Annotated in this window: 59 protein-coding genes and 1 riboswitch (2 of these 60 cut by a window edge); of the genes, 16 read left to right on the forward strand and 43 right to left on the reverse strand. The window is 41.3% G+C overall.

Annotated elements, in window-relative coordinates; all coding sequences use genetic code 11:
- The 3 genes in view from MHI35_RS15040 to MHI35_RS15050 are tightly spaced (at most 14 nt apart) and all read right to left on the reverse strand, a layout consistent with a single transcriptional unit that may run on beyond the window.
- A protein-coding gene (locus MHI35_RS15040) for an acyl-CoA dehydrogenase family protein (RefSeq protein WP_211063522.1) crosses the window boundary here: on the reverse strand, positions 1 to 561 show its 5' portion. The gene continues 1,221 nt to the left of window position 1, outside the view; only the first 561 of its 1,782 coding nucleotides appear in the window; it begins with the start codon at positions 559 to 561; its stop codon lies beyond the left edge, outside the window.
- 14 nt (positions 562 to 575) lie between these two features.
- Positions 576 to 1,751 (reverse strand): acetyl-CoA C-acetyltransferase, encoded by a 1,176-nt coding sequence (locus tag MHI35_RS15045; protein WP_335349317.1) that lies wholly within the window; start codon positions 1,749 to 1,751, stop codon positions 576 to 578.
- A gap of 12 nt (positions 1,752 to 1,763) precedes the next feature.
- On the reverse strand, positions 1,764 to 4,151 hold the full coding sequence (locus MHI35_RS15050; RefSeq protein ID WP_335349316.1) for a 3-hydroxyacyl-CoA dehydrogenase NAD-binding domain-containing protein: 2,388 nt from the start codon (positions 4,149 to 4,151) through the stop codon (positions 1,764 to 1,766).
- Positions 4,152 to 4,350: 199 nt separating this feature from the next.
- Between MHI35_RS15050 and MHI35_RS15055 the strand changes: the two genes are divergently transcribed.
- The 3 genes from MHI35_RS15055 to MHI35_RS15065 are packed head-to-tail and all read left to right on the forward strand — an operon-like array spanning position 4,351 to position 5,125.
- A complete protein-coding gene (locus tag MHI35_RS15055; RefSeq protein WP_003212904.1) occupies positions 4,351 to 4,488 on the forward strand; it encodes a YuzL family protein in 138 nt (45 codons plus the stop codon).
- A gap of 44 nt (positions 4,489 to 4,532) precedes the next feature.
- Positions 4,533 to 4,766, forward strand: a complete 234-nt coding sequence (locus MHI35_RS15060; RefSeq protein WP_249407403.1) for a hypothetical protein — start codon at positions 4,533 to 4,535, stop codon at positions 4,764 to 4,766.
- Positions 4,767 to 4,777: 11 nt separating this feature from the next.
- Positions 4,778 to 5,125, forward strand: a complete 348-nt coding sequence (locus MHI35_RS15065; RefSeq protein ID WP_335349315.1) for a spore coat protein — start codon at positions 4,778 to 4,780, stop codon at positions 5,123 to 5,125.
- Between the two features lie 33 nt (positions 5,126 to 5,158).
- Here the strand turns inward: MHI35_RS15065 and MHI35_RS15070 are convergent, their stop codons facing one another.
- The 3 genes from MHI35_RS15070 to MHI35_RS15080 all read right to left on the reverse strand — a co-directional run bounded on the left by MHI35_RS15070 (position 5,159) and on the right by MHI35_RS15080 (position 6,908).
- Positions 5,159 to 5,410 (reverse strand): YusU family protein, encoded by a 252-nt coding sequence (locus MHI35_RS15070; protein ID WP_211063527.1) that lies wholly within the window; start codon positions 5,408 to 5,410, stop codon positions 5,159 to 5,161.
- A gap of 72 nt (positions 5,411 to 5,482) precedes the next feature.
- Positions 5,483 to 6,313: an ABC transporter ATP-binding protein gene (locus tag MHI35_RS15075; RefSeq protein ID WP_003213584.1), complete on the reverse strand. Its 831-nt coding sequence runs from the start codon at positions 6,311 to 6,313 to the stop codon at positions 5,483 to 5,485.
- Between the two features lie 148 nt (positions 6,314 to 6,461).
- Positions 6,462 to 6,908, reverse strand: coding sequence for a YusW family protein (locus tag MHI35_RS15080; protein ID WP_335349314.1), 447 nt, complete (start codon positions 6,906 to 6,908; stop codon positions 6,462 to 6,464).
- A 113-nt stretch (positions 6,909 to 7,021) separates the two neighbouring features.
- Between MHI35_RS15080 and MHI35_RS15085 the strand changes: the two genes are divergently transcribed.
- On the forward strand, positions 7,022 to 7,864 hold the full coding sequence (locus tag MHI35_RS15085) for an oxidoreductase (RefSeq protein WP_335349313.1): 843 nt from the start codon (positions 7,022 to 7,024) through the stop codon (positions 7,862 to 7,864).
- 46 nt (positions 7,865 to 7,910) lie between these two features.
- On the opposite strand, the gene MHI35_RS15090 is transcribed toward MHI35_RS15085, so the two are convergent.
- On the reverse strand, positions 7,911 to 9,281 hold the full coding sequence (locus MHI35_RS15090) for a S1C family serine protease (RefSeq protein ID WP_012011204.1): 1,371 nt from the start codon (positions 9,279 to 9,281) through the stop codon (positions 7,911 to 7,913).
- Between the two features lie 336 nt (positions 9,282 to 9,617).
- Here MHI35_RS15090 and MHI35_RS15095 point away from each other — a divergent pair, with 336 nt between their 5' ends.
- The gene (locus MHI35_RS15095) at positions 9,618 to 10,295 is read left to right on the forward strand and encodes a response regulator transcription factor (protein WP_003212732.1); all 678 of its coding nucleotides are present in this window, start codon (positions 9,618 to 9,620) and stop codon (positions 10,293 to 10,295) included.
- A complete protein-coding gene (locus MHI35_RS15100; protein ID WP_335349312.1) occupies positions 10,292 to 11,623 on the forward strand; it encodes a sensor histidine kinase in 1,332 nt (443 codons plus the stop codon). The genes MHI35_RS15095 and MHI35_RS15100 overlap by 4 nt, the downstream gene beginning before the upstream one ends.
- A 20-nt stretch (positions 11,624 to 11,643) precedes the next feature.
- On the opposite strand, the gene spxO is transcribed toward MHI35_RS15100, so the two are convergent.
- On the reverse strand, positions 11,644 to 11,808 hold the full coding sequence (spxO, locus tag MHI35_RS15105; protein ID WP_095285802.1) for an anti-adapter protein SpxO: 165 nt from the start codon (positions 11,806 to 11,808) through the stop codon (positions 11,644 to 11,646).
- A gap of 192 nt (positions 11,809 to 12,000) precedes the next feature.
- Between spxO and MHI35_RS15110 the strand changes: the two genes are divergently transcribed.
- Positions 12,001 to 12,879 carry a TetR/AcrR family transcriptional regulator gene (locus tag MHI35_RS15110; RefSeq protein WP_144522718.1) on the forward strand — a complete coding sequence of 293 codons (879 nt, stop codon included), beginning with the start codon at positions 12,001 to 12,003 and terminating at the stop codon, positions 12,877 to 12,879.
- A 79-nt stretch (positions 12,880 to 12,958) separates the two neighbouring features.
- On the opposite strand, the gene fumC is transcribed toward MHI35_RS15110, so the two are convergent.
- Positions 12,959 to 14,353 carry a class II fumarate hydratase gene (fumC, locus tag MHI35_RS15115; protein ID WP_012011209.1) on the reverse strand — a complete coding sequence of 465 codons (1,395 nt, stop codon included), beginning with the start codon at positions 14,351 to 14,353 and terminating at the stop codon, positions 12,959 to 12,961.
- Between the two features lie 89 nt (positions 14,354 to 14,442).
- Positions 14,443 to 14,610, reverse strand: coding sequence for a YvzF family protein (locus tag MHI35_RS15120; RefSeq protein ID WP_003213147.1), 168 nt, complete (start codon positions 14,608 to 14,610; stop codon positions 14,443 to 14,445).
- A 114-nt stretch (positions 14,611 to 14,724) separates the two neighbouring features.
- Here MHI35_RS15120 and MHI35_RS15125 point away from each other — a divergent pair, with 114 nt between their 5' ends.
- From MHI35_RS15125 to MHI35_RS15140, 4 genes are read left to right on the forward strand one after another with little or no spacing between them, the layout of a single operon-like run.
- Positions 14,725 to 16,149, forward strand: coding sequence for a spore germination protein (locus MHI35_RS15125; RefSeq protein ID WP_211063533.1), 1,425 nt, complete (start codon positions 14,725 to 14,727; stop codon positions 16,147 to 16,149).
- The gene (locus tag MHI35_RS15130) at positions 16,136 to 17,230 is read left to right on the forward strand and encodes a GerAB/ArcD/ProY family transporter (RefSeq protein ID WP_335349311.1); all 1,095 of its coding nucleotides are present in this window, start codon (positions 16,136 to 16,138) and stop codon (positions 17,228 to 17,230) included. Before MHI35_RS15125 ends, MHI35_RS15130 begins: the two co-directional genes overlap by 14 nt.
- On the forward strand, positions 17,227 to 18,348 hold the full coding sequence (locus MHI35_RS15135) for a Ger(x)C family spore germination protein (protein WP_211063535.1): 1,122 nt from the start codon (positions 17,227 to 17,229) through the stop codon (positions 18,346 to 18,348). The genes MHI35_RS15130 and MHI35_RS15135 overlap by 4 nt, the downstream gene beginning before the upstream one ends.
- A 37-nt stretch (positions 18,349 to 18,385) precedes the next feature.
- Positions 18,386 to 18,754, forward strand: a complete 369-nt coding sequence (locus MHI35_RS15140) for a hypothetical protein (RefSeq protein WP_211063536.1) — start codon at positions 18,386 to 18,388, stop codon at positions 18,752 to 18,754.
- Positions 18,755 to 18,801: 47 nt separating this feature from the next.
- Here MHI35_RS15140 and MHI35_RS15145 read toward each other — a convergent pair whose 3' ends face one another.
- From MHI35_RS15145 to MHI35_RS15240, 20 genes are all read right to left on the reverse strand, one after another.
- A complete protein-coding gene (locus MHI35_RS15145; RefSeq protein ID WP_144522722.1) occupies positions 18,802 to 19,437 on the reverse strand; it encodes a response regulator in 636 nt (211 codons plus the stop codon).
- On the reverse strand, positions 19,434 to 20,498 hold the full coding sequence (gene liaS, locus MHI35_RS15150; protein WP_144522723.1) for a two-component system sensor histidine kinase LiaS: 1,065 nt from the start codon (positions 20,496 to 20,498) through the stop codon (positions 19,434 to 19,436). The genes MHI35_RS15145 and liaS overlap by 4 nt, the downstream gene beginning before the upstream one ends.
- Positions 20,495 to 21,259, reverse strand: coding sequence for a cell wall-active antibiotics response protein LiaF (gene liaF, locus MHI35_RS15155; RefSeq protein WP_335349323.1), 765 nt, complete (start codon positions 21,257 to 21,259; stop codon positions 20,495 to 20,497). The genes liaS and liaF overlap by 4 nt, the downstream gene beginning before the upstream one ends.
- 30 nt (positions 21,260 to 21,289) lie before the next feature.
- The gene (liaG, locus tag MHI35_RS15160) at positions 21,290 to 22,159 is read right to left on the reverse strand and encodes a LiaG family protein (protein ID WP_211063538.1); all 870 of its coding nucleotides are present in this window, start codon (positions 22,157 to 22,159) and stop codon (positions 21,290 to 21,292) included.
- Between the two features lie 111 nt (positions 22,160 to 22,270).
- On the reverse strand, positions 22,271 to 22,936 hold the full coding sequence (gene liaH / locus MHI35_RS15165) for a stress responsive protein LiaH (protein ID WP_144522726.1): 666 nt from the start codon (positions 22,934 to 22,936) through the stop codon (positions 22,271 to 22,273).
- 15 nt (positions 22,937 to 22,951) lie between these two features.
- On the reverse strand, positions 22,952 to 23,344 hold the full coding sequence (locus MHI35_RS15170) for a hypothetical protein (RefSeq protein ID WP_211063540.1): 393 nt from the start codon (positions 23,342 to 23,344) through the stop codon (positions 22,952 to 22,954).
- Between the two features lie 217 nt (positions 23,345 to 23,561).
- Positions 23,562 to 24,131, reverse strand: a complete 570-nt coding sequence (locus MHI35_RS15175) for a cob(I)yrinic acid a,c-diamide adenosyltransferase (protein ID WP_335349310.1) — start codon at positions 24,129 to 24,131, stop codon at positions 23,562 to 23,564.
- A 129-nt stretch (positions 24,132 to 24,260) separates the two neighbouring features.
- On the reverse strand, positions 24,261 to 25,547 hold the full coding sequence (locus MHI35_RS15180; protein ID WP_335349309.1) for a heme ABC transporter ATP-binding protein: 1,287 nt from the start codon (positions 25,545 to 25,547) through the stop codon (positions 24,261 to 24,263).
- Positions 25,544 to 26,602 (reverse strand): FecCD family ABC transporter permease, encoded by a 1,059-nt coding sequence (locus tag MHI35_RS15185; RefSeq protein ID WP_335349308.1) that lies wholly within the window; start codon positions 26,600 to 26,602, stop codon positions 25,544 to 25,546. The genes MHI35_RS15180 and MHI35_RS15185 overlap by 4 nt, the downstream gene beginning before the upstream one ends.
- On the reverse strand, positions 26,568 to 27,518 hold the full coding sequence (locus MHI35_RS15190; RefSeq protein WP_144521994.1) for an ABC transporter substrate-binding protein: 951 nt from the start codon (positions 27,516 to 27,518) through the stop codon (positions 26,568 to 26,570). Before MHI35_RS15190 ends, MHI35_RS15185 begins: the two co-directional genes overlap by 35 nt.
- Positions 27,519 to 27,693: 175 nt before the next feature.
- Entirely contained in the window at positions 27,694 to 29,082 is a 1,389-nt protein-coding gene (locus MHI35_RS15195) for a glycoside hydrolase family 28 protein (protein ID WP_335349307.1), read from the reverse strand.
- Between the two features lie 20 nt (positions 29,083 to 29,102).
- Entirely contained in the window at positions 29,103 to 30,596 is a 1,494-nt protein-coding gene (locus MHI35_RS15200; protein WP_144521990.1) for a UxaA family hydrolase, read from the reverse strand.
- A complete protein-coding gene (locus MHI35_RS15205) occupies positions 30,593 to 32,050 on the reverse strand; it encodes a tagaturonate reductase (RefSeq protein WP_144521988.1) in 1,458 nt (485 codons plus the stop codon). Before MHI35_RS15205 ends, MHI35_RS15200 begins: the two co-directional genes overlap by 4 nt.
- 55 nt (positions 32,051 to 32,105) lie before the next feature.
- Positions 32,106 to 33,116 (reverse strand): LacI family DNA-binding transcriptional regulator, encoded by a 1,011-nt coding sequence (locus MHI35_RS15210; RefSeq protein WP_144521986.1) that lies wholly within the window; start codon positions 33,114 to 33,116, stop codon positions 32,106 to 32,108.
- Between the two features lie 68 nt (positions 33,117 to 33,184).
- Entirely contained in the window at positions 33,185 to 34,621 is a 1,437-nt protein-coding gene (gene uxaC / locus MHI35_RS15215; protein ID WP_211063547.1) for a glucuronate isomerase, read from the reverse strand.
- A gap of 137 nt (positions 34,622 to 34,758) precedes the next feature.
- Positions 34,759 to 36,513 carry a HAMP domain-containing sensor histidine kinase gene (locus MHI35_RS15220; RefSeq protein ID WP_144521982.1) on the reverse strand — a complete coding sequence of 585 codons (1,755 nt, stop codon included), beginning with the start codon at positions 36,511 to 36,513 and terminating at the stop codon, positions 34,759 to 34,761.
- Between the two features lie 3 nt (positions 36,514 to 36,516).
- The gene (locus MHI35_RS15225) at positions 36,517 to 37,239 is read right to left on the reverse strand and encodes a response regulator transcription factor (protein WP_144521980.1); all 723 of its coding nucleotides are present in this window, start codon (positions 37,237 to 37,239) and stop codon (positions 36,517 to 36,519) included.
- A 176-nt stretch (positions 37,240 to 37,415) separates the two neighbouring features.
- The gene (locus MHI35_RS15230) at positions 37,416 to 38,231 is read right to left on the reverse strand and encodes an ABC transporter ATP-binding protein (RefSeq protein WP_144521978.1); all 816 of its coding nucleotides are present in this window, start codon (positions 38,229 to 38,231) and stop codon (positions 37,416 to 37,418) included.
- A gap of 19 nt (positions 38,232 to 38,250) precedes the next feature.
- Positions 38,251 to 39,273, reverse strand: coding sequence for a FecCD family ABC transporter permease (locus MHI35_RS15235; protein WP_211063548.1), 1,023 nt, complete (start codon positions 39,271 to 39,273; stop codon positions 38,251 to 38,253).
- Entirely contained in the window at positions 39,274 to 40,326 is a 1,053-nt protein-coding gene (locus MHI35_RS15240) for a FecCD family ABC transporter permease (RefSeq protein WP_211063549.1), read from the reverse strand.
- A 259-nt stretch (positions 40,327 to 40,585) separates the two neighbouring features.
- Between MHI35_RS15240 and MHI35_RS15245 the strand changes: the two genes are divergently transcribed.
- Positions 40,586 to 41,524, forward strand: a complete 939-nt coding sequence (locus MHI35_RS15245; protein WP_335349306.1) for an iron-hydroxamate ABC transporter substrate-binding protein — start codon at positions 40,586 to 40,588, stop codon at positions 41,522 to 41,524.
- A gap of 35 nt (positions 41,525 to 41,559) precedes the next feature.
- Here MHI35_RS15245 and MHI35_RS15250 read toward each other — a convergent pair whose 3' ends face one another.
- From MHI35_RS15250 to MHI35_RS15260, 3 genes are all read right to left on the reverse strand, one after another.
- Positions 41,560 to 42,966 (reverse strand): amino acid permease, encoded by a 1,407-nt coding sequence (locus MHI35_RS15250; RefSeq protein WP_144521972.1) that lies wholly within the window; start codon positions 42,964 to 42,966, stop codon positions 41,560 to 41,562.
- Between the two features lie 189 nt (positions 42,967 to 43,155).
- Positions 43,156 to 43,334, reverse strand: a riboswitch (Lysine riboswitch).
- 121 nt (positions 43,335 to 43,455) lie between these two features.
- A complete protein-coding gene (gene sspJ, locus MHI35_RS15255; protein ID WP_003213383.1) occupies positions 43,456 to 43,599 on the reverse strand; it encodes a small acid-soluble spore protein SspJ in 144 nt (47 codons plus the stop codon).
- A gap of 82 nt (positions 43,600 to 43,681) precedes the next feature.
- Complete coding sequence (locus tag MHI35_RS15260; protein ID WP_211063552.1) at positions 43,682 to 44,110, reverse strand: MarR family winged helix-turn-helix transcriptional regulator; 429 nt, start codon at positions 44,108 to 44,110, stop codon at positions 43,682 to 43,684.
- Between the two features lie 171 nt (positions 44,111 to 44,281).
- Between MHI35_RS15260 and MHI35_RS15265 the strand changes: the two genes are divergently transcribed.
- The 4 genes from MHI35_RS15265 to modB all read left to right on the forward strand — a co-directional run bounded on the left by MHI35_RS15265 (position 44,282) and on the right by modB (position 48,341).
- Positions 44,282 to 44,773 (forward strand): metal-dependent hydrolase, encoded by a 492-nt coding sequence (locus MHI35_RS15265; protein ID WP_050944121.1) that lies wholly within the window; start codon positions 44,282 to 44,284, stop codon positions 44,771 to 44,773.
- A gap of 124 nt (positions 44,774 to 44,897) precedes the next feature.
- On the forward strand, positions 44,898 to 46,748 hold the full coding sequence (locus tag MHI35_RS15270; RefSeq protein WP_211063553.1) for an LTA synthase family protein: 1,851 nt from the start codon (positions 44,898 to 44,900) through the stop codon (positions 46,746 to 46,748).
- A 151-nt stretch (positions 46,749 to 46,899) separates the two neighbouring features.
- A complete protein-coding gene (gene modA / locus MHI35_RS15275) occupies positions 46,900 to 47,676 on the forward strand; it encodes a molybdate ABC transporter substrate-binding protein (protein WP_211063554.1) in 777 nt (258 codons plus the stop codon).
- Positions 47,676 to 48,341 carry a molybdate ABC transporter permease subunit gene (gene modB / locus MHI35_RS15280; protein WP_335349305.1) on the forward strand — a complete coding sequence of 222 codons (666 nt, stop codon included), beginning with the start codon at positions 47,676 to 47,678 and terminating at the stop codon, positions 48,339 to 48,341. The genes modA and modB overlap by 1 nt, the downstream gene beginning before the upstream one ends.
- A gap of 29 nt (positions 48,342 to 48,370) precedes the next feature.
- Here the strand turns inward: modB and MHI35_RS15285 are convergent, their stop codons facing one another.
- The 10 genes from MHI35_RS15285 to MHI35_RS15330 all read right to left on the reverse strand — a co-directional run.
- Positions 48,371 to 49,333 (reverse strand): ABC transporter permease, encoded by a 963-nt coding sequence (locus MHI35_RS15285; RefSeq protein WP_211063556.1) that lies wholly within the window; start codon positions 49,331 to 49,333, stop codon positions 48,371 to 48,373.
- The gene (locus tag MHI35_RS15290; protein ID WP_211063557.1) at positions 49,308 to 49,970 is read right to left on the reverse strand and encodes an ATP-binding cassette domain-containing protein; all 663 of its coding nucleotides are present in this window, start codon (positions 49,968 to 49,970) and stop codon (positions 49,308 to 49,310) included. Before MHI35_RS15290 ends, MHI35_RS15285 begins: the two co-directional genes overlap by 26 nt.
- 110 nt (positions 49,971 to 50,080) lie before the next feature.
- Positions 50,081 to 50,584 (reverse strand): hypothetical protein, encoded by a 504-nt coding sequence (locus MHI35_RS15295; RefSeq protein ID WP_335349303.1) that lies wholly within the window; start codon positions 50,582 to 50,584, stop codon positions 50,081 to 50,083.
- Between the two features lie 208 nt (positions 50,585 to 50,792).
- Complete coding sequence (locus MHI35_RS15300) at positions 50,793 to 51,638, reverse strand: aldo/keto reductase (RefSeq protein WP_012011253.1); 846 nt, start codon at positions 51,636 to 51,638, stop codon at positions 50,793 to 50,795.
- Between the two features lie 69 nt (positions 51,639 to 51,707).
- Positions 51,708 to 52,577: an ROK family protein gene (locus MHI35_RS15305; RefSeq protein WP_335349302.1), complete on the reverse strand. Its 870-nt coding sequence runs from the start codon at positions 52,575 to 52,577 to the stop codon at positions 51,708 to 51,710.
- Positions 52,578 to 52,640: 63 nt separating this feature from the next.
- Positions 52,641 to 54,656: a Na+/H+ antiporter gene (locus MHI35_RS15310; protein ID WP_211063560.1), complete on the reverse strand. Its 2,016-nt coding sequence runs from the start codon at positions 54,654 to 54,656 to the stop codon at positions 52,641 to 52,643.
- 310 nt (positions 54,657 to 54,966) lie between these two features.
- Positions 54,967 to 55,578, reverse strand: coding sequence for a trimeric intracellular cation channel family protein (locus tag MHI35_RS15315; protein WP_144502912.1), 612 nt, complete (start codon positions 55,576 to 55,578; stop codon positions 54,967 to 54,969).
- Between the two features lie 146 nt (positions 55,579 to 55,724).
- A complete protein-coding gene (locus tag MHI35_RS15320) occupies positions 55,725 to 56,138 on the reverse strand; it encodes a disulfide oxidoreductase (protein WP_012011257.1) in 414 nt (137 codons plus the stop codon).
- The gene (locus MHI35_RS15325; RefSeq protein ID WP_211063561.1) at positions 56,135 to 56,821 is read right to left on the reverse strand and encodes a DsbA family protein; all 687 of its coding nucleotides are present in this window, start codon (positions 56,819 to 56,821) and stop codon (positions 56,135 to 56,137) included. Before MHI35_RS15325 ends, MHI35_RS15320 begins: the two co-directional genes overlap by 4 nt.
- Before the next feature lie 143 nt (positions 56,822 to 56,964).
- A protein-coding gene (locus MHI35_RS15330; protein WP_335349301.1) for a heavy metal translocating P-type ATPase crosses the window boundary here: on the reverse strand, positions 56,965 to 57,671 show its 3' portion. Its footprint extends 1,393 nt past the window's final position; 707 of the gene's 2,100 nt are visible here — the last part of the coding sequence; the start codon falls outside the window, past its right edge; it ends in the stop codon at positions 56,965 to 56,967.

A 57,671-nucleotide genomic window follows, 5' to 3' on the forward strand; every position in this document is an offset into this window, starting at 1 on the left:
TGCTGAGTTTGTGATCCACTGTTTTTCCCCATTCAACACATAATGGGTTCCGGCTTCATTTAACACCGCAGTTGTCTTTGCTCCAAGAGCGTCAGAGCCTGATCCTGGTTCAGTTAGGGCGTACGCTGCAATTGTTTCTCCAGAAGCAAGTCCTGGCAGATACGTTTCCTTTTGCGCTTGATTTCCGAACAGTACGATTGGCAGAGATCCAATGCCGACATGGGCGCCATAGGAAAGCGAGAAGCTCCCTGCTCTGGAAAATTTCTCAGTAATAATGGCTGAGCTGATTTTATCTAATCCGAGCCCTCCGAATTCTTCAGGCACGTCGGCTCCTAGCAGCCCAAGCTCTCCAGCCTTTTTAAGAAGCCTGACGGAATGCTCAAATTCATGATTTTCAATTTGATCTATATATGGAACAACGTCTTGTAAAATATAATCCTCTGTTGTCTTACCAATCATTTGATGCTCATCAGAGAAATCCTCTGGTGTAAAGATATGCTCATAATTCGTTTCATCAATTAAGAAGCTTCCACCCTTTTTTACCTCTTCCATTGCTTTCATTCTGTTTTCCCCCTTTAGATCAATTCAAAAATTCCTGCTGCTCCCATGCCCCCGCCGATACACATTGTGACGATGCCAAACTGCTCATTTCGCCGTTTCATTTCATGAATGAGTGACAGTGTCAATTTCGTTCCTGTACAGCCCAGCGGATGTCCTAGCGCGATTGCCCCGCCATTGACATTCACTTTCTCTTCATCAATTCCTAAATGACGAATGACTTGAATGGCCTGAGAGGCAAATGCTTCGTTTAATTCAAACAGGCCGATATCCTTCAGCTCAAGTCCAGCGATTTTCAGCGCACGTGGAATGGCTTCAATTGGACCGATCCCCATCACTTCAGGCGGTACACCGCCAACAGCAAACGCTCTGAACTTAGCGAGCGGCTGAAGGGAAAGTGAGGATGCTTTCTCACGATCCATCATCATCACACACGCAGCCCCGTCACTTGTTTGCGAAGAGTTCCCTGCGGTCACCGTGCCTTTTGTTGAAAAAGCTGGACGCAAAGTGGAAAGAATCTCTTCCGTTGTCCCCGCTCTTACGCCTTCATCCTGTGAAAACGTGAATTGATGTTCTTCTAATTGAAATTGCTCCCCTACCCGCCGCTCAGTTACATCAACGGATACAATTTCATCTGAAAACTTTCCTTCCTGTAATGCTTTGGCTGCCTTTTGATGACTTCTTACCGCAAAGGCGTCCTGATCTTGACGAGTGACCTGATACTTTTGCGCCACCTGCTCTGCCGTGTGTCCCATGCTCATGTAGTATTCAGGCGCTTGTTCTGCCAAATGAGCATTCGGACGAATGGAGTGACCCATCATCGGCACCTGTGACATCGATTCGACGCCACCAGCTAAGATTGTTTCTGCCTGACCGAGCATGATTCGTTCACCCGCATAAGCGATTGACTGAAGACCAGATGAGCAGTAGCGGTTAATGGTGATGGCAGGAACTGTATACGGAAGTCCTGCTAACGCTCCAATATTCCGAGCCACATTTAACCCCTGCTCCGCTTCTGGTGTTGCACACCCGATGATCAAATCATCTATCTGTCCGTCGTAATTACCGGCACGCTTTAATGTTTCTTTTACACACAATGCGCCCATATCATCAGGCCGAACATGTTTTAACGATCCTTTTTTCGCCTTCCCTACTGGTGTTCTCGCGCCAGCGACAATGACTGCTTCTCTCATTTTGACTCCCCCTTAGTTACGTAAAGGTTTTCCTTTGACGAGCATGTGCTGCATGCGTGCCTGTGATTTCACTTCTCCTACAAGACTTAAAAAGGCTTCCCTTTCAAGCTCTAATAAGTATTGCTCCTCTACCTCTGTTCCAAATGGCAGTTTCCCGCCGGAAATGACATGAGCTAATTTTTTGACAATGGTCATGTCATGCTCTGAAATGTATCCAGACAGTCTCATATTTTCAGCAGCCAATATCATTGCTGCATAGCCTGTTTCTCCCATGACGGGCACCTTCTGCTTGAGCGGTGCACGATAACCCGCTTCATCAAGAGAGAGCACCAGTTGTTTCGCATCATAGATCAGGTGGTCCCCGTTCATACTGATTCGGTCACTCACGCGGAGCATGTTCATATCCCGCGCTTCCTCAGCCGAAGTAGATACTTTAGCCATTGCTATCGTTTCAAATGTTTTCAGCGTGGCATCTTGTATAGCGGTCTGTGTCGGCTTAGCTGATCCTTGCAGATGGCGAAGGTATAATTCTTTGTTTCCACCGCCGCCTGGAATCAGTCCAACTCCCGCTTCAACAAGACCCATGTATGCTTCACTGGACGCTTGAATAGCTGCTGCCGGCAGACAAACCTCTGTTCCGCCTCCTAATGTCATGCCAAACGGTGCAGCAACGACTGGACGGTCGCTATATTTCACCTTCATCATTGCCTGCTGGAAGCGGCGGATCACAAAGTCAATTTCAAAGAAATTATCGTCCTGAGCTTCCATTAAAATCAGAGCAAGATTGGCACCAACACAGAAGTTCTTCCCTTGGTTTCCGATGACAAGCCCTCTATAATTCTGTTCCACCTCATCGACAGCGCGATTGATCATGTCAATGACATCTAGTCCAATGGCATTGCTTTTGGAGTGAAATTCGAGCAAGGCGACATCATCACCGATATCAATTAAGCTCGCACCAGCATTTTTAAAAATCACGCCGTGCTTCTTTTTCAATTTTGCTAAGGAAATATTCTTTTCGTTCCCTATTTCTTGTTCATAAGCCCCGTTGTGATAAAACGAGCGCTCTCCATCAGCATTCTCTTGATAGAATGTGTCGTGTCCTTCTGACAGCATGTCTTGCACCCACTGCGGGATGCTGTGACCTTCCGCTTCCATGCGCTCGACTGCTTTTTTTACACCAATTGCATCCCAAAGCTCAAATGGACCGTGCTGCCAGCCAAATCCCCATTTCATTGCGTTATCGATGGACTGGATATCATCCGCAATTTCGCCTGTTAACTGAGCTGAATAAAGGAGCACAGGTGCCGTCATGTTCCAGAGCAATTCCCCTGCACGGCCTTCTTGATAAATAAGCGCTTTCAATTTCGCTTTCGTTCCTTTTTGCTGCTTCGCCATCTCAATGCCTGGATCTTTCAGCTTCGTTCGTTCTCCGTATGTGAGCGTCACAGGATCAATTTCTAAAATGGCCTTCCCATTTTTTTGATAAAATCCTTGCCCTGCCTTGCTGCCAATCCAACCTTTTTCAAGCATTCTTTCAATAAACTCAGGAAGCTGGAAAATTTCTTTTTCCTTACCTTCGACTTGGTCATATACATTGCGGGCTACATGGAAAAACGTGTCGAGCCCTACGACATCAAGTGTACGGAAGGTCGCACTTTTCGGTCTTCCAATGAGGGGTCCTGTGACCGAATCCACCTCTCCAATGGTGTATTTGTTTTCAAGCATTTCACGCACTGTAACAAGGAGTCCATAAGTACCAATACGATTGGCAATAAAATTCGGCGTATCTTTCGCTTCAACGACGCCTTTCCCAAGTACATCCTCGCCAAACGTTTTCATAAATTGAAGTACTTCTGGATCTGTTTCTTGAATAGGAATGATTTCTAAAAGCTTTAAATAACGAGCTGGGTTAAAAAAATGTGTGCCTAAAAAGTGGCGTTTAAAATCCTCTGATCGGCCTTCTGCCATTTTTCCAACCGAAATTCCGGATGTATTGCTTGATACGATACTGCCTTCTTTGCGGTGTTCGTCGATGAGAGAGAATACATGCTTTTTGATGCTGAGCTTTTCAGTAACGACTTCAATAATCCAGTCAGCTTCATGTAATAAGGAAAGGTGGTCTGTGAGATTTCCCGGTGTGATGTATGATAGGTTTTTTGCTGAAGTAAGAGGTGCTGGCTTTTGCTTTAATAATTTTTTCATCGCTTCTTGACTTAATCTATTCCGAACACTAGGGTGATCAAGCGTTCGCTTTTTTGCCGTTTCTTCCTTTGTCAGTTCGTTTGGCACAATATCTAGCAATGTGACTGGTATCCCGATATTGGCTAGATGCGCAGCAATGCCTGAGCCCATGACACCTGAACCAATGACAGCTGCCTTGCGAATATGTTTGCCCATAAATATCCCCCTAAACATTTTGAATGAACAGTCATTCATTTTTTGTGCAAAAAAAAGCAATGCCTCTTTCTTTATCTTAAAAGATTTTCCGAAACAGTTCAAGAGCGGATTTCAAAAATTTACACATTCTCATGTGCCTTACTTTGTGGCGTATGAATTAAAGATGAGAGGGCATTGTAAGAATGGAGGTGATGTCCACATGTCTCGTTTGAAGAAAAACCCATCGAAAGCAGGCGTAAGTGCTGCAAGTGTAAAAGGAAACGCAGGTCCATCACAGGAAGCAGACCTAGGCGGAAAAAAGACTAGTCAAAATCAGCAATATAAAAAGAACCAGTAAGGAAACAAAATTGTAAGGAGGAACACACCTTGAACAATCAGCAAATGAATATGCCCCCGCAAGTCATTTCAGTAAAGGATTCCTTGTACTTAGAGGATATGCTGAATTGGAACTTGATCGCTATGAAAAAGGCTCACTTTATGGCCGAGCATTGCCAGGACCAAACATTGAAACAGGAATTAAATCAAGTTGGTCAAATGCACCATCAGCATTACACACAAATTCTTCAGCATTTAGGCAGCTCAGGGCAAGACCAGTCTACTAGCTTTATGCAATAGGAGGAAAAAACATGGAACAGCAAAACCAACAAAAAATCGGGAATCCACAAACACCGGTTCCCACGACAACAAACATGAACGATCGTGATTTCATCACAGATCTCTTGTCCACTGAAAAATATATGACAAGCGGATACAACACAGCGCTCAACGAATTCAGTCATGAATCTCTTTATCAAGATATTCAGCGGATTGCGCTAGAAACTCAGAAAACACAAAGACATTTATATGATGTCATGTTCCGATATGGCTGGTATTCTGTTGAAACCGCTGAAGAGCAAAAGCTCCAGCAGGCACACCAGAAATTCCAGCAAACACTGACAGAACAATCTCCATACGGACCATCACAAATGTCATAAAGAAAAACTGCCAGTGTAGTGCTGGCAGTTTTTTTAACGATCTTGATTCGCTCGATGAGCTTCGTTCATTTGTTTGATCCGCTGAATGGTTTCTTTGATTTCTTCCTTAGCCTCTGGATACGTTTCATTAAAGTGCTTTGCTAGAGGCGGCATATTTTTTGCAATATGAGAATAGATGATCCACTGTTTCACATCTTGTTTCAGTGCGTCTGTTGATTCGCCGAGCAGCATCTCAGTATATTTCTCAAGCAAGCCTTCCAGCTTTTCATCTAGTTCATTTCCCATTGATCTTCCGCTCCTTTTTTCAGAAAAAAGCCTGACTCTGTACGTAACAGATGTCAGGCTTTTGACATTCGATTATCTTGCAGCGAGAAATGTCTCCGCTTGCGCTTGCTGCACAATACAGCGTCCTCTGCCATGCGGAATGCATAATGGCGTTCCGAATAAAGGATCTGTTGTCACTTGGCAGTTCATATCAAAGACATTTTTCACAAGATCACAATTAATGACTGTTTCTGGTCTTCCTTCTGCGTAAATCGTCTTGTCTTTAATCGCTACAAGGTGATGAGCATATCTACATGCGAGATTCAGATCATGAAGAACCATGACAATCGTGCGCTGCTCTTTTTCATTTAAGTCAAACAGAAGGTCAAGAATTTCAATTTGATGCGTCATGTCTAAATACGTCGTCGGCTCATCTAACAAGATGATATCCGTCTCCTGCGCTAACGTCATCGCAATCCATGCACGCTGCCTTTGTCCACCTGATAATGAATCGACCGTTCGATCAGCAAGGTCTTCCATCTTCGTTGACTTCAAAGCACGATTCACTGCTTCCTCGTCTTGCTTTGACCACTGCTTCAGCCAATTTTGATAAGGATATCTGCCTTGCTTCACTAGCTGATGCACGGTTAATCCTTCTGGCGCTTCTGGTCCTTGCGGAAGAATAGCAAGCTGTTTCGCTACTTCCTTTGTTGGTAATTTGGCAATGGAATGACCTTCAAGCAGGACAGAACCACCCATTGGCTTCATGAGACGGGCCAAAGAGCGAAGTAGCGTGGATTTACCGCATCCATTGCTGCCAATAAATACTGTGATTTCACCCTTAGGGATCGATACATTTAGTTCATCTATGATCATTGTTTCTCCGTAGCCTAAGCTTAAACCTTCAGTAGAAATGGCACTCATTCCGCTCAAACGCTCCTTTTCTCATGCAAATTTTTTATATGAAATATCGTCTATATATAGACGCAAAAGATCACTTAACTCAATTTAGTGTATCAGATTTAAGTGATTTTGAAAATCATTTTCAATTGAAAAATGAGAAAGTTCCGTTTTACTTCTTCTTTTGGAATGTACGTTTGGTCCCATCTTCAAGCTTCATATCGACTTGAATTCGCTGATAATCGTCACCTAAATTAAAAGCAGCTAATAGCTCATTTACATACGTTTCATTGATCTGCGCATTAGGAACAGACATATCATTTAGCTTCATCTTCATCTCGCGTAATGCTTCTTCACCTTCATAGCGGACACCGTTCATATGATCACGAATCAGTGCTTCTTCTTTGCCTTTTGCCTGACGATAAGTGGCTTCGTATAATTCGCTTTTCTGCCCGTATTGAACGTGCAGGTGGAGATGCTCAAATGGAAGTTCCTTCATTTGAACCGCTGAGAGACTCTCTGCTTCTGCTTCCTTTGTTTGCTGGAGCGGCTCGATCGATTGGCAGCCAGACAGCATAAGAAGCAGCACTCCTATTTGTCCCGCTTTCTTCCAACACATCATGTGTTTCCTCCTATTTCTAATCATCGCTTTTTATTCTTCTCCATCCTTCTTTTCGTTATTCATTAAAAGAGCGGGCTATGGTAAATTGAAACAAAAGGGGGTACGAGATAATGAAAAGGACAGCCATTGTAACTGGTGCCAATAGCGGCTTTGGCAAGCTCATCACGATAGGCCTCGCCAAGCAAGGACACACAGTGATTGCAGGTGTCAGGCAGGAAGCCAATGCGAAAAAGCTTGCTGAAGAAATTGAGCAAGCCTCTTTATCTGAAGCAATACATATTGAAGCATTAGATGTGACCGATACGAAGTCGATTCAAGCATTTCAGAAAAAGCTACATACTTACGCCCCCATTACCTTGCTTGTCAACAATGCAGGAACAGCCTATGCGGGTTTTGCTGAAGAGGTTCCTGTTGATACGTTCCGCCAGCAATTTAATGTCAATGTTTTCGGTGTCATGGAAGTGACACAAGCCGTCCTTCCGTTTATGACACATGGTGCAAAGATATTCAATATGAGCAGCATCAGCGGATTAATGGGAATGCCCGCACTTTCTCCTTATGTATCCTCCAAGTTTGCTTTAGAGGGCTACACAGAGAGCTTGCGCATTGAGCTTGCCTCGTTCGGTATACAGGCAGCCTTGATCGAACCAGGCTCTTTCCAAACGAATATTTGGAACACGTCTATGAACGAGCACATGTTACAGCCAGAAGAAGGCTCAAAATACATACACCTCTATCAAAAGATGATGGCTCATATCAATGCCCAGAAATCAAACTACGGGGACCCGCATGACGTCGCAGACCTTGTAATCCGATTAGCCGAGAAGAAGCGGCTGAAAAAGCTGAGATATCCGATTGGGAAAGGAGTGCGACTTTCATTTACAGCAAAGCAACTCTTACCTTGGAGCATATGGGAAAAAATCATATTACGTACACTCTCTTCAAAAAAATAAGCATAAAAAAACAGGTAGACCTTTAACGTCCACCTGTTTTTTTCATTTATTCAGTTTCAGACTGTCCAAGAGTAATATCTAGGTTCTTGTTTTTCCCTTCACGAATAACAGTCATTGTCGTTTTATCGCCAACTTTTGTTTCTTTGTACAAAATTTCTTTCAGCTGAGAGCTATTTGCCACGTTTTTCCCTTTAAACTTGATGATGACATCTCCAGACTTCAAACCTGCTTTTTGTGCAGGTGATCCTTTTGATACATCCTTTACGTAAATCCCTTTGCCGATTTGTTTATCAAATAGGCCAAGCGTATTTTCTTGATACGTTTCAGGCACTTGCTCAAGGTCAATCATTTGTACGCCAAGGTAAGGACGTTCAACCTTTCCGTTTTTCAACAGCTCATCTACAATCGGTTTGACATCGTTACTTGGAATCGCAAAGCCGAGTGATTCCACACCGCTTTCGCTAATTTTTAAGCTGTTGATACCGATAACTTGACCATCTGTATTGATAAGCGGTCCACCGCTGTTTCCTGGATTGATCGCTGCATCTGTTTGCAGTACATTCATTTCCACTGTACCAGATGACGTGTTCGCTTCAACTGTACGATCAAGACCACTGATAATTCCTTCTGTCACAGTACCAGAGAACTGGGCGCCAAGCGGGTTCCCAATTGCGATCACTTTGTCTCCAGCACGGAGCTTAGAAGAATCACCAAAGCTCGCCACTTTATCAATACCGTCTGCATTGATTTCGACAACAGCTAAATCTGTCATCACGTCACTGCCGACAAGCTTTGCGTCTTTTGTTTTTCCGTCATAAAGTGTGACCTTCAGTTTATTGGCACCCTCGACTACATGGTTATTTGTAATAATGTATGCTTTTTTGCCATCTTTTTTAAAGATGACACCAGAACCCGTACCAGCTTCAGCTTCTGTTGAATCGCCGCTAAGGCCAAACGAATTTTGAGTAGTTTGATAGTTTGAGACCCCCACAATGGTTGGCTCTAAATCTTCTACCATATCAGAAACATTCGTGGCATTGGTGATTTGTTTTGTTGAGAAATTCTCAGAGGTCGCCGGTTCACTTGACGCTGTTTGCGTTTGATTATTTGCGGCTGTGTCCTGTGACTGCGGCAAAAGCGGTGTAATGCCAAGCACAAGGCCTCCGCCAATAATTCCTCCAAGGATCGGACTGAGCCATGCTGCTTTCCGCTTTTTCTCCTTTTTCGACGCACGGTCATCTCCCATTTGAGGAGAATGGTTTGTCACACTCTCCTGAGTCGCAGAAGCTTCGTTTTCATGAGGTTGAAAAACGAGTTCCTTTTCTTTTTCAGGTTCGTCTATTTGTTTCTCATTCTCTTGATGTACATCTTCTTGTTGATTCAACTTCTTCTCTTCATCTTCTCTTCGGAAATCCATCGCTTACACTCCTTTACATCATGTTCATGACTTGCTTGATTCATATGTGTAGATAGGACTCATGTCCTCTTAATGGCAACATCATTGAAGATACTACATGACAATATGTCAAATTATATAATACTTATTCATAGAAAAAAAGCAAGGTGCGCACATTCGTGAAAAGCACCTATTGAACTGCCTTTTGTCTATGCCCTTTTTTCCCTTGAGCTTATCATAAACAAACATTATGGGATAATGATGAGAAGAATATGTGAAATTGTGAAAAAAGCATGTGATTATTGACATGCCGCCTTTGTATCCCGTTATAATGACGTTGAGAGGATGTGGAAGACTTTGTCGTACACCATTTATTTAGTGGAAGATGAACAAAACTTAAACGAACTTTTAACCAAATATTTAGAAAGTGAAAATTGGAATGTCTCCTCTTTTTTAACCGGAGAAGCGGCACGCGAAGCGATGAACAAGCCGCCGCATCTATGGATTTTAGATATCATGCTGCCTGATACTGATGGCTACACACTGATTAAGGAAATTAAAGCCGCATCACCTGACGTACCGGTCATTTTCATTTCAGCACGCGATGCAGATATCGATCGTGTCCTCGGTTTAGAGCTGGGAAGCAGTGATTATATTGCGAAGCCATTTCTTCCGCGCGAGCTGATCATTCGGGTACAAAAGCTGCTTGAGCTTGTATACAAAAACAGCGATACACCGCAACAGCAAAGTGTCACACCCGTCTCCTCCTATGTCATTCATGAGGATGTAAGAGAGGTGTATGAAGGAGATCAGCTCATTAACTTAACTTCTAAAGAATTTGACTTGCTGCTTTTATTTACACATCATCAAGGACATGCTTTTTCTCGTGAAGATATTCTCGTCAAAATTTGGGGACACGATTACTTCGGGACAGATCGTGTGGTGGATGACCTTGTCAGACGATTGCGCAAAAAAATGCCCGACTTAAAGGTCGAGACCATCTATGGATTTGGCTATAGGATGCTAAAAGGATGAAGAACAAACCACTCGCTTTTCAAATTTGGATCGTCATCTCTGGTATTTTGCTCACCATCTCGATTGTCCTGATCATCCTATTTTCCAATACGTTACGAAACTTTTTCACGAATGAAATTTATAAAAATATCGAAAATGAACAACAGGTGCTCACAGAATACCCGTTGAACCGAGACGGCTCACCAAAGTCTACACCGGAAAACCGCTCGGTGCAGCACATTCTGATTCCGTCAGATGAATTAAACCAAATGGCGCAATTTTTCCCGCACGCTTTTATTGAGAAAATTCAAGCCTTTGTGAAAAAACAAAAAAGCGCAACGAAACGCTATTCTGAAGAGGTGAACGGCCAGCACATCTTTTTTGTCATCAAAAAAGTATCAACAGGCAATACACAATATATTCTGTTGTCTTATGCGCCAGACTCTTATCGAGACGACCTGTCCTTTACGCTGTTTAAACAGCTGATCTTTATCTTGAGCACCGTTATTTTATTAAGCTGGATTCCATCGATTTGGCTTGCTCGCTATTTATCCCGTCCAATCGTTGCGTTTGAAAAGCACGTGAAGCGGATTGCACAAGAGGACTGGGACGACCCTGTCATCGTTGACCGTCAAGATGAGATCGGAAAGCTTGGTCATACCATAGAAGAAATGAGACAAAAACTCATTCAAAAGGATGAAACAGAACGGACTCTTTTGCAAAATATATCACATGACTTAAAGACACCTGTCATGGTCATCCGCGGCTATACACAATCGATTAAAGATGGTATTTTTCCTAAGGGAGATCTTGAACAAACGGTGGAAGTCATTGAAGGTGAAGCGGAAAAGCTTGAGAAGAAAATCAAGGATTTGCTGTACTTAACAAAACTTGATTATTTATCAAATCAACACCCTGCACATGCTTCCTTCCTGCTCAGTAATACGATGCTGGAAGTGGTCGACCGAATACGTTGGTCGAAAAATGAATTGCAGTGGAACGTGGACTTAGATGATGAGGCTGCTCTTGAAGGCGATCCAGAACAATGGAGCAAATTATTTGAGAATGTACTAGAAAATCAACTTCGCTACGCAAAAAGTAAAATTGACATTCAAATGAAACAGGAAGAGGATCAAATACGCATTGTCATTCGTAATGACGGTCCTCCAATTGAAGAACATATGCTATCCAACCTATACGAACCTTTTAGTAAGGGAAAAAAGGGCGAATTCGGTATCGGATTAAGCATTGTCAAAAAAATTCTCTCCATGCATCAAGCGTCTATATCTATTGATAATGATGATCTAGGTGTACGTTATACGATCACGGTTCCAAAGAAGAGACTGTAGGTTTTTGACCGCAGTCTTTTTTAGATGAATGAATACCCATTGAAATCACGGTATGTGGCTTTGATTTTCTTGCCAGCTTGATACATCCATTTCTTTTCAATGGTTGTCTCTTTCGGCATTTTGACTTTTTCTACTTGAATTCCTTTTGTACGCAAGCGTCTCATCATATCATCGATTTCTCTCATGGAACATCATCCTTTCACATATTTTGACCAGTTGGTCACCTTACTTTATAATATAAAGAATTACACTGTAAAAAACAAGTTACAATCTGATTAATTTTTGAAAACTTTCGTCGTTTATGACCGATAAGTCACATCTCTTTGCGCACGTTTCCTAAGACATTTGTCTCTCGGTAAGAAAGGATGACATTCATATTGAAAAAGAAAGAGAAAATGATCATTGAGGCCGGCATGAAATTGTTTGCCAGCAAAGGCTACAATACAACGTCTGTTCAGGAAATTGCGGATGAATGCCACATGTCAAAGGGTGCTTTTTATCTTTATTTTAAATCAAAGGAAGCACTGCTCATTTCAATCTTGCATTACTATTATGATAAGGTGTTTACCCGGATTCATGAGGTTCAAACAGAGGGTGGCACACCAAAGGAAGCCTACCGTAAACAGCTCACTGTCTACTACGATAATATTTTGCAGCAAAAAGATTTTATTAAAATGCAGCTAAGCGATCGAGCACTTCCTATGAATGAAGAAACGCAGCAGCTCGCAAAACAAATCAGGCTAGCCACTATTCAGCTTCACATTGATAACATTAAACAGGTATATGGAGATGCAGCGATTCCTTATATGGCTGATCTTTGTTTGACGATTGAGGGCATGAGCCACGTTTATTTCGAGCTTGCAATTTTATATGATTTTCAGCTGGAGGCTGAGGAATTAGCTGCAACGATGATTCATCGTATCGATGATTTGATGGGCGGTATGATGAAGCGACATGATCTTCCGCTCATCTCTGTAGATCAAGCGAGCGATTGGTTTGGTCCCATTTATGAACGGTCATTTGACCCGCTGACAGAATCTCTTTTAAAAGAATTAAGAGAGCAGGTTGAAGCACACTATGAAGTGAAAGACGAGCCTGATTTATTTGAAGCACTCAGCATTTTAGAAAATGAATTAAACAAACAGAAACCGAGACAAGTCATCGTGAAAGGCATGCTGTATCAGTTAAAATTATACGCACAACTCCAAACCCACTCTGAATCACTTTTGCGTATTTTGAAAGAGGATCATTTGTAGAACCCAAGGCATTCCTTGGGTTTTATTTTTGTTCACATCACATTCAATGCAAAAACCAGGGGCCATCGCCCCTGGTTTCTTATTTTGCTTTCGGTGTCACCATTTCTTCTGGTTTCACAAATTCTTCAAACTGCTCTTCTGTTAACAGCTCTAATTGAAGTGCTGCTTCTTTTAACGTTAAACCTTCTTTGTGAGCAAGTTTTGCAATTTTCGCTGCATTTTCATATCCGATGTGCGGGTTAAGTGCCGTCACAAGCATCAATGAATTGTTCAAGTTTTTCTCGATTGTTTCTAGGTTTGGTTCGATTCCAACTGCACACTTGTCATGGAATGAGTTCATACCGTCAGCAAGTAATTCTACTGATTGTAAGAAGTTATAGATGATGACTGGCTTAAATACGTTCAGCTCAAAGTTTCCTTGGCTGGCAGCAAAACCGATCGTTGCATCATTTCCCATAATTTGTGCTGCAATCATTGTTAAAGCTTCACTTTGAGTTGGGTTCACTTTACCCGGCATAATAGAGCTTCCTGGCTCATTTTCAGGAATGATCAATTCGCCAATTCCGCAGCGAGGACCACTTGCCAGCCATCTCACATCATTGGCAATTTTCATTAAATCAGCTGCAAGTGCTTTTAGGGCACCGTGTGCATACGTAATTTCATCATGGCTTGTCAGCGCATGGAATTTGTTTGGAGAAGAATTGAAATTTTGACCTGTTAACTTGCTGATTTCTTCGGCGACATATTGACCAAACTCAGGATGTGCGTTAATTCCTGTACCGACAGCTGTTCCGCCAATCGCAAGCTCTCTCATTTTTTCAGTTGATTCTAGAATCATTTCTTTTGAACGGTCCAGCATGTACACCCAGCCGCTAATTTCTTGTCCTACTGTCAGTGGTGTTGCGTCTTGCAAATGCGTACGACCGATTTTCACAATCTCTTGATAGGCTTTTGCTTTCTCATCAAGAGTGGCTCTTAATTGATCAATCGCAGGCAATAATTTTTTGTACACAGCTAAAACAGCTGCCACGTGCATAGCAGTTGGGAATGTGTCATTTGAGCTTTGGCTACGGTTGACGTCATCATTCGGGTGAATGCTGAACTCACTATTTTTATCTTTCAAGTAAGCAGTTGCTCTATTTGCAACGACTTCGTTCATGTTCATGTTACTTTGTGTTCCACTACCTGTCTGCCATACAACAAGCGGGAAATGCTCGTCATACTTTCCGCTAATGATGTCATCACATACAGTAGCAATTGCTTCTGCTTTTTCGCTCTCAAGGTTGCCAAGACGTTCGTTGGCAATCGCTGTGCTACGTTTCAAAATTGCAAACGCATTCACAACTTCCTTTGGCATTTTCTCAGAACCGATTTTGAAATTTTCTTTGCTTCGTTGTGTTTGTGCACCCCAGAACTTGTCCTTTGGCACCTTGATTTCGCCCATTGTATCTTTTTCGATTCTAAATTCTGTCATTATGTATCCCTCCATAGCTTCTATACACTCAACTCTATTCTATACAAAAAACCAAAATCCTTTAAGCGTTTTCAATTAAAATTTTATCTTTATTTTAATTTTAGTTCAATATAAACGCGGACATCTTTCGAATATTTGTATTTTGGGTTCGTTTTTCCGTAATCTTTTGATGTATATGTCACTTCATAATGCTTGTCAAACGACTGTAGAATACGGTCAATCTCCTCTTTTGTTCCTGCTAAACGAATTTGTGCCATCTTGTTTCCTCCAAAACCCTCATTCTTTCTTTTACCACAAAATAATGTAACACAGAATATTGTTTTTTCAAGCAGGTAATGCTAAGAAAAAGTTATTTGAGGCGGGTGATCCTTTTGAATCAGACTCCATTGAAAGAGCACTTATACGATAATCTCTCCGTCATTCTCCCGCAATTAAAGGAAATGGATGATTTGGTCCATGAGAAAAAAACGCTGCCTCACGGGCAAGTTGTTTACTATTTATACATAAAAGAAATGAACGAAAAGATGGAGATTCAAACCTTTTTAAAGCTGCTTCTCCAAGATCATACGTCTCTTACAAAAGAGAAGCTGGAATCTAATTTATCGATGATGACCACCCGTTCGGTGAAGACATCTGAAGAATTGATCGATGCGATTTTTGAAGGGCATTGCGTGGTGCTGATTAACGGATTTCAGCATGCGTTTATTTTAGAAACGCATGGAACGAAGAAACGCAGTATCGGGGATGCTACCTCTGAAACAGTCGTAAGAGGACCTAAAATTGGCTTTATTGAAGATTTAAATACGAATTTAGCGCTTGTAAGACAGCGCTTGAAAAATCCTGATGTCAAAACCGTCGATATGAAGATTGGTCTACAGAAATACACCCAGGTGACCATCATGTACATCGACGGGATCGTACAAACACCTGTTTTAAAGGAAGTCAAAAAGCGGCTCAAGCAAGTCACCATTGATGATATACAGGATTCTGGTGTTCTTGAGGAGCTCATTGAAGACAATGTGTACTCTCCTTTTCCACAAATTCAAAACACAGAACGTCCGGATAAAGTGGCGTCTGCTTTAAATAATGGCCGGGTCGCCATCTTTGTCGATCATTCACCTTTTGTGCTCATTGTACCTGCTTCGCTCGCGACGATTATGCAATCACCTGATGATTATTATGAAAGGTGGATCGCTGCCTCTCTCATTCGTATGCTGCGGTTTACCTCGATCTTTTTGACATTATTTTTATCAGCCATTTATATTGCGCTTGTGTCCTTCCATCAAGGACTTTTACCAACAACTCTTGCTATTTCAATCTCAAGTACGAGAGAAAATGTCCCCTTTCCGCCTATTGTGGAGGCACTTATCATGGAGATCACCATTGAACTTCTGCGTGAAGCCGGTTTAAGGCTACCAAATCCTCTCGGTCAAACGATCGGACTTGTTGGCGGGGTTGTTATTGGACAGGCTGCCGTTCAGGCACATATTGTCAGCTCGATTATGGTGATTATCGTGAGTGTCATTGCACTTGCATCCTTTACTGTTCCTCAATATGGGATGGGCATGTCCTTTCGCGTGCTTCGTTTTGTGTCTATGTTTGCTGCGGCTACCTTAGGTTTATACGGGATTGTCCTGTTTATGCTCGTACTCCTTACTCATCTCACACGGCAAAAAAGTTTTGGCACACCGTATTTCTCACCAGATTTTGTGTTCAGCTATAAAAATGAGGACAATTCCATTATTCGATTGCCCTTAAAAAATCAACAGAAAGGAGAACGAGATGGTCAATCATAAAGAGTCGATATCAAGCTATCAGGCCAGTGCCATTATTGCGAATACAACACTAGGCGCAAGTATGATGATTCTGCCACGTTCAATGGCTCAGGCTGCAACTACACCTGACGGCTGGATTGCACTCTTACTCATGAGTGGCATTTACATTGTGTTTATTTTTGCAAATGTCCTGATGATGAAAAAAGTCCCCTTCTCCTCCTATTATGATTATACGAATGAGGGCCTTGGGAAATGGATTGGCGCGCTTGCCAACCTCTTGATTATTATTTATTTTCTTGGTGTTGCCAGCTATGAAGTACGGGCTATGTCGGAAATGGTGAAGTTTTTTCTGCTTCAAAACACACCTGTAGCGATGACAATGATCTGCTTTATTTTGGTTGGTTTTTATCTTGTTATTGGAGGGATTGGTGATTTAGCCAGGCTTTTTCCTTTTATTCTGATCGTGACCATCATTATCTTATTTGTCGCTTACGGACTAAGCGTGCAAGAATTTAAACTAGATAACCTTCGGCCCATTTTAGGAGAGGGATTCTCCCCTGTCTTCAAATCCTTAAACGCATCAGCTATTTCGTTTGTTGGCATTGAAATGATGCTGTTTATGCCTGCCTTTTTAAACACGCAAAAACACACCTTTGCTTATGGTACAGTCGGCTTTTTGATTCCTGCGATCATCTATATTTGCACTTATATTCTTGTGGTTGGTGCGTTCACGGTGAAAGAAACAGCGACTTTGACTTGGCCAACGATTGCCTTATTTCAATCGTTTGATATACAGGGGATTTTTATTGAACGGATTGAATCCTTTTTGCTGATCGTTTGGCTTGTTCAGCTGTATACAAGCTTTGTCGGGTATACATTTTTTGCTGCAATCGGTGTATCTAAACTCACTAAGTTTCCTAAAAAGGTGGTCCTCATTTTAATGGGAATTGTCATTTACTTTGCTGCCATTTTCCCAAAGGATGTCGACACAGTACGTGATTATTTAACCTATGTAAATCATTTATTTTTCCTTCTATTCGGTATCCTCCCGTTTCTCTTATTTATCATCGTGTTTTTTAAAAGGAGGCGGAAAGCTGCATGAAAAAGAACGCAACCTTTGCAATCCTGACCCTTGTTCTATTAAGTGGATGCTGGGATAGTACCAATATTGAAGAGCTCAACATGGCGATTGGTTATGGCTTAGATAAGGGTGATGACGGTCATAAGCTTAAAATATCTATGCAAGTCCTTGTTCCACAAAAAATTGAACAGGAATCCAGTGTGAAAGACCCAACAAAGATTATTGAAACGAGCGGAGATTCCGTACATCAAATTTTCCGAACCACAACACTTAAAAGTCATCGTATTTTTGCCCAGCAGCTGAGGGTGTATTTATTTTCTGAGGAGCTCATTAACGAGAATCATTTTGACCTCGTCATTAATCAATTCATTCGAGACAATGAAACGCGCAGAGGAAGCCTTGTTTTTATGACCTCTGAGAAACCTGGGGACATACTGAAAATCAATGACGATGGGCAGCCAGCTTCTTCTACATTATATGATATTTCTGGGAATACAAAATCGACTATACGTATGTTAAAGCCCGTATCATTAGGAGATATTTCTTCTGCTATGCAGAACAACGTATCTTTTGCTGTTCCGAAAGTCAGTGTGGATCAAGGGAAATTAATACTCGACGGTGCCTCTATTATTAAAAACAAACGATTTCTCACTAATATCTCTCCGTCAGCCGTGCAGTCATACAACCTGTTGACTGGGGACGGAAAAGGCGGAGTCATTGAATTTAAATATGATCAGAGCATCTATTCTTTTGAGATATTTAAACTGAAACACAACATTGAAACGAATAAAACAGCCAGTGGGAATTATCAATTTGATGTGTCAGTGGAGCTTGATGGAAGATTGTCTGAGGATTGGAATGAGCGGGAGAACGCATTTAATGAAAAGTACCTTCAAGAAATTGAGCGTGCAGTGGAGCATCAATTAGAGAAAGATGCGAAAAATTTTATCGAGGAATTACAGCATGAGATCAAAGCTGATATTTGCGGGTTCTATCAAAAAGCGAGTATTGCCTACCCGAAGGATTTTCGAAAAGAAGCAAAACATTGGGATGAGATTTTTAGTGAATCAGATATTCATTACAAAGCAAAAGTGAAAATCCGTGACTTCGGGACTAAGGGCGCAACACAATCCTTATAGAGTATGTTAAAATGGTAAGAAAAAAAGGGTGTCAATCATGAAACGAGCTTTACTTTCGGCCGGCATTCTATTTTTGATTCTAGGAATACTCCTGTTAGTCGTTGTATTCATGCAATCAAAAGAGGATTTCTTCATTGAAGCCGACAGCTTTTCGAGCACATTTTTGATCGTGATCTATTATGGACAAACCCCTGCGCTCCTTCTGATTGGAGGCGGTATATTCGTCGGACTTTCACAGATCATTGGTTTGCAAGAGAAAAAGGCAGCATTGGCAAAGGAGAGCGTAAAGCTATTATCCGAGATGAAGAAAGCCCTAGAAGACAAATCGGCCGAGGAGCAGGAGGCTTTTCCAGTTCCTGAGCTCCATCAACTATCCGAACGTCCGATCACAGGACAGAACGACTAAATTTACGCATGTTCTAGCAGCTTTCTTTTGAAAGCTGTTTTTTTATTTTATTGAATCAGCTTATGACGATGCGCATACACAGCCGCTTGCGTCCGGTCTTCTACATCGAGTTTGGAAAGAATGTTCGTAATATGTGTCTTCACTGTTTTAATTGTAATAAATAGTTCCTCAGCGATGATCTTATTCGATTTCCCATCGGCAATCAGCTTCAAGATTTCCATTTCCCTTGCTGTTAATGCATCATGAAGGATTGATCCATTTGAGGAATGACGAAGTTTATTCATCACCTTTCCAGCTACTTTAGATTCTAGTCTTGGTTCGCCGATACTTGCAGACCGAATGGCATCTGCAATTTCTCCTGCCTTGGATGTTTTTAATAAATAACTTAAAGCACCTGCCTCAATCACTGGATAAACTTTATCATCGTCAATAAAGCTCGTCAGAACGATAATTCGAGCATCTGCAATTTCCTGACAAATTCTTTTCGTTGCTTCGATGCCATCCATGCCTTCCATGACAAGATCCATTAAAATGACATCTGGCCGTAATTCAACTGCTAGCTCTACACCTTTTTGTCCATCTGACGCTTCACCAATGACTTCAATATCAGCCTGTGCCTCTAAAAAAGCAGCAAGCCCCATTCTCACCATTTCGTGATCGTCGATTAAAAGCACTCGAATCATCGAACGTTCTCTCCTTTTCCTTCATCAAAAATGGGAACCTTCACATCAATTTGTGTTCCTTTTCCCTCAAATGACATAATCTCTGCAACCCCGCCTACTTCACTTGTTCTTTCACGAATGGATTCCAATCCGTAGGAGGCCGTCTTCACATGATCTGTTTGAAAGCCGATCCCATTGTCGATAATCTTCAACTGCACCTGCCGATTTCGAATGAGCAGACGCACCGTCACCTTTGTCGCCTTTGCATGCCTGAACACATTTGACAGAGCTTCCTGTACGATTCGGAAAAGGTGATCTTCTACTCCTTTTGACAGCGGAACATCATCTTCAATTTCCCAATCGATATCAATCGGCTGCTTTGCTTGAAATTCATTTAGGAGTTCAATCAAGCCTTTTTTCAAGTCTTTTCCTTCAAGGGTGATCGGTCTGAGATGTAGCAAAAGCGCACGCATTTCATTTTGTGCATCGCCAGCCATTCGTTCGACTAGGCGCATCTGCTTTAAGATCTTTTCATCCTTTTCCTTCATACCTTCAAGAATCGCAGAAGTCATCATTGAAATCGCAAACAACTGCTGGCTGACCGCATCATGCAGTTCTCTTGCTAGACGTTGACGTTCTTCTGAGACGACCGATTTTTTCATTTGCACCTGCCATTCAGCCCGTTCATTCGAGAGCTTTTGCAAAGAGGCTACTTGACCTTCCACTCGTTTTGCCATTTCATTTAATTGGTCTGCCGCTAAGCCAATTTCATCGTCGCCAAGAGACGGCAGTCTGTATGCAAAGTTCCCATTTTCAAACTTTAAAATCGACTCTACAAGCTGATCAAGACGCTTTTTATGCTGATAGCCGAATACTTGTGAGGCAGAAACCCCAATGGCAAGACTAATGATCAGTAAAATACAAAAAAACGGGATGCCGAACCAGCGGGTAGAGAGGAGAATCATCGGATCAAGCTGATAATAAAAAAACATGGGCAGCATCGTCATGATGACAACACCAAGCGAGATCCCTACTCCAAGACGAATAGATTGCCACTGGATACCTAGATGAAGTTTCCTCATAAGTATCTCACATCCACATCTCCGATCAGTAAAGAGATGGAGATTTTCACTTTTCGTTTGCTCTCATCATAATTGTCGGTCATCACATACACTTTACTGCCGAATCCGCTTCTTTTTTCATCAATAATTTTCATATCACCAATGGCAGCCGAAGCGCTCACACATACTTCAATATCCTGCGGAACGAAAATATCCACATCTCCAATGAGCCCGCTTATCACGATCGTGCTCTCTTCTTCTGCGATGATGGCCTTTGATAAATCGATTTTGACATCCCCAATAAAACCAGAAATCGTCAAATCACTTAATTGAAACGGCTTTTTCATCAGTCTGACTTCACCGATAAAGAAATCATGCTCCTTGTGCGGCTTTGTCTGGCTCTTTGTTTTCTTTTGCTCGCCCTCTTTTTCAAGATTGACTTTCAGAGAAGGCTTACCGTTCTCCGGTGCTTCCTTTTTATCGATATCAAAAACGGGTTTGTTTTTCAATAAGCGATAGCCGGCATAGATCAAAAAGGCAGCAAATAAATATCCTGTGAGACTAAACGTAATATTGAGCAGGAATTTTAAAAAGAGAAAGCCGGCAAAAATATAGGAAACTGAACCGAGCCAACGTTTGGATCTTGAGTGCAGCCAATAGCCCGCAAGCGCAAAAAACACAGGCCAAAACAAATCGGCTCCGATTCCAATAATTTTGAGAAATAGATTAATACCAAAAATCACGACAATGATGCCTAAAATTTGATTCCTTGAAAAACGCAGTTGACTCGCCTCCTTCCTTTGTTTCGTTCATTACCGCAGCTTTAAGTTTCCACTTGTCATTTCAATATCGACTAAGTGTGTCCCTTTTCCCCGCGTGCCTGTAAAGCCTCGTCCTTCACTATCTGCTTGATCAAAGTGATAGGTGTGATCGACACTTCCACTTGTTTTTTTCACTTGGACATTAAAATCTCCTTCATCTGGCAGGTTAAATTTTGCGCTGCCTGATGTCATGTGAAAGGAGACAGGTGATTCAATGGTATCAAAGCTTGCCGTCAATCTACCACTCGTCATTTCTAGCTGCATTTCCCCTTTGACATCTTTAATATCGACACGGCCTGAGGTTGCTCCAATATCGCTATTTTTCGCATCAATGTGAAACGCAGAGAGTCTGCCAGATGTCGCTTTGATTTCGACATTGTTTGCTGAGAAATTCTCGGCATTGAGGTTTCCGCTTGTTGATTTGAGGATCACATCTTCAAGAGAAAGCTTACCTTCACCGTCGATTTCACTGACCCCGCTTCCACCCGTAATCTTCACATTTTTATGATAATCTGTTGGAATTTTGACTAAGAGTTCACCTTTTTCAAATGAAGTGAAAAACAAGAATCCTTTATTTTCAGCACGGACGTTAAATGTACTACCTGTTTGTTCCGCATACATTTTCCCTTTTCCACCTACGACCAACACGGAAATATCGGAACGATTTTCAGGCTGTACCTTCACGCGAAATCCAGAAAGAGAAATATCTAATTGATCAATTTCATCTTTTTTCGCTGAAGCCGTTGTGACTGGTTTTTCACGGGAGAAACTCAAATGAAAGAGATTTTCGTTTTTGAAAAGCATCCCAATCATTAGTAAGACACCTACGAGTATACAAATTAGACCAATTAATCGCTTCATTCATACCATCCCTTTATCTTCTGACCTTTTCATTATAAGGAAAAGCGAAACAGAAAGAAATCAAATATCGGAAGAAAAATCCTGCTTTTCTTCCGATGTGTCATTGATTTCTTAGTTTGCTTGCTGCTGCTCAGGCTTCTTCTCTAACTTGAGCTTCTGCCATTCTTTTTCAACCTCATCGGCATAGTCTAAGTGAGCATATGCTCCTTGATCTGCAAATTGTGCATAGCTGCCTGCTTTTGTCTCCATTTCTTCGATACGGTTCTCCATTCGAAGAAATTCTTTATATGCACTTTCACTATCTACTTTATTCATAGATTCGTTCATATGCTGCTTTGCCTGTGCGGCATTTGCTCTTGCTATGAGCGCCTGCTTCTTGTCTTTAATATCACGCAGCTTCGTTTCTAACTGCTGCAATTGCTCTTTCAGCTCCTTTAGTTGTTTCACCGATTGCTGATAAGCTTCCTGATATTCCTGCTGCTTTTCTTCAAAATACTTCATTTCTGTGAGCGCTTTTCGTGCTAACTCTTCTTCTCCTGCGTGAAATGCCAGCTCAGCCTGCTTCTTTCTTTTTTCAGCAAATGCTTCCGTCTCTTCTGCTTTGCGCAGGAAACCTTGTTGTATCGTCTGCTGTTTGATGATCGCATGTTTCGCTTTGGCAATATCGTCCTCCATATCACGAACGTACTGATTTAGCATGACACGCGGATTCTCCATTTTATCTAAGCCCTCATTGACCGTTGCAACAAACATATCTCTCATTCTTCGCAATACCATTTGAATTTCCTCCTCTTATTTTTTCTTTAAAAAGTCTTCCCATTCTTGATCAAATGACGTGTGCATAGGTTCTTCCATTTTCGGTGACGTGTTTGGCTCCATATATGATCTGCTTGATGATCCATTTGCCACTTCACCATTGATCATCCTCCAGCCGAAGTAGAGAAGCCCCCCGGCTAGTGCAATTCCAAGGATAAATGGCAGAGCTTGCACAACGATCATGACACCAATGACGGCTAGAATGACGCCGAAGGTTTTACTGCCTTTCTCGTATTTCTTTACACCTACATAGATGAGCCACGCCCCAATCAGAATCGGGATCAGCCCTCCTAGTGAACCACCGAAGAAGATGGATAGACCGACAAACATTAAAATTGAACCGATGATGGTTTTACTTGTTATTTTCATCTTCATGCCTCCTTTCTTGCTCCTTGCTTTTACTATAGTCAAAAAAGACAGCTGGCAAAACGTGTCGCAGATTGATCTTTCATTGCGACCAGAGTCGTAACTTCGCTCAGACTGAGCGGTAGAATCCAATAAAAAAGCACTCTTCTATGAGAAGAGTGCTCAGGTTGTTGATAAAGAGCTAAAATGATCTTGATTTTAGCTCTTTGTCTTCTTTTCTTTATTTAGACCGAAATACGTTTGCACTTCGTTCATATTCAACATCCGTTTCACCGAGCCGATGATTCACGATTCGGGCGACTGCAAATAAATAGTCAGATAGCCGGTTTACATACGTGAGCGCAACTGGTGGAATCTCCTCCTGCTTCGCAAGCGTTACCATATGCCGCTCTGCTCTTCTGACGACTGTGCGCGCCACATGTAAGAGAGCTGCACCTTCTTGGCCGCCTGGTAAAATAAACTTCGTGAGCGGTGCGGCTTCTTCTACATAGACATCCATTCTTTGCTCAAGGACTGCTACAGACGCTTCAGTTAATTTACCTTCTTTCGGTAGTTTCACTGCTGCTAAATCACCACCGCAATCAAAAAGCTCGTGCTGTATCACAATCAGCTCTGACAAAATGTCTTGAAACAATTCACCATGCTGACGTAATTTTGCATGTGCGAGTCCAATGAAACTATTCGCCTCATCTAACGTGCCGTAAGCCTCTACCCTCACATCATCCTTATCGGCTCTCCCGCCGATCAAGCCTGTTTGACCTTGATCACCTGTTTTTGTATAAAGTTTCATTAGAGTCCCTCCTTGTCTATGGCTTTGTCCTTTTAGTATAACCTGAAGTGAAAAGGATGTATTTGTTTAACTAAACACTGTGATGTTCATCGCATCATAAACCAAAAAAGCGAACCCTTTGGTTCACTTTCAAATGGCATTCAATGAATAAAGGAGACGGTACACTTTCTGCTTTAATCGTTCGCGTAAATGCTCATCATCTTCTGTTTCTTGCAAGTTGGCAGTAGCAATACAAAGATGATGAATGGACATGTTCGTCTCCTGTTTTATCATGTGGACAAGCTGTCCCATGAGCTGAACAGAAAATCCGTCTGATAGAGACTCTTTCAGTACAAGCCAAATGGTCAGCTCTTCTTGATGACGCATGCCGTAAAGCACCATGTCGTCATCTGTGTCTTCAGCAGCAAATTGTTTTGGACCACTTGCTTGGTCATAAAACAATAGTCCTGCCCGATCTTCCAGCTCCTCATCCAGCAGAAGCATCTCACTTCCCGTTCCAAGAGACCTTTTCCAAAAGAAGCCACCCTTTTTCTGATGTGAGGAAAGGATGCGGAGCGGCTCTTTGAGAGAAAATGTCATTCCTTCTCCGCCATACGTTTTCCAACCATCCGCTAACTTTGCATTTGTTGCTACAGAAGTCTCCGCAGGCTCAATGATTAGCTGAGGATTTGCCCTTCGCGGGTGTTGGAGCGGTGTTACATTTGTTTCATATATACGGTTGATTCGTTCAGGTGTCAAGACGTGATGCGGCAGCCCTACCATTTCTGTCTTTCCTTCATCAAGCAGGAGTAGGCGATCACAATACAAACTGGCGATGTTTACATCATGAAACACACCGATTACCGTTAGCCTAGAGGAAGTGGTCTCTTCTTTAATTAAATCAAGCAAGTCTTTTTGATAGGCCAAATCAAGAAAACTGGTTGGTTCATCAAGCAATAAATAGTCAGGCTGCTGGGCTAATGCCTGTGCCAAGTACACACGCTGTTGTTCTCCCCCGCTTAGCTCATGAATGGATTGATCCTTAAATTGTGCGACATCCGTTTGTTCCATTACTTTGTTTACGATCTGCATATCCTCTCGTGTAACAGATTGCAACCATCCTTTTTGATACGGGTAACGACCGAATTGAACGGTTTCTTCCACTGTAAATGAGAAGGCTTGGTCCGTTTTCTGCGGTAGAACAGCCATTTTTTGCGCAAGCGCCTTTGGACGGTAGGATTGAACCAGTTGACCGCTCAGTCGTACCTCTCCACTGTCAGGTTCCAGCAGCCCAGAGATCATTTTAAGCAAGGTCGACTTCCCGCTTCCATTTGGACCAAGTATACCGAGAAATTCTCCTTGTTTTACCTCAAGACTGATGCCACGTATGACCTCTTTCTCTCCATATCCACCTTTGATTTCCTTCACTTGAATCATAGATGCGTCCCTCCTCTAAATTTACGGATGAGGATGATGCCGAATACAGGGGCACCAATTAACGCTGTGATGATGCCGATCGGTAATTCAGTCGGCTCAATGATCGTACGCGATAACACGTCTGCTAAAACAAGAAAGGAAGCGCCATTCAGCATCGACAAAGGCAGGAGGTGCCGGTGGTCTGTGATAGCTAAGAGGCGAATAAAATGTGGAATCACAAGTCCCACAAAACCGATCGTTCCTGATACTGCTACTGCACTACCAGTCAAAATCGATCCAGCAAGTAGCACGATATATTTGCTCCTTTTCACATGTACACCTAATAGCTTTGCCTTCTCCTCGCCATACGTCATGACATTCAAATCTCGTCCAATTAGCATTAAAGCAAAGGTCCCAATCAGAAAGAAAGGAAGGAAAAGCACAATATAGCGCCAGCCCCTCATGGACACACTGCCAAGAAGCCAATGAATAATCTCTTTTAAATCATCACCCGTTAAAGCAATCATCAATGAAATCAGCGCGCCCAAAAAAGAACTGAAAATCACCCCTGTTAAAATTAAAGAAGAGATGCTCATCCCCCGATGAACAAGACGCGCAAAAAAGAGGACGAGACATAGGGTCATAAGCGCTGTTGTCATACTGAAAAAAGGGAGCGTGAAACTGCCGAGCAAAGGGAGCTGCAAACTAAAAAATAGGGTCGCGACGGCTCCAACTGATGCCCCTTGAGATACACCGAGTGTATATGGGTCAGCTAGAGGATTTTTTAATAACCCTTGAAAAGCTGCTCCAGATAGCGCCAGCGCTGCTCCGACTAGTGCCGCTAATATCACTCTCGGCAGCCGGATATTCATCATAATATTGCGATCAATTGAATCTATTGTGCCTATCTGCACACCAAATAGTTCATGAACAAATATACGGAGAATAGAAGGAATGGGAATCCCTAAGCTTCCAAAAGAGATTCCCATTCCAATGCTCACCACAAGAAGTAAAGAACTTAGTGTGTATGCGATGATGAATTTATTTGAACGTGTCAGGATAGATGCTTTTCGCAAGAGCCTCGACTCCTTCAACCAATCGCGGTCCCGGTCTTGATGCGAGATCCGTATTCAATTGAAAGACTTGTTTTTCCTTCACTGCTTTGATCGCATTCCAGCCGTCTCTCTTTTTCAGATCAGCTAAACTGGAACCATCAATTGTGACGATTGCGTCAGGGTTTCGTTTGATAATCGATTCTTCTGTCATTTGCACCCAGCCAGTTTGATCACCAGCAGCATTTTTCGCATGGATCACAGTAAGCATTTCATCCATAAATGTATGAGTTCCTGTTGTATAAATTTCAGGAGTACCTGATACTTCAACAAAGACTGTTTTTTGTTTGTCTTTAGTGATCGCCTCTGCTTGTTTCTTGATGTTATTCAATTTCTCTTTCATCTCGTCTACAAGCTTTGTAGATGCTTTTTTTGCACCTGTTGCTTCACCGATCATATTGATCGATTTGTACACATCTTTAAAGGAAGTGGCATCATTTACAGTCAGTACTTGAATCCCTGCATCCTCTAACTGTTTAAATCCATCTTTTGATCCCATCTGCGAGGCATGAGCTAGTACAAGATCAGGTTTTAAGGAAATGACTTTCTCGACATTGAATTCAAGTCCGCCAATTTTCTCTACCTTTTCAACTTCCTTTGGATAATTGTCAAAATCAGATCGTCCAACCATTTTATCTCCAAGACCAAGCGCATACGCAACCTCTGTATTACTTGGAATTAATGAAACAATTCGTTTTGGCTGTTCTTTAATTTCGACTGTTTTACTAGCTGCATCTTTAATAGAGACAGGAAATGCTGTAGCCGCTGTTTCGTTATTTTGTGAACTCTTTGCTTTATGGTCTGTCTCAGCACCTGCACATCCTGCTAAAACCCCCATCACAAGCAATAGCGATAGCCAAATGGCCGTTAACTTTTTCATGAATGAACCCCCTGATTTATGTACTGCTTGACGAAATCTCTTTCGTCAATTCTTTTCTAATTTCGGGAATATTATACTACAGTGAAGATAGGTTGTATATGTGATTTCTAAAAGCGTTTTTTTCGTTCTGATAAAAGAAAAACAGCCTCTAAAAAGACTGTTTTTTACCCATCTATTAATTAATTTGTTCCCCATTGATGACGACTTTCTGAAAAGTAGGCGCTACTGCATGCTCCAAAGAAAGTGAATACGTCACATGATCTATGACACAATTTTTCATGGTGAAATGGGTCACAGGAGAATGTGAATAGGCGGCTATTTTCACTCCATATCGTCCGCCGCTGCTTTTCAGTCCTTCTACTTCAATATGACGTACAACAGGACGATGTGGACCCGCATCCCCTTCCTCATACATCATATCGATACAGACCACTTCATGCTTTAAGCTTTTGACTGTGTTGTTTTTAAAGTAAATATGTTCAATGGTACCACCCCTGACAGAGTTGGTTTTAATACGCAGTGCCCGGTCAAGGTTCGGACTATCCATTACATTATTCTCTGCATAGACATACCTTACACCGCCAGAGATTTCACTCCCGATCGTTACTCCCCCGTGTCCATCACGCATCTCATTTCTACGAATGACAATGTTTTCAGATGGAATCCCTATTCTTCGTCCGTCCTCGTTCCTTCCAGATTTGATGGCAATACAATCGTCGCCATTATCAAAATAACAATCTTCAATGAGCACATTCCGGCAAGACTCTGGATTCACACCATCTGTGTTTGGTCCATGCCCGATAATATGGACTCCACGGACAATCACATGTTCACTTAGTACAGGGTGAATTTGCCACATCGGTGAATCCTTCACTGTCACTCCTTCAATAAGAACCTGCTGACATTGGTAGGGCTGGATAAAGCTTGATCTTAAATAATGCCCTTCTCCAAACACTCTTTCTTCTACTGGTCTTCTCTTTTCAGCCATGTCAAATAGAAGCTGACGATCTTGATCTTGAGAGGGCTGGCCATTCGTACCATATTTCCAAGGCCACCAATGATGCTCATCTCCCCTGCCATCAAGCGTTCCAGCTCCTGTAATGGCAATGTTTTCTGCATGGTGTGCATAAATGAGAGGTGAATAATTATAAAGCTCAACCCCTTCATATCTTGTCAGGACAATTGGCAGATAATCCTTTGGGTTTTGGCTGAATGACACATACGCTTTCTCATGCAAATGCAACTCTACATGACTCTTCAATTCTAGCGCACCTGTCAGAAACGTCCCTTCTGGAATGAGCACACGTCCTCCTTTCAAACGGTGCGCATCATCAATGGCAGACTGGATAGCATCTGTTGAAAGCTCGATTCCTTTTGCATCTGCACCATAATGAACTACATTAAATTCACGATCAGGGAACAGTGGTGCTTTTATCTGTTCTAACACTTGATCGATTCCGTTTGCTTCTTTGTCTTTCTTCCCTTGCCTTGCTAAACGTGTGAGTCCGATTCCTGTGAGTACCGTTCCTGCTGTGATATACATTAAACCCCGTTTTCTAGACACATTCTCATCCCCCAGTCGCCTTAAAGTGTGACACCTGTTTTGAAAATAGCCAGCTCTCTAAAATTGTTTTTTTCATGATTTAATAACTTTCCACTCGCCACATCAATGACAGTTGAAATGAATTTTTCTAACACAACATCTTCTGGTACATCTTCAAGCAATTCTCCCGCATTAAAGTCAATCCAATGTTTTTTTGTTTCATATAAGGCTGTATTCGTCGAGATTTTCATTGTTGGGACAAACGTGCCAAATGGTGTCCCTCTACCTGTTGTAAAAAGAACCAACTGACAGCCGGAAGCGGCAAGAGCAGATGAAGCAACCAAATCATTTCCTGGCGCACTTAATAAATTTAGACCTTTTCGCTTCAGCAACTCCCCATATTTCAATACATCTTGAATGTCAGACGTTCCTGCTTTTTGTGTACAGCCGAGAGATTTATCCTCTAATGTCGAAATTCCCCCTGCTTTATTTCCCGGGGAAGGATTTTCATATACTGGCTGTCGATGATCCATGAAGTATTGTTTAAAGTCATTGATCATTTGCACAATATTGTCGAAAGTCGCTTCTGATTCCGCTCTCTCCATCAAAATCGTTTCTGCTCCAAACATTTCTGGCACTTCTGTTAATACTGTCGTACCGCCTTGAGCAACAATAAAATCGGACAGTCTCCCTAAAAGCGGATTTGCGGTAATGCCGGAGAATCCATCTGATCCCCCGCACTTCAAGCCGATTTTCAGCTCAGTTAACGGGATTTCTTCACGGTGATCTTCTTTCGCTGCCTCATAAATTTCTTTGAGTAAAGCGACTCCCGTCTCAATCTCATCTCCTACTTCTTGGCTTCTTAAAAATTTCACTCTCTCATCGTCATATTCACCTAATGTAGACTGAAAATCTTCAATGTCGTTATTTTCACAACCAAGTCCGAGGACAAGTACGCCTCCAGCATTGGGATGCTTCACAGCATTTTGTAAAATGGTTTTTGTATTCTCATGATCGTCCCCAAGCTGTGAGCATCCGTAATTGTGTTTTAATACGAGAGCTGTTTCAAATGGATGGATGCTTCCGCCCATTTCAGCGGTGAATATTTGAATGATTTGATCTGCAATGCCATTTACGCATCCAACGGTTGGGACTATCCAAAGCTCATTGCGGATCCCGCTTTCCCCATTTTTTCGCTTATATCCTTTAAAAGTAAGATTCGTTTTTTTATAGGGGTTCTTTGTAAATGAAGGCTCATATTCATAATCAAGCTTCCCTGATAGATTGGTTTTGATGTTATGTGTATGCACCCATTCTCCAGCAGAAATGGCAGTCGTTGCATGCCCGATGGGGTAGCCGTACTTCATGATATTCTCTCTCTGCTTGATATCAGCCAATGCAAACTTATGACCTTTGGCAATGGTTTCTTTTAAAACAACAGCATGCTCTTGATGCTGCAACTTCTCTCCGTGTTCTAGTACTTTTAAAGCAATACCGACATTATCTGAAGGGTGAATCACAATAAAATCTTTCATGCCTTCTCCCCCTGACTTTCATATTGATGTTTCAGCATTCTTTGAACAGCCGCTCTCATCCCTTCCTCCTGTATGAAAGTAAGCTGATCAGCTACAGCGTGAACCAAATCATGTATATCCGTTAAATTTCTCCCCCATAATGACTCACATGATAGAACCTTAGCTGCGATCGCTTCATTAGATTTGTTCACTTCTTCAAAGACATCCTTCATGAATTCCAGTACAGTCTCATCATCCTTTATCTTTTCTGCATGTGCTCTGTAAAAATAAATGAGGCTGCTGAGTGAAAACACGAGTTTCATTGGAAGCTGTTTCTTTTGCTCTACATAATCAAGCAATGATGGAAGAATACGGGTTCTAAACTTAGATACACCATTGAGCGCAATATCCAGCAATTGATGCTTCACAAATGGATTGCAAAAGCGATCCCAAACTGATTGTGTATAAAGAAGAAGCTCATCTCGAGAAAGCTCAAGCCCTGGCAGTACTTCCTCCTCAAGCATCCGCCGGATGAACGGGCCAACATCCTCATGATCCACAGCTTCTTTTACAGTTTCTATCCCGCATGAGTAAGCGATTGGCACCATCGCTGTATGGGCACCGTTTAAAATCCGTACCTTACTCATACGATAAGGCGCAATATCCTCTACAAAAAGGACATTTAAACCTGCTTTTTGAAAGGGAAGCTCTTTTTGTACGAAGACAGGTGCTTCAATAACAAAGAGATGATAGTATTCCGCCGTGACAAGCAACTCGTCGATATATCCCTCTTCCTTTTGGACAATTTCAGCTGTTTCCTTAGAAAACCCTGGAACAATCCGATCCACAAGCGTATTACAAAACGTATTGACTTCCTTGATCCATGTGATAAACGCAAGCGGCAGATCCCACTCAATTGCCATTTTCACCACATATTCCTTCAAACGGTCACCATTATGTTCGACCAGTTCACATGGAAGGATGATCAGCCCTTTTTGTTCATCTCCAGCAAATGCTTTAAACCGGTGATATAGGAACGCAGTCAGCTTTCCTGGAAAACTCGCTTGCGGTCGATCCTCCAAGCGATCCTCCTTTCTGAACAAAAGTCCTGCCTCTGTCGTATTTGAGAAAACAAAGCGGAGATCGGGGTTTTCAGCTACTTGTAAAAAAACATCATAATCCGTATACGTACTGATTCCTCTGCTGATCGATTGTATGATCATGCGCTCATTCATTTCTTGACCGTGATGATAGCCCTGAATACATAATGTGTATAAGCCATCTTGTTCATTTAAAGCTGCAACAGATCCTTTTCTCGGGGGAACAACAACAGCTCTTCCTTTAAAATCTGTGCAGTCGTTCAGCTTTTGAATGTGCCAATTCATAAAACCTCGCATAAAATTCCCTTCACCAATCTGCAAAATCGTTTCCGGATACTCAGACACCGGGTATATTGTTTTTGATAAACGTTTCAAATGGCTCCCCCCCTGTTTTATGCACACGTGAACAACTCACTTTAAAAGATGCTGATTACTGCACCTTTTTGACTGAATCTCTGATCATCAGCTCTGTATGGACATACACTTTTTCCATATGATCCTCTTCCTGTTCTTCACCGTTTATGACGGATAGGATGGCTTCTGCTCCAAGTGCACACATTTTTTCGATTGGCTTTTTCACCGTTGTCAGTGCAGGCGTGGTATAGGATGAAAATGCAATATCATCAAAACCGATAATAGAGACATCGCCTGGGCACGTCTTACCCTTTGCATATAAAGCATTCATCGCACCAATGGCCATGTCATCATTAGAGCAAAAAAGCGCTGTTGGCGGATGACCAAGGGTCAGCAGGGATTCCATTGATTCATAGCCGCTTTTCATATGGTAGTCACCCTTGATCATATAGTCTTTTTTCATCGGAATATGGTGATCAATTAACGCTTGGAGAAAACCAGCTTTTCTCTCCTGAGTCGATTTAAAGCCTTCTTTTCCTTCAATGATGGCAATTTGTTGATGGCCTTGCTGAATGAAATAGTCCGCCGCCTGGTATGCTCCTTGACTATCATCTGCTAATATATTCATCACTTCATGACTTTCTACACGGCGGTTCAGCACAATGATTGGAATGCCCTGTTTCTTGACATGATGGATAAACGCTTCATCGTGCTCGCTTTGGCTCATCAGCAAAATGCCATCGTAGCGCTGTTTATGAATGGTTGTGTAATCATGAAAGTCGTCAATTCCCCTTACAAACAAATTGTAATGCTCTGTCATGACGCTATTGACGCCTTTTAACGCATCCACAAAGAAGCTTGAGGATGTGCCTTCTGTTAAACTCGTAAAAAACAGACCGATCGTAAACGATTTTTGTGATACAAGGCCTCTGGCATGGACATTTGGTGAATAGTTCAGCTGTTTTGCAATCGACAAAATCTTTTGTTTTGTCTTCTCTTTAATAAAAGGACTATTATTCAAAGCCCTTGACACTGTGGTATGAGAGACATTTGCCAATTTTGCTATGTCTTTAATTGTGACTGTCATGCTATTCCGCCTTTTATGATTTTTTTCCATCTTATCATAAAACCGCTTTCATTTTCTTACCTTTTTCCTCATGTGATTTTACTTTGATGATGGAGCTGCTTGGCTCGGTCAAATTGAAAATATTGCTTGGCATTTTCATAGCTGATTCCTTTCACGATCTCCCCTAACAGCTCTAGGTCATAGGGGACTTCTCCTTTTTCTACCCAATCCCCGATGATATCACAAAGCAGTCTTCGGAAATATTCATGCCTTGTATAGGACAAAAAGCTTCGTGAATCTGTCAGCATTCCGATAAAACGGCTGATCAGTCCGATACTGGAAAGAGCCATCATCTGCTCTGTCATTCCTTGCTTCGTATCATTAAACCACCACGCTGTGCCGTGCTGCATCTTCCCCGGTGTCTTCCCGTCTTGAAAGCTTCCAGCCAATGTTGATATCACGACATTGTCCCTTGGATTCAAGGAATACAGAATCGTGTTTGGCAATGCATCTTCTTGATCTAAACGATCTAATATGCGGCAAAGCGGCTTTGCAATGTCTTCGTCATTCATCGCATCGTACCCCGTATCTGGTCCGAGTCTCTCAAACATTTTCGTATTGTTGTTTCTAAGTGCATTGATATGAAGCTGCATTGCCCAGCCCCGCTCACAGTAAGCCTGACCTAGCATAATGAATGTCTCTGTTTTAAATTTGATCTTGTCTTTTTCTGTCAATGGATAACCTGACATTCTTTTATGAAAGATGGCCTCCACTTCTTCTTGTGTCGTTTCTTCATATGTCATTTCATTAATGGCATGATCTGAGATCAAGCAGCCGTGTTCATGGAAAAAATCAATTCTCGCGCGAAGGGCATTTAAAAAATCTTGGTAGGATTGTATTGAAGTAGCTGAAGCATCTGCCAGCTCATGAACATATTTTTCAAACAGATCATTCGCTATATCAAGTGCTTTATCAGGTCGAAACCCTGGAAGCACTTGTACAGAGAATCCCTCTTCCCGCAGTTTTTGATGATATTGAAGTGAATCGATTGGATCATCTGTTGTCACAACGGTTTCAACGTTTGATTTCATGATGAAGTCTCTCGCACCAAATCCCTCTCCTTGCAGTTTTCCATTGACTTTCTGCCAAATGATGTCTGCATTTTTTTCATTTAATAGGTCTTCGACTCCGAAATATCTTCTCAGCTCTAGATGAGTCCAATGATAGAGGGGATTTCCTATGGTCATAGGGACGGTCTTCGCCCACGCCAAAAATTTATCATAATCAGATGCATCACCCGTGACATGCGTTTCAGGAACTCCGTTTGCTCTCATAGCGCGCCATTTGTAATGATCTCCATAAAGCCATGCCTCAGTGATATTTCGGAAGGTTTTATTTTCATAGATGTCTTTAGGACTTAAATGGCAATGGTAATCTATGATTGGAAGGTCCTTTGCAAACTCATGATATAACTTTTCCGCCGTTGGACTGTTTAGTAAAAACTGCTCATCTAAAAAGGCTTTCATCAAATTTCCCCCATCCCTCTTATCGTATGAAAATGATTTGTTCACGTTAACAATTTAATTGTAATCGTTTACAAAGTTGATTTCAATCCTAAAACAGGAAAAAACGATCTCCTTCAGAAAGGAAAATCGTTTTTTGGCTATTTTACAGGAGGTGATTTTTTTAGGATAATCGCAATAGTTGTTCCAGCACCAGGTTCACTTTCCACCTGAATATCGCCGTCATGCAGTAAGACAAGCTCTTTTGCTATTGCCAGACCAAGTCCTGTTCCATTCGTTGGGTCATTTGTATTTGTCCCTCTATAGTAGCGGTTAAATAAATGATCGACCGTTTCTTGTGCCATTCCGCATCCGTTGTCTTTCATTTCGATTCGAACTTCTTCATTTGTTTCAGACAAAACAGCTGTAATATGCGTGCCTTTTTGGTTATGCTTGACTGCATTCGCCAGTAGGTTCTCAATCACTCGTCTGAACCAAGCTTTGTCGATCTCAAAGATGACACCGTTAGTTTGATTTTCAAAAGAGGATGAAAAATCCTCAGAAAAAGAGCTTCTTGAAAACTCGTCCATAATAGAGGCTAAAAATTCACCCAGCTCGACCGGCTTTCGATTTATAGGCAAGGCCCCATTTTTCAATCGATACGTGAGGTTTAAATCTTCAATCAAGGTCGACATGTATTCTGATTTCTCACGAATCACCTGTCCCATTTCCATGACTTCTTCTTTGGACCATTGATATTGATCAGATTCAAGCATGAGCCCGTAGCCGTAAATGGTACTAAGAGGCGTTTTCAAATCATGAGACAATCCTGCAATCCATTCTTCCCTTGTGGTTTGAATTTTTCTTCGGTTTTCTTCATTCTCTTTTAATGTAAGTGTGAGCTGATCCATTGTTTTTAGGATATCCTCAAATAATCTGTATTCCCGCTTAATACGACCTTTTTTATTTTTACTGATTGGGATTCCTTTTCTATTGGTTGGTTCCTGCAATTTATTTCTAGATAAGAAAATCAACCAGCGGATAATGTGATAGATCGGCAGTCCATAGCGATACGAATACCATAATGTCATGACGATAATAATTGTAATCGCAAGACCTGCAATTAAAATGGTCGTATATTGATTTAAAGCGTCTGTTTCTTTATCGTATAAGCCATCTGGGCTGTATACTTTATTTGGTACAGAAATAATGATATACAGGTTTTTATTCACTCTGATATAAGACAGATCACTTCTAAACTCCCAAGGCTTTGATTGATACTTGAGCAGTTCAACATCTGTTACGTCATGTTTCAAATTGGTATTAGCTCGAATACCTTTTAAATATTTCCCTTCATCATTGAACAGATGCACCGATCCATTCATTCTTTTCAAGAATTCTTTCGTTTCAACCGAATATTGAGAGAGTGCAGCCAAGTCTTTCTCGTGCTGCTTCAGATAATTGGCGACCTTTGTGCTGTTCGTTTTGAACCCATATAGCACGATAAAGCTTTTTTGATCAATCTCAATTGGCCAGAAGTACATCTTGTAATCTTTAAATTGCCTTTTTTCAAAGATTTTGATCATTTCATCCTTTTGATAGGATGTTGGAATGGTCTTAGGCCGGCGATAGCTATAGACGTTATCCTTTTTTGAATCAATGACTTGCAGCCAACCGTCTCGTTTTCTCACCGCTTGCTTGAGCTGATCATCGGCTTCCATTTCTCCATCCTCATTGAAATAAAGCCAGCTCATGAGGGTATCTCCATCAGCTTTAGTTAGACCGGTTTCAGCCATGTTCTCATAGTATTTTTTTAAATATAAATTATCAGAGAACGTATTTCCGATGATAAAAACAGCAATCACAATAAACATTTGTCCAACAAAGTGAAAGAAAAGTTTTGCTCGTAAATTCATAGATTATTTAAGAACCTTTGCTGGGTGCGGTATAAATTTATAGCCCATACCACGGATCGTCACAATATATTCTGGCTGACTCGGATCTAACTCGATCTTTTCTCTCAGCTTTCGAATATGAACCATCACGGTGTTGTTATCACCATACGATGGAACGCCCCATACTTTCTCATAGATTTGATCTTTTGAAAGTACCACATTTGGATGATCACAAAAGTACTTCAGCAAAGAGAGTAGCTGAGCTGAGCATGCGGTCACCTCTCCTCTTACTTTCAATTCGGCTGAATGAGGATGATAAGAGAAATGGGCATATTCATATTGACTTTGAGCATCATCTTGGTCTTCTTTTAAAGAGATATATGTTCGGTTTAAGTGAGCCTTAATTCTAGCCACAAGCTCTAGCGGATTAAATGGCTTAGTGATGTAATCATCTGCCCCTTGAGCAAAGCCAGTCAGTTTATCTACATCAGACGTTCTTGCAGTTAAATAGAAAATGGGCGCTTTCGTATATTTTCTCATTTCAGGAAGAACATCAAAACCAGACTTACCCGGCATCATCACATCTAGAAGTAAGAGGTGGATGTCCTCATTTTTGACAACATCTAATGCTTCATCTGCATGGTAAGCTTTATATATATGCTTGAATCCTTCTTTTTTTAATACGCGTTCAACCATTTTGACAATTGCTTCTTCGTCATCTGCAATCAATATTTTTGCTGTTTCCACGCATCTCTTTCCTTTCTAGCTATGATCTCTAACCGTATATTACCATTGTCTAAAGTAAAAAAGTACCTCTTTTCTGCATAAAAGCGAAAAAATATCAACTGGAGGAAATGGAAGTACTAGGAATTTTCAGGGACGCAAAAAAACTCGGCTATTCCACCGAGTTCCTTTTACTTCTATTATCCATTCACAGCTTCTAGCTTTCTTTCATGATTCATTAAGTCATAAGTTAAACAGATCGGCTTATTCGTTCTAGGGTCAAGTACGATTTCTGCATCAATGTGGAATACTTGACCAAGCACCTCTTTGGTCATGACCTCATGAGGCGTCCCATCTTTGATGACTTTTCCTTGATTGAGGGCAATCATATAATGAGAAAAACGTGCCGCATGATTCAAATCATGAATGACCATCAACACAGTTCGTCCCTGCTCTCTGTTTAACCGTTCTAACAGCTGAAGAATCTCGAGTTGATGTGCCAGGTCCAAATACGTCGTTGGTTCATCCAATAGAAGCAGTTCCGTTTCCTGAGCTAGTGCCATCGCAATCCATACACGCTGACGCTGTCCACCAGAAAGTGCTTCAATTGGCCGGTCATGAAAAGCAATCATGCCCGTTTCCTCAAGTGCCCATCTGATGATTCGTTTATCTTCATTTGATAAGCGACCAAATCCATTTTGATGTGGGAAACGTCCATACGATACCAGCTCATACACTGTCAGTCCGCTTGGTGCTTCGGGCGTTTGCGGTAGGATCGCCATTTGTTTTGAAATTTCTTTTGTAGGCGTTTGATGAATAGCCTGACCATTTAAGTAAACAGCGCCTTGATTGGACTTCATGATACGGGACATTGTTTTTAAAATCGTTGATTTCCCGCACCCATTCGGTCCGATCAATGTTGTCACCTTGCCTTTTGGGATACTGATATTTAAATCCTCTACAATCAAACGGTCCTGATAACCGATGCATAGTTTTTCTGTTTCAAGCGATTTCATATGTTTTTCTCCTCCCTCATTAATTCGTTTTCATCAATAAGTAAATGAAGTAAGGTGCACCTAAAGCAGAAACGACTAGACCAACTGGCACCTCTGATGGTGCAAGTATGACGCGACCAAGTGTATCTGCTAGTAATAATAACAGTGCGCCAATCAACGCGGAGGCTGGTATCATTCCTTGGTGCTTTGGTCCAACAAGCTTTCTCGCAAGGTGCGGTGCGGCTAACCCTAAGAAAGAGATACTACCTGCAACAGCGACACTTGCACCTGCTAATGCAACGGCAATTAGCATCATGAAGCTTCTTTCTTTATGAACTGAAATTCCTAATCCATAGGACAGCTGGTCACCTAAATTCATGATATTTAAGTAGCGTGCTCTCACAAGCGCTAACACAAGGAAAATAAGCATCCATGGCAGAACTGATAAGACATACATCCAGCTTGAGCCCCAAATACTTCCTGATAGCCACACGATGGCTTGGTTAAAATCATTTGGACTCATTTTTAATTGAATGACCACAATTGCTGCTGAAAACGCAGCGTTGACGCCAATACCCGTTAAAATTAATCGAACAGGTGTGATGCCTTTTTTCCACGCTAACACATAGATGAGAAATGCAGCAAAGGCTGCTCCTGCAAATGCGAAAAGCGGCAGGATAAAAATCGTCAATTGACCTAAGTTCGACATCGTGCCTTGAAATACAAAGATAAAAAGCACAACAGCAAAGCCTGCGCCCGCATTCACACCAAGAATTCCGGGATCAGCTAAGCCATTTTGAGAAACACCTTGCCAAATAGCTCCTGAAACAGCGATAGAAGCACCAACAAGTAAAGCGATGATCATTCTTGGAAGTCTGAATTCGAACAGCACCAGCTCATCCATTTCGCTTCCGAATCCAAAAAATGTTTTTAATGTATCTATCGGAGAAATACGAATTTCCCCGGTATTTAAACTAATCAAAAATACCGCGACGATGGCTAAAAAGATCATCAGCATCGTTCGTTTATATTTCCTTTTCTTTGCCTGCTGCACCATTTCCATTTAAATTCCGCTCCTTTCACGTCTCGCTAAATATAAGAAGAAAGGAACGCCTATAATCGCAGTAATGGCACCAACTGGCGTTTCAAATGGAGCATTGACCAGTCTTGCCGCTATGTCTGCATAAATTAACAAAATGGCACCTAAAATAGCTGAGCAAGGGATAATCCACCGGTAGTCTACTCCGACCAAGAATCGAGTGACATGGGGAATGACAAGCCCGATAAAGCCAATTGAGCCTGCCACTGACACAGCAGCACCAGTTAAAAGAATCACGACCAATATTCCTAACACCTTGACCGTTTTCGTATACTGCCCGAGTCCTTTTGCCAATTCATCACCTAAGCTCAGTACAGTGATCGAGCGAGCAAGGATCATCGCAACCACAAGTCCTATAATGGCAACTGGAATAACAACCTGAATGTTGCTCCAATTCAAGCCTGCCACGCCGCCTGCGTACCAAAAGCTCATGTCTTGAGCGACGTCAAACCGAATGGCAATTGCTGTAGAGATCGAGCTTAAAAGAGCTCCAACTGCCGTACCCGCTAGTGCGAGCTTCACTGGTGTCAGGCCTCCCTTAGACAGAGTACCGACACCAAACACAATAGATGCACCGAGTGCGGCTCCAGCAAATGACCAAAGAATTAATGTGAAAGAAGATTGGCCTGGGAAAAAGGCAAATGCTATCGCAATTGCAAATGCAGAGCCATTTGTCACACCCATAATTTCAGGAGACGCAAGCGCATTTCTCGTCATCCCTTGCATGATGGCGCCAGATACAGCTAAAAAGGCACCGACGAGTGCAGCCCCAGCTGTACGCGGCAGCCTTAATTCCCGAATGATTTGATGTGACGTTTGTTGTGGATCAAATTGAAAAATGGCTTCCCATACCGTGTGTAGATGGATATTTGCTGCTCCTAATGATACCGATAAAAAAAGACCAAATGCTAAAGCGATAATTCCTATGATGACAACAGCTGCTGTTCCAAAGGGCTTCGTGACAATATCCATCTCATCGTCCTTGGCTGGCAGCTGTTTATTCGATTGTGAGCCCAAAACCAGTCTCTTCCTTTCCGTTCATATCTATTCGTTATCAATGATAATGATTATCAATCTCGAAGTCTAGTATATCATTTTCTTTCCTTTTTGAAATCATTGTTCTGAACATTTTCTTTATTTTCATCAAAAAACCGGGAGAAATTCACCATTTTTCTTTTGGTCCTAAAATAGCCGATGTTTTTTTCATTCCATCATGTTACGATATAATTGAAATTGAGAATCATTATCATATAAAAGTGAATAGGAGAGAAACTTTGTGAAAAACCGATCTGGCTTTCTTTTGATATCCTTAGCCATTCTCATGCTTTTTACAGCTGCTTGTGGCAGCACTTCAAATAAAAAATCTGGCGACAACCAGGATGACACCATCACCTATCAGGATGTGAAAGGTGAAGTCAAACTCCCTAAAGATCCAAAACGAATTGTGCTTCTGGCTGAAAGCTACTACGGTGACCTCGTGACACTTGGCAAGACGCCAATTGCTACAACTTCTCCCATCTTTAAAAACCCTTTCTATAAAGGCAAAACGGATGGTGTCAAAAACCTTGGAACAAACCCTTCTGTTGAAAAGGTCGCCGCTTTGAAGCCAGATATGATTATTGCTTGGGGTGAAGATGAGAAATTTGATAAATACAAAAAAATTGCAACAACCGTTGCCATTAAATACAATCAATATTCCTTTAAAGATCAACTGAAAGAATTCGGTAAAATGACAGGTACACCGAAAAAAGCAACAGAATGGATCACAAAATGGGATACAAAAATAGCTGAGTTAAAACCTAAAGTAACAAAAGCCGTCGGCAACAAAACCGTTTCAATCGTGTCACCTTTTGATAAAGGTATTTATATCTTTGGAAACACCTTTGCACGCGGAGGCGAAATTATTTATGACGAACTGAAGTTACGTGCGCCAAAGGCAGTGAAAAAAGATGCCATTGACAGCGGCGTCGGCTATGCAAACATTTCTCTTGAAAAGCTGCCAGAATACGCAGGCGACTTTATTTTCACTAGTCCATGGAGCGGTTCAAAAAGTAAAGGGGACCAGGTGTATGAAAGCAGCATTTGGGCATCACTTCCTGCTGTACAAAAGAAACACGTATTTGAAATCGACCCTGTCGGTTACTTCTTTAATGACCCCGTGTCTCTCGAAGGACAGCTTGAGTTTATCGTGGACCGTTTAACTTCTGCATCATAAAAAAACGTTTCTCCATATGTGGAGAAACGTTTCCCTTATTCCGTTCCTTTGGCAAATCCTTTTGACATAAATGGATAAAGCAAAATACCTACTAAGAACAGACCGATGCCAAGTCCAAAAGTTTTCAAATCAGCTGTTCCTGAAATAATGACCCAAGCGGAATATCCCATTGCAATCAGCGCAATGATTCCATCTCTTGTTCGCTTTCCTTTTTGAAGATCATACGTGTCACCTTGCATAATGACTTTAAAGCTATAGATTGAAGACACAATATACGGAATGAGATACGCAAGTGTCGCTGATGTCGTTAAAAAGGTAAAAGCTTCATTAATCGTACGAGACATTACTGAGAAAATAAATAACTGTGACATGATATTTGTAACCGTTAAAGCAAAAACAGGGCTGCCTTTTTTGTTTGTTTTTGCAAATACTGCCGGAAAATCGCCAGCCTTTGCTGCTTGATACGGTACTTCTGAACCAAGTAAGATCCAGCCGAGCATCGAGCCAAATAAACAAATAATCGCAAGCAGTGCCATCACAATTCCCCCAGCCGGCCCAATAATAAGCTGAAGCACATCAACGAATGGTTTATCTGAGCCTTGCAACTGATCGTGTGGCAGGACGCCCATTGTAATCAAAGTAATAATCATGTAGATAGAAAGTGCGATTAAAAGACCTGTAATCGTTGCACGTTTCACATCGCGCTGCGAGGACGCTCTTCCTGATAAAATGACAGCAGATTCGATGCCAATAAATGCCCATAGTGTGGAAATGGCCGCATGATGAATTTGGCCTCCAAGTCCGAGCATTCCTTCGCCCTCTGCTGCAACTGGGAAGTAATAATGTTCAAATAATGCCGTTTGGAATGCAAATAATCCCGCAACAATAAAAAGGACGAACCCAAGTACCTTTGAAAAGGTCGTAATAAAGTTTAATTTACTTGCAGCGCTTAAGCTTGTAATTAAGATCGTATGTGTTCCCCAAAGTAGAATGGTACATACAATAAACGTTGTCAGCTGACCAAGTGTGATCGCTTCTTTACCAAAGGTGAAAATCTCCGTCTTCACGGTGAGAATAGGGAAAAATGTCGTTAAATAACCGGCAAGACTCGTAATAATTGCGACATTACTAATCCAGCTTGCTACCCAATATCCCCAAACCATTGTAAAACCGGCCGCTTTCCCTTTTTTCGGATCGTTAAAAAGTGCTCTTGCATAACTTTGTGGTCCCGCCGTTAGCTGCGGCTTATGAATGGACAAATGCCCAAAAACAAGTGCAATCATCAGCACACCGCCACCTGTGACAAGCCATGCCATCGTCACACCTAAAGGACTCGCATGCTGGGCAAGCGTACTTGGCAGCATAAAGATGCCTGAACCAACCATATTTCCGACGACAAATGCCGTCAATAACCAAAAACCCCATTTTTTTGTCTGTTCCATTTCCGTACCTCCGTTATATTCACTTCGGACCAGACCCGGCAGTATCTTCATTGATATATTTGTGAAGCAATGACTTGTATTCTTTATGTTCATGGGTCACTTTCTTAACAGCATACCCTTATCTTCGGTACTCAGAACATAAAAAAAAGCCTGAACAACAGTCCATGCTTTTCAAAACATACACCTTGATCTCCGGATAGCCCTCCACGCTTCAAAGACGTGGCAGTCCTGCATTTATTCAATGCAGACCCAGCATAAAGAAAGTTGGAGCTCTCCCTACACTTCGGCGCTGATGCCTTTTTTCTCATGATCTTCGATTCCATCTCTCCCATGAGTGACTCATCATCCGCGCAACCTCTACCTCACTGAGACATAGCGTGAGGATTTCTATTCATTTTTACTACACGAAGGTTATCAAACATTCTCATTTCTGTCAAAGGGTAAAACATAGAAAAAGGGCAGAGATTCTTTTCTCTGCCCTATACCTGCTTATTGATCGTTGTTTTTCTTCTTTTGTACAGCTTCCTGAAGCGGATCGCCTGCTAGCTCTTTACTTGCTTCTTCTAACAGCTGATCTACTTGCTTGTGGTCTTTCTCGCTTTTCGCCTTTTTATCCTTTTGGAAAAATGACATCGCTGTTTCCTCCCTTTTCATAAAATGCGGTTGCCTGCTTAATTTGTGCTACAGTGCGCCGCATTATACAAAATGGAAAAGCTCAATCATCATGAAAGGTCTGTCTCATTTTTTGCAGATATGTCAAAAAGGTCTTTAAGTCTTCCTTTGTGAAGTCTGACATCATATGCTGAATCACCTTCCCAAACAGGCGTGTATGTTTTTCATAAATTGCCTTCCCTTTTTCGGTGGCTTCTAACCGGACGAGTGAGGGGTCATCTTTGTCCCGTTCTCTCTGAATATAACCTTGCTCACATAATTTGTTGAGTGCAATGGAGGCTGCACCTGGGTTTAAAGAGAGTCTTTGTTTCAGCTCTTCGGCATCTGATACTTTGCCTTGTATCAAAATAGAAAGAGCATATATCTGCGGAGGCGTGATGTCTTTTTCTAACTCAAGTAACTTGCGGTTTAATTTACGGCTGACTTCATAATGTACAAGAACAATTTCTTTTAAAATGTCTGCATTACCCATCCGAATCGCATCCTTATCGTTAGTATCAACATGACTTCCCCCTTATTATAGAATGTTTTTCCAATCAGCCAACCCTTTTGTCCTTTTTTTCTTTAGAAATAAGCCTTGCTGAATGAATTCACCCTTGATATAGTGAATACTTGAACAAAAAACAGAACAGGAGTACGCATCATGACAGGAAAAACACACATTATGGGCGGAATCGCCGCCTCAACTGCCGTCGCCTACTACTACGGATTCGACCCAGTGATCATGGCTGCAGCTGGATCAGCAGGTGCTTTGATTCCTGATCTTTGCCATACAAAAAGTAAAATCGGTAGAAAATTTCCGCTGCTCTCGGCCCTGATCAGCAGCGTGTTCGGTCATCGCACATTTACACACAGTTTATTATTTCTACTGATCATTTATTTTCTCGCGACAACATACATTCCAAATGACAGCCTAAGTATCGGTTTACTAGTTGGAATGGCGAGCCACCTTATCCTTGATGCTGGGACAGTGAACGGCATTAAATTTTTATTTCCAGCTTCCATTAAAGTGCGTCTCCCCTTCTATGTCAAAACAGGCAGCACAGGAGAACAAGTCGTACTAGCTGCTCTCACTGTCGTCACCTGTTATTACATCGCCGTCATCTGCGGCATATCGATCCCCATCCAGTTCTAACAGAATAAAAAAGAGTTTTGCGAAAAAGATAAGTTATGAATTGATCATTCCTCATTTTTTTAGTAGGTTTAAGATAAGTGTTTTTGCCTTGCAGCTGAATACAGAATGGTGAGGAGATACATAAATGAAAGCGTTTTTCAAAAATCACTGGTTTTTAGTGTATTCCATCCTCTTCATGTGGATGAAAACATACATCATCTATCAACTAGGTTTTCACATACGAACGGCCAATCTGTTTCATGAATGGCTGCTTTTGATCAATCCACTTAGCTTTCTACTCCCTTTGTTTGGGATAGCTCTCTTTTTAAATGAAACCAAACAAAAGGTTTTTTTATTGACTGCAAATTTTATTCTAACGGCGATTCTGATATCGAATACGATCTTTTACGGTTTTTATATTGATTTCATTACCATTCCCGTGCTATTTCAAGCGAAGAACATGGGAGATATGGGCAGCAGTATGACGGAATTATTCCACCCGCTTTTTGTACTAATGCTTGTTGATTTTGTCGTACTTGCTTGGCTGCTCAAGCGCAAACCATTAGCCCCAAAAGCGTCATACAAGACGATCAAAACATATTATGCGATCTGCTGTAGTTTCCTATTGTTTCATGTCAGCTCAGCTATGATGGATCACCCTCGATTTCTGACAAGCTCTTATGATCGTGAAGTCATTGTCAGAAACCTCGGGCTGTTCCAATTCCACCTATACGACGGTGCTGCCCAAACAGCACGCATTGGACAAAAAGCCTTTGCAGATGAAGATACGCTTTCTACTGTAGCAAACTACACCAAAGCTGATTACAGCGCACCAAACGAAGAGTACTTTGGACTTGCTAAAGGCAAGAACGTTGTGTTCATTTCACTTGAATCGACGCAGCAATTTGTTATGAACCAAAAGGTAAATGGACAATATATCACTCCCTTTTTAAATCAATTGGCTAAAAAGAGTTTTTATTTTGATGAATTTTATCAGCAGACAGAGCAGGGAAAGACGTCCGATTCAGAGTTTATTGTTGCTAATTCCCTCTATCCTTCTAGCAGCGGTGCTGTCTTTTTCACAGCGAGTGATAATGAATATGACACGTTATACAAGCAGTTGAAAAAGGAAAACTATCAATCCGTCCAATTTCATGCGAATAATAAAACGTTTTGGAATCGTGATGTGATGTATGAATCACTAGGAATTGATCGTTTCTATGATGTCGATTCTTATCATGTCAATGAACGGAATTCCACTGGCTGGGGCTTAAAGGATATCGACTTCTTTGATCAATCCATTGATTATTTAAAAAAGTTGAAGCAGCCTTATTACAGTACGTTCATTACTTTGACCAATCATTTTCCATTTGAAATTGACCCGGAGGATCAGTTTATCGATGAATATGATTCGTCCAGTACCATTTTAAACCGCTATGTGACGACCGTCCGCTATCAAGATGAAGCGATTAAGAAGTTTTTTGATCGTATGAAAGAAGAAGGATTGTATCACAATACGATGTTTGTCCTCATGGGTGACCATTATGGCATCTCTGAGGCACATCATGAGGCAATGGCACAGATGCTCAATCAAGAGGAAATCACACCGTTTGATGCGGTCAAACTGCAGCGTGTTCCGTTTTTGATTTACATTCCTGGTGTCACGGATCAAGCACCGCAGACCATTTCTGAAACAGCTGGTCAAATAGACGTAAAGCCAACACTTCTTCACTTACTAGGGATTGAAACAAAGGATTCCATTCAATTCGGCAATGATTTATTTTCAAATGAACGGACGCCTTTCGCTGTATTGAGAAACGGAAACTTTATTACAGATGAGTATCTCTATACAAAAAACACCTGCTATGATCAAAAAACAAAAGAACCCGTTAAGCAGGATGAGGTATGTCAGCCCTATATAGAAAAAGCCAATAATGAGCTCTCCTTATCAGACAAGGTGATCAATGGGAATTTACTGCGTTTTTATCAGCAATAAACAGGATCAAACGATCTCCTTAGTCGTCACACTGAAAGTCGCCATTAGGCGGCTTTTTCTTTTCTCTTTTTACTGAAAGTCTATGAATGCCCAAATAAGTTTGCTTATAATAAAGGGAAATACATGATAATGAATGATAAGAGGTGTGAACATGAAGTATACATTCTTAGCCCTCATCTCCATATGTTTGCTCCTGAGTGGATGCCAAACTGAGATGAAGCCATCTAATGCGAATAAAAAAACAGAACTTGTGATTTCAGCAGCGGCAAGTCTTCAGGATGCACTAAAGGAAATTGAAGCCTCTTTTCACAAACAGCATCCACATGTGACATTAACAAATAACTTCGGGTCATCCGGCGCATTGAAGCAGCAAATTGCTCAAGGAGCAAAAGCGGATCTCTTTTTCTCAGCAGCTGAAGAGCCCTTTGATGAACTTGTTCAATCTGGAGACATTGATCAAGATTATATCAAGGACGCCATACAAAATGAGCTAGTCCTTATTGTGCCAAAAGATGGCTCTTCCTCTATTAAAAGCTTTCAAGACGCCCAGCACATAAAAGGAAAGATTGCTCTTGGCACACCTGAATCGGTTCCTGCTGGTACATATGGCAAAGAGATCTTTACAAAACTGAACATATGGGACCAAGTGAAAAAGAATGCTGTCTACGGCAAGGATGTGCGGCAAGTCCTAAGCTACGTCGAAACAGGAAATGTAGACGCTGGTGTTGTGTATAAAACAGACGCCCTCGTTTCTAAAAAAGTAAAAATCGCAGCTGAAGCAAATTCGGACATGCACTCTCCGGTTATATATCCAGTAGGGATTGTCAAAGGGACAAAACATCTAACGGAAGCCAAGGTCTTTTTTCAATTTCTTCAATCTGATACAGCCAAAACTATTTTTAAGAAATATGGCTTTCAAGTGTCGTAATGCCTATGCTGACTGAAGATTTTCTATCACCCATTTGGCTGTCCATTCAAGTGGCGATCGTTAGCGGACTGATGGCCACTGTTTTTGGCACAACGATTGGCTTTTGGATGGCGCGAACAACTTTTAAAGGGAAAATGCTTGTGGAAACGCTTCTGATGATGCCACTCGTTCTCCCACCAACAGTCGTTGGCTTTTTATTGCTCGTCGTATTCGGAAAACATAGCGTAATAGGGCGCGCGATTGAATGGATCTTCCATCAGTCGGTCATTTTCACATGGTGGGCGGCGGTCATTGCTTCGACAGTCGTGGCATTTCCGCTCATGTATCAATCAGCAAAGGCGGGCTTTTCAACAATTGAGTCAGATATTGAAGGGGCTGCAAAAGTAGATGGTGCTCATTCATTCCAAGTCTTTGCCTATATTACTGTACCTCTTGCCCTGCCATCCCTCTTGTCAGGCAGCATCCTTAGCTTTGCAAGAGCCCTTGGAGAATTCGGAGCGACCTTAATGTTCGCCGGCAACATCCCAGGAAAAACCCAAACACTCCCAACCGCTATCTATGTGGCGATTGATTCTGGACGCATGGAGCTTGCATGGGCATGGACGATCTGTATTGTGATCTTATCTTTTATAATGCTTTTGGCTGTTCGTAGAAGTAGTACGTAAAAAATCCCTCTATTTTAGAATAGAGGGATTTAGGCTACATATTTACTTTGCCGTTTTACAATCGTATAAGTCATCAATGATGACAGGTAGAATAGCAATGAAATACTAATCAGTATGGTGATGATATTCACGGGAATAGGCACAAATAATTGGTAGTTTCCTTCAAACGAAAAAAGGTGCAAAGCTAAGTTGGCAATCATGTTTTTCAAATCAAAGACACCTAAGTTAGGGATCAATAAAAAATAGACCATGTAGATGATCCCTGATAAAATAAAACTTCGACATAAACTACCTAAATAAAAAACAAGTGTACTAAATAACCAACTAGTACAAATAACAAACATGAATTGAAGCAATATAGAATGTTCATTACTATCTTTATATGTAAACAATTGAACAGATATATCATTTGATATGGCAGAATAAAGGATATGACTAGCTATATAAGAAATAAGAGAAAGAATAGGAATCAATAATACAATGATGACATACAGAGATAATTGCTTAGAAAACAACACATCATTCCACTGATATCGAACTGCCTTTATTTTCAGCGTTTTATATTTAACATCATATGTTGATAAATAAATAGCATATAAACCAAATACGAGAGGATAAAAGATAAATCCCATCCATTCTAAAGTTGTTGAAATCGTTTGAGTCGGTTCCATCAAATGAAGTGAATGAATAAACTGCTCATAATCATATTTCAAGACATTCTCGACAACTTCCCCCTCAGCTCCGGCTAATTCTCCTTCTTCTATGTTGACTGGCATCGTCAAAGCCTTCTTAATATCAATACCGAGCTCTTTGTATTCACTTTCTGTTTTTACATATTGGGCATAGTTGGATTTTGTTGTTTCATATTGAGCATATACATTCCATAACGAAATCAGCATTAATGGAATGAACAAGATAAGAAATGCTTTGGCATAATATTGATATAAAAACTCTTTTTTCATTAATTTATAAATATGCTTGATAGATGTCACCCAAATCCTCTCCTTTTTCCTGAAAGTCATGGATTTGAATCATTGATTTGTCTTTTAAAATAAACAATTCATCCACAATAGATGAATAAAATTCAAACTGATGACCTGTAGCAATAATCGTCATGTCTTCAGACCATTTCTTAATCATTGCTTTTAACTCCATCATTGTTCCATAATCTAATCCATTTGATATCTCATCTAAGAATAAATAAGTTGGTTTTGTTAGGGCAATGAAAATGAAACTGAGCTTCTTTTTTTGTCCATAGGAGTAATGTTTGACCTTCTTTTTGAGTATCTCATGTGGTAGGTATTCTCTTGCCAGTTCATCACACTTTTTTTGATCAACAGGGCGATTTAACAATAAACGTATATTTTGATAGCCATTTAGATTTAAATAGAGTGGAGTATCATCAAACATCACCTGAATCTCATTTCTTACTCGATCAATTGGCTGATGATTAAACAAGATTTCCCCTTCATAGTGTTCTAGATGAAGTAAGCATTTCATAAAAGTTGTTTTTCCGGATCCATTCTTCCCCATGATGAAATTTATTTTTTGATGTTTTATTTGAATATGTAAATCTTCAAATACAGGCTGATGTCGATATGTTTTTGTCAATCCTTTTACATGGATCATTTTCCAAAAACTCCTCTTAGTATTTTTTGAGATTATTTATAATATTTAAACAGCGCTACTATGATTTGTAAATAGTTCTTAAGTAGCGCCTTTTCTATTAATCTATTATATTAATCCCAACCATGTTTCCCTTTTCCATTAACCCAAACTCGATCTGTAAATGAGTTACTCACAAAGGTAACATCTCCCCACGGAGTAGGTGTTCCAAATTTAAGAGTTGTTTTATGTGCCCATTTATGAAGTTTAGATCCCTTATAGTATCTTTTAGAACCATTTTTCACCACTTTATTAGGGAAGACATAGCCTGCATCTTGAGAACCAGAACTCGATTTAACTTTACCCGAAGAATATTTCCAATCTACATATGATTTGGACCAAGCCATAAAGCTCCCTCTAGATGTGGTTAGCCTTTTAGCATACACTTTCGAAGCACTTGTAGACATCTCACCTTTATTCGTTTCCTTTATTGATTGTACATACATGGTACTATTAGAATAATCTTCTTGAAGTACTTTTTGCTCCTTACTTAAACCAACATTTGTTGCTTCGGCAAATGTCGTAGGTAGGATCGTGGCACCCAAAGTTAGCGACAAGCCAAGAATGACTTTTTTCATATAATTAACCTCCTTTTATTTACAGTTAATAATTTACCATTTATTTCATTATAATTCCATAAATTTAATTATATTTAAGGTCAATTTAAAGAGTTCTTAGGATCATAGATTGCCTTTCATTAATAAAAAACACCTTTTCCATTAGTCACAGAAGTTTATCACTCCTATGCCTATCGAAAGGTGTTTTTAACATTATTCTATTTCATTATTATTCAAACCCAACCGTCATCGTCTCTGGATTCGAGCCGACGCGTTCGTTATTGTTTAATGCATCGATTTTTTCCATGTCTTCTTTTGAGAGTTCGAAATCGAAAATATCTGCATTTTGTTTAATGCGTTCTTCGTTGATTGATTTAGGAATCGTCACGACGCCGCTTTGTAGATCCCAGCGCAAGATGACTTGCGCAACAGATTTGTTGTAGCGTGCAGCCATGTCCTTTAATACGTCATGATCTAATAGCTTGCCTTGCATGAGCGGAGACCATGCTTCAATTTGAATGCCTTTTTCTTTTGCATATTGACGCAGTTCGACAAGTGTCAGTTTCGGGTGAAATTCAACTTGGTTCACGGCTGGAACAACCTCAGCATCTTTTAATAGCTCTTCTAAATGCTGAATGTAGAAGTTGCTGACGCCAATGGCTCTCACTTTTCCATCCTTGTAAAGCTTCTCAAGCGCACGCCATGTGTCTTTAAATGTTTCTGCATTTGGGCCAGGCCAATGAATCAAATAGAGGTCTAAGTAATCAAGACCTAGTCGATTCAAGCTTGCGTCAAATGCAGCCAGCGCTTTGTCATAGCCTTGATCCGTATTCCATACTTTAGACGTAATGAACAAATCTTCTCGTTTCACGCCAGATTCTTTAATTGCTTTGCCTACGCCTGTCTCATTTTTATAAACGGCAGCCGTATCAATACTGCGGTATCCGTTTCGTATGGCTGCTTTTACGGCATCTACCACTTGATTGCCGTCCTCCACTTTGAATACACCTAAACCAAACCAAGGCATTTCTACTCCGTTATTCAGTGTTACGGTATCATTCAAGCTTTTGACCATTTTAACAACCACCTTTTTCATAGATTCCATCTTTTTCATTATCTCACGTTGTCCATTAAAACTCTATTATCAGGCGTTTTTCTTCGCTTCGATGGCTAACAGCAAAGCACCTATCATGCCGGCCTTATCCTCAAGTCCAGGAGAGACAATGTATGAATCAAGCGGCGGCAGGTCTACATAATCATTGAGATAAGTAGCAAGCTTCTCTCGAATTAATGGAAACAGCTGCTTTTGTTTCATGACGCCCCCGCCCATCATGATGCGTTCTGGGCTTAAAATGAGCGAGTACTGCATCAGCGCCTGCGCCAAATAGTCGGCTTCAAGTGCCCAAACTGATTCTTCCTCTGTCAGTTCTTTAGCAGATTTCCCCCATCTTTTTTCAATCGCTGGTCCAGCTGCCAGTCCTTCTAAGCACGTCCCATGCGCTGGGCAGACTCCTTCAAAAACGTCTGATTCATGCTGCCTGACAAGGATGTGTCCCATCTCTGGATGCGAATGTCCGTGAAGAAGTTCGTTTTTTACAACAGCGCCAGCACCGATACCCGTACCGACCGTGATATACATACAGCTATTCAGCCCTTTAGCTGCTCCTTTTGTTAATTCACCTAAGGCTGCCGCATTGACATCTGTTGTAAAAGATACTGGGACTTTTAATTGCTTCTCTAGCTCTGGGATGAACGGATAATGCTTCCACTCTACTTTCGGCGTGTTCATGATATAACCGTAAGAAGGGTCGTCCTTTTGGACACAGATCGGTCCAAAGGAGCCGACCCCTAATGCTTCAATGTCATGCTGCTCGAAAAATGGGATGAGCTTTTGTAATGTTTTTTCTGGATGCTCTGTAGGAATCGTCATTTCTTCGAGAATGTCCCCGTGCTCATTGCCGATTGCACAACAAAACTTTGTACCGCCCGCTTCAATTGCTCCATAATACGCCATCATTGATCTCCCCCTGCTTGTTCTCTTTCTTCATCATAAAACATAGGGGAGGAGATGACAACATTACGTATTGGTCAAGAGAACAGCTTCCATATCATTGATATACTCCCTTAGATGATGGGCAATATCACGATTGATTTCACCATTTTCATACAACGTTTGAATTTCATTTCGAATCGTCTGTACAGCTTGGAAGTTAAGCTCTTTTTTCTTCCGGTCAAACGAACGGTCTTTTTGCTGAAAGAAGCTTGGGCCGTGTTCACAGCGATAAATGACTTGGTTGTAAAAGCCAATCACTTGATGACACGTTTGTTTATTTTCATCGGTCATATGCTGTTTGATCGAGTCCACAGCAGCCTCTGCCGTTTTCTTACGGATTTGCTTGTATGAGTCCTCGTTTTCTAAAATACCGCTGGAAACGAGCTGATTCGGCCGCCATAATTGGAGCCATTGAAGCAAGCGTAGAAACTTCACTTTTGAAAAACGAATTTTGAATGAGTTTGAATATAGCATTTCAAGCTCATGAAATCTTTCTTGGAGCTCATAGGCTTCTTGTTGATCGATTTTCTCTTCCTCAATGAGCTGTTGGAGCTTCATCTGCTCCGCTTTAATTCCGTGTAGCCTGATCTTTTTCTCTTGTCTTCTCATCCCGAATTGGTATGGCTCACGCTGAATATTACGCAGCTTCATTCGGTAATCATTGATGAGTGCAAGAGATACTTCCCTGTTGTCTTCATTCATTCCTTCTCTTAACGTTTTAATGGCACTTCTTAGCAGTTTCCGTTTCGCATGCTGAATCTTTGTATCCAAATCCACGGCGACTTGCTTGTCTTTTTTCTCAGATAGAAGAGGCAGTAGCACACTAGCTAAAATGAGTGTACATAGGATGACGCCTGCTGCGAGGAAAATAATCAAATGCCGTTCAGGAAACGGTGATCCGTCCGCAAGTGTAAATGGGATGGAGAAGGCACCGGCTAAAGTCACAGCCCCGCGAACACCAGAGAATGTCATAAGCATCGAGGCGCGAAGCTTCGGTTTTTTCACGTTTTGCTTTTTCGTTGCGCTCCATTTCCCTGCCCAGAAGAGCCATACCCATAAGAACCTCAAAATCATGAGACACAGCGTGATGATTAAGATGTAACTGATGACCTGCATATTATTAAACGCTTCATCCTGGAAAATCACTGTCGATACATCAGGAATCTGCAATCCAAGAATAACGAAAACAAGTCCGTTTAAAATAAATAAAATAATATTCCATGTGTTTGATGAAGCAATTTGTAGTTTGGCTAAATTTGCTTCCATTCGATCCTGCTCAATGGCATGTGTCACACCGCCAGCAACAACGGCTAAAATGCCGGATACACCAATTTCTTCAGCGGCTAAATAGATGACAAATGGTGTAAGGATTTGTAGGATGATATGCATCGTGACATCGTCCATTCCTAAACGGCGGAGAAAATAGCGAAAACGAATGATAAAAAAGGATAGAATAAATCCAGTCAATAGACCACCTGCGGCAATTAGGACAAAGCTAAAGGATGCCTCAGCAATTGAAAAAGCGCCAGTCACTGTTGCAGCAATGGCAAATTTAAAGGCGACAAGTCCTGATGCATCGTTCATCAATCCTTCGCCTTCCAAAAGTCTCATGATGCCCTTTGGCATATTCACACGGCTGGAAAGAGCACTGACTGCTACCACATCTGTTGGTGATAAAATCGCTGCAAGCGCAAAGGCGGCTGGAAGCGGAATGCTTGGGATCATCCAATGGATGGTATATCCCGCAACAATGACTGTCGCAAAGACCAATCCTAGGGCTAACAAAAGAATCGGCGCTCTTAATTTCCACAGTTCATCCCTTGGGGTACGCTTCCCGTCATTAAATAACAGCGGCGCAATGAATAAAACGAAGAATAGTTCAGGATTTAACGAAATATGTAAACCTGAAGGAAAAGCTGCCACCAGTATTCCTAAGCCCACTTGAATTAACGGGACTGGAATAAAGGGGACAAAACGATTAATAATATTAGATGATGCAATGAGTGCTAGTAGTACGAGCACTGCCAAAAAAATCTCCACTAGTACATGTCCCTCCTATGTATATTTTTCGTCAAGTTTTGCTTACATGCAAAGATGTGTTCATTACATATGTCCGCTAAGAAGTGCTTCTTTAGTATTCCGCAAAATGTGAAACCAACACATAACAATCCATCTAGGCAAAAAAAGGCTGAATCCAGATATTCAGCCAGCTGACAAAATTTTCATCATATGTATTGTTCAAATGATGAACAAAAGACCCTGCTTTTATTTTACACGAAAACTCCATCATCTGCTGATATTCAGCTCTTATTAAACACAAAAAAAAGAGCGGAATCGCCCTTTTTTCGTTTTACCCTTTATTTAAAAAATAAGACCTAGCGGGAAGCCGCCATTTGAATAGGTAGGAACAAACCCTACATGCGACGAGGATGAGAAATAGCAAATACAAAGCAATCTCTCCTTGTGCTAAACCGAGCCCTACGAGTAAGCCGCCAAGTGCTGCCCAGACTGCATAAATCTCTGCTTTTAGCACAAGCGGCTTTCGCCCTGCTAATAAATCACGCACAATTCCGCCACCACTTCCAGTCAGAATGGCTGCCACAATGACCGCACTGAGCGGAAGCTCTCTTTGCACAGCAAATAATGCACCTTGAATCGCAAACGCTGCTAAGCCAATCGCATCCGAGAAATTCCCCCATGTGCTCCAGTGCTTGAGCAAAAGCTTTGGAAAAAGAAACACAATCGTAATGGATACAAGAGCAATGGTAAACATCTTGCCCTGTGACCATAAAGCAGACACCGGCAGACCGATTAATAGGTTCCGAATCGCTCCACCGCCAAAAGCTGTCACAATCCCTAAAATGTACACACCAAGAATATCGTACTCTTCCTCCATTGCTACTATCGCACCACTAATGGCGAATGCGATAATACCAATGATACTTAAGACTTCCCATGCCATTTTCCGCTTATCTCCTTACATGATCTGATCATCTAACACTACTCCCTTAATGTATATCTGACATAGGCGAAAAGCAATACAAATTTTCTTTAAATTTTATCTTTTTGCAAAAATAAAAAATAGCCCGCTAAAAAGCAGGCTATTTCTCAATCTTCTTTTGCATTTAACAGCAGCATACTGATGATGATCAGAATAAATGCAATAAGTGCTAATAGCGGAATGGTGATAAAACCAAACCAGTTCAAATAATCAACAGAGCAAGGAATGCCGCTGAGGCAAGGGCGAATCGACGCAAAGCCTGGAATCTTTTGTTCCATATAATGATAGATGGAAAAGCAAGCACCGATCACAGCCAAAGGCAGTACGTAATACTTCACTTTGACATCACCTCGGAACGTAGCAATTCCAAGTAAAAGCACGAGCGGGTACATGAAAATGCGCTGGAACCAGCACATATCGCATGGAATAAACTTTTTAATTTCACTTAAATACAGGCTGCTCATCGTCGCAACGATCGAGACAATCCAAGCACTGTACAAGTAAATAAGCTTATTCTTCATGATTTCTTCCCTTTAAGCTCTTGATCAATTAATTCTTTGATTTCATCATAGTCGTAGAAATTTTGAACTTGTTTATTGTTAATGAAAATCGTTGGTGTTGAATTCACTTTGTATTTGTTCACAAGCTGATCGTCTGTATTGAGCTGCGGCTGATACGTTTTCTTTGATAAGTTATCTTTGAGTTTGTCCGTATCGATTTTTGTTGTCTTTTTCGCTAGTTCAGTCAGCTTAGCAGGCGTAACCCATTCTGCTTCACTATCTGGCTGTGCTTGATAGACAGCTTCATGGAATGCCCAGAAGTTTTTTGGGTCTTCTTTCCATACTTCTTCAGAAGCTAGTGCTGCTAACACTGCGCCATCTCCATGAACAGGAAGTGGCAAGTTAATAAATGAAAATGATACATCGCCTTTATCTATGTAGTCTGCTTTCAGTTTTGGGAAAATGTCTGTTTCGAATGATTTACATGACGGACATTTGTAATCCCCAAACTCGACAATTTGCACTTTTGCATCTTTGTCTCCTATGACAGGCTGTCCTTTAATCGAAGGCTTACTGTCAACTGTTTGTGCTTCTTGACTGTTCTTGTTTCCAATCACAACAAATATACCGATGAGAAGAGCAGCGATGATGGTTAAAATGACAGCAAATTTAATGGATGAAGATTGATTATTTTTCTTACTCACATAAGCACCTACCTTATCTTTTTCATTCCTTTAAAAAAGAAAAAGGATAATAGCTTAGAAAAATGCCATTATCCAACTTCTTCTATTTTAACAAGAGGGGGTCCATTATGAAAGATGGTATTCATGAAATTTTCCTTACAATTTTATTTCATGACCCTCATCGCATTTAAAACAGCGAGTACGGTGACACCGACATCCGAGAAGACGGCTTCCCACATTGTCGCAATACCGAAAGCACCGAGTAAAAGGAAGATGCCTTTAACGCCAAGGGCAAATGCGATATTCTGCCAGACAATCCTTCTTGTTCGTTTTGCGACAGCGATGGCTTCTGCTACCTTTGATGGCTGGTCCGTCATGATGACGATATCAGCCGCTTCGACAGCTGCATCTGAACCAAGCCCGCCCATTGCAATTCCTATGTCCGCTCTTGCTAATACCGGTGTATCATTAATACCGTCCCCAACAAATAATAGCTTTTCTTGAGACGATTTTTTCTGATCAATCTCTTCTAATTTCGTTACTTTATCCTGCGGTAATAATTCTGCATGTACCTCATCAATACCAATTTGCTGGGCGACCGCAGTTCCGACTTGCTTAGCATCACCAGTGAGCATGATGGTTTGAATACCAGACGCTTTTAGAGCAGATACGGCTTCAATTGCATCGTCCTTTAATTCATCTGCGATCAAGATTGATCCGGCAAACGCACCGTTAATCGCCATGTATACAACAGTTCCGCTTCTTTTTTCTTTTTCATACGCAATACCTTCTCGCACCATCAAGCGATGATTTCCCGCTAAGACGTGAGAACCGTTAATGTTCGCTTTAATTCCATGTCCTGCGATATCCT

Source organism: Bacillus sp. FSL K6-3459 (assembly GCF_038003305.1).
Classification (GTDB): domain Bacteria; phylum Bacillota; class Bacilli; order Bacillales; family Bacillaceae; genus Bacillus; species Bacillus pumilus_O.

What these genes read in the sequence shown, in the direction of transcription:
- MHI35_RS15045 (WP_335349317.1), bottom strand. Translation starts at nt 1,751, where the DNA reads ATGAGAGAAGCAGTCATTGTCGCTGGCGCGAGAACACCAGTAGGGAAG.
- MHI35_RS15050 (WP_335349316.1), bottom strand. Translation starts at nt 4,151, where the DNA reads ATGGGCAAACATATTCGCAAGGCAGCTGTCATTGGTTCAGGTGTCATG.
- MHI35_RS15055 (WP_003212904.1), top strand. Translation starts at nt 4,351, where the DNA reads ATGTCTCGTTTGAAGAAAAACCCATCGAAAGCAGGCGTAAGTGCTGCA.
- MHI35_RS15060 (WP_249407403.1), top strand. Translation starts at nt 4,533, where the DNA reads ATGAATATGCCCCCGCAAGTCATTTCAGTAAAGGATTCCTTGTACTTA.
- MHI35_RS15065 (WP_335349315.1), top strand. Translation starts at nt 4,778, where the DNA reads ATGGAACAGCAAAACCAACAAAAAATCGGGAATCCACAAACACCGGTT.
- MHI35_RS15070 (WP_211063527.1), bottom strand. Translation starts at nt 5,410, where the DNA reads ATGGGAAATGAACTAGATGAAAAGCTGGAAGGCTTGCTTGAGAAATAT.
- MHI35_RS15075 (WP_003213584.1), bottom strand. Translation starts at nt 6,313, where the DNA reads ATGAGTGCCATTTCTACTGAAGGTTTAAGCTTAGGCTACGGAGAAACA.
- MHI35_RS15080 (WP_335349314.1), bottom strand. Translation starts at nt 6,908, where the DNA reads ATGTGTTGGAAGAAAGCGGGACAAATAGGAGTGCTGCTTCTTATGCTG.
- MHI35_RS15085 (WP_335349313.1), top strand. Translation starts at nt 7,022, where the DNA reads ATGAAAAGGACAGCCATTGTAACTGGTGCCAATAGCGGCTTTGGCAAG.
- MHI35_RS15090 (WP_012011204.1), bottom strand. Translation starts at nt 9,281, where the DNA reads ATGGATTTCCGAAGAGAAGATGAAGAGAAGAAGTTGAATCAACAAGAA.
- MHI35_RS15100 (WP_335349312.1), top strand. Translation starts at nt 10,292, where the DNA reads ATGAAGAACAAACCACTCGCTTTTCAAATTTGGATCGTCATCTCTGGT.
- spxO (WP_095285802.1), bottom strand. Translation starts at nt 11,808, where the DNA reads ATGAGAGAAATCGATGATATGATGAGACGCTTGCGTACAAAAGGAATT.
- fumC (WP_012011209.1), bottom strand. Translation starts at nt 14,353, where the DNA reads ATGACAGAATTTAGAATCGAAAAAGATACAATGGGCGAAATCAAGGTG.
- MHI35_RS15120 (WP_003213147.1), bottom strand. Translation starts at nt 14,610, where the DNA reads ATGGCACAAATTCGTTTAGCAGGAACAAAAGAGGAGATTGACCGTATT.
- MHI35_RS15130 (WP_335349311.1), top strand. Translation starts at nt 16,136, where the DNA reads ATGGTCAATCATAAAGAGTCGATATCAAGCTATCAGGCCAGTGCCATT.
- MHI35_RS15135 (WP_211063535.1), top strand. Translation starts at nt 17,227, where the DNA reads ATGAAAAAGAACGCAACCTTTGCAATCCTGACCCTTGTTCTATTAAGT.
- MHI35_RS15140 (WP_211063536.1), top strand. Translation starts at nt 18,386, where the DNA reads ATGAAACGAGCTTTACTTTCGGCCGGCATTCTATTTTTGATTCTAGGA.
- MHI35_RS15145 (WP_144522722.1), bottom strand. Translation starts at nt 19,437, where the DNA reads ATGATTCGAGTGCTTTTAATCGACGATCACGAAATGGTGAGAATGGGG.
- liaS (WP_144522723.1), bottom strand. Translation starts at nt 20,498, where the DNA reads ATGAGGAAACTTCATCTAGGTATCCAGTGGCAATCTATTCGTCTTGGA.
- liaG (WP_211063538.1), bottom strand. Translation starts at nt 22,159, where the DNA reads ATGAAGCGATTAATTGGTCTAATTTGTATACTCGTAGGTGTCTTACTA.
- liaH (WP_144522726.1), bottom strand. Translation starts at nt 22,936, where the DNA reads ATGGTATTGCGAAGAATGAGAGATATGTTTGTTGCAACGGTCAATGAG.
- MHI35_RS15170 (WP_211063540.1), bottom strand. Translation starts at nt 23,344, where the DNA reads ATGAAAATAACAAGTAAAACCATCATCGGTTCAATTTTAATGTTTGTC.
- MHI35_RS15175 (WP_335349310.1), bottom strand. Translation starts at nt 24,131, where the DNA reads ATGAAACTTTATACAAAAACAGGTGATCAAGGTCAAACAGGCTTGATC.
- MHI35_RS15180 (WP_335349309.1), bottom strand. Translation starts at nt 25,547, where the DNA reads ATGATTCAAGTGAAGGAAATCAAAGGTGGATATGGAGAGAAAGAGGTC.
- MHI35_RS15190 (WP_144521994.1), bottom strand. Translation starts at nt 27,518, where the DNA reads ATGAAAAAGTTAACGGCCATTTGGCTATCGCTATTGCTTGTGATGGGG.
- MHI35_RS15200 (WP_144521990.1), bottom strand. Translation starts at nt 30,596, where the DNA reads ATGAAAGATTTTATTGTGATTCACCCTTCAGATAATGTCGGTATTGCT.
- MHI35_RS15210 (WP_144521986.1), bottom strand. Translation starts at nt 33,116, where the DNA reads ATGACAGTCACAATTAAAGACATAGCAAAATTGGCAAATGTCTCTCAT.
- uxaC (WP_211063547.1), bottom strand. Translation starts at nt 34,621, where the DNA reads ATGAAAGCCTTTTTAGATGAGCAGTTTTTACTAAACAGTCCAACGGCG.
- MHI35_RS15220 (WP_144521982.1), bottom strand. Translation starts at nt 36,513, where the DNA reads ATGAATTTACGAGCAAAACTTTTCTTTCACTTTGTTGGACAAATGTTT.
- MHI35_RS15230 (WP_144521978.1), bottom strand. Translation starts at nt 38,231, where the DNA reads ATGAAATCGCTTGAAACAGAAAAACTATGCATCGGTTATCAGGACCGT.
- MHI35_RS15235 (WP_211063548.1), bottom strand. Translation starts at nt 39,273, where the DNA reads ATGGAAATGGTGCAGCAGGCAAAGAAAAGGAAATATAAACGAACGATG.
- MHI35_RS15250 (WP_144521972.1), bottom strand. Translation starts at nt 42,966, where the DNA reads ATGGAACAGACAAAAAAATGGGGTTTTTGGTTATTGACGGCATTTGTC.
- sspJ (WP_003213383.1), bottom strand. Translation starts at nt 43,599, where the DNA reads ATGTCATTTTTCCAAAAGGATAAAAAGGCGAAAAGCGAGAAAGACCAC.
- MHI35_RS15260 (WP_211063552.1), bottom strand. Translation starts at nt 44,110, where the DNA reads ATGGGTAATGCAGACATTTTAAAAGAAATTGTTCTTGTACATTATGAA.
- MHI35_RS15265 (WP_050944121.1), top strand. Translation starts at nt 44,282, where the DNA reads ATGACAGGAAAAACACACATTATGGGCGGAATCGCCGCCTCAACTGCC.
- MHI35_RS15270 (WP_211063553.1), top strand. Translation starts at nt 44,898, where the DNA reads ATGAAAGCGTTTTTCAAAAATCACTGGTTTTTAGTGTATTCCATCCTC.
- modA (WP_211063554.1), top strand. Translation starts at nt 46,900, where the DNA reads ATGAAGTATACATTCTTAGCCCTCATCTCCATATGTTTGCTCCTGAGT.
- modB (WP_335349305.1), top strand. Translation starts at nt 47,676, where the DNA reads ATGCCTATGCTGACTGAAGATTTTCTATCACCCATTTGGCTGTCCATT.
- MHI35_RS15290 (WP_211063557.1), bottom strand. Translation starts at nt 49,970, where the DNA reads ATGATCCATGTAAAAGGATTGACAAAAACATATCGACATCAGCCTGTA.
- MHI35_RS15295 (WP_335349303.1), bottom strand. Translation starts at nt 50,584, where the DNA reads ATGAAAAAAGTCATTCTTGGCTTGTCGCTAACTTTGGGTGCCACGATC.
- MHI35_RS15300 (WP_012011253.1), bottom strand. Translation starts at nt 51,638, where the DNA reads ATGGTCAAAAGCTTGAATGATACCGTAACACTGAATAACGGAGTAGAA.
- MHI35_RS15305 (WP_335349302.1), bottom strand. Translation starts at nt 52,577, where the DNA reads ATGGCGTATTATGGAGCAATTGAAGCGGGCGGTACAAAGTTTTGTTGT.
- MHI35_RS15315 (WP_144502912.1), bottom strand. Translation starts at nt 55,578, where the DNA reads ATGGCATGGGAAGTCTTAAGTATCATTGGTATTATCGCATTCGCCATT.
- MHI35_RS15320 (WP_012011257.1), bottom strand. Translation starts at nt 56,138, where the DNA reads ATGAAGAATAAGCTTATTTACTTGTACAGTGCTTGGATTGTCTCGATC.